Annotated in this window: 57 protein-coding genes and 1 rRNA gene (1 of these 58 running past the window's edge); 49 read left to right on the top strand and 9 right to left on the bottom strand. The window is 29.1% G+C overall.

Translation table 11 applies throughout. The features are described 5' to 3' along the window. From IC174_RS14935 to IC174_RS14915, 5 genes are all read left to right on the top strand, one after another. On the top strand, positions 1–396 hold the 3' end of the coding sequence (locus IC174_RS14935) for an amidohydrolase family protein (RefSeq protein ID WP_227483292.1). The gene continues 789 nt to the left of window position 1, outside the view; 396 of the gene's 1,185 nt are visible here — the last part of the coding sequence; its start codon lies beyond the left edge, outside the window; it ends in the stop codon at positions 394–396. 98 nt (positions 397–494) lie between these two features. Continuing rightward, a complete protein-coding gene (locus IC174_RS14930; RefSeq protein ID WP_227436432.1) occupies positions 495–683 on the top strand; it encodes a ferredoxin in 189 nt (62 codons plus the stop codon). 150 nt (positions 684–833) lie between these two features. Beyond that, positions 834–1,484, top strand: coding sequence for an HAD family hydrolase (locus IC174_RS14925; protein ID WP_227436430.1), 651 nt, complete (start codon positions 834–836; stop codon positions 1,482–1,484). A gap of 102 nt (positions 1,485–1,586) precedes the next feature. Then, positions 1,587–2,525 (top strand): SDR family oxidoreductase, encoded by a 939-nt coding sequence (locus tag IC174_RS14920; RefSeq protein ID WP_227436429.1) that lies wholly within the window; start codon positions 1,587–1,589, stop codon positions 2,523–2,525. A gap of 25 nt (positions 2,526–2,550) precedes the next feature. Next, entirely contained in the window at positions 2,551–3,402 is an 852-nt protein-coding gene (locus tag IC174_RS14915) for a metallophosphoesterase (protein ID WP_227483291.1), read from the top strand. Positions 3,403–3,694: 292 nt separating this feature from the next. Here IC174_RS14915 and IC174_RS14910 read toward each other — a convergent pair whose 3' ends face one another. Then, positions 3,695–4,435: a tRNA 2-thiocytidine biosynthesis TtcA family protein gene (locus tag IC174_RS14910; RefSeq protein WP_227483290.1), complete on the bottom strand. Its 741-nt coding sequence runs from the start codon at positions 4,433–4,435 to the stop codon at positions 3,695–3,697. 124 nt (positions 4,436–4,559) lie between these two features. Between IC174_RS14910 and IC174_RS14905 the strand changes: the two genes are divergently transcribed. The 6 genes from IC174_RS14905 (at position 4,560) to IC174_RS14880 (ending at position 11,078) form a co-directional block, all read left to right on the top strand. Further along, entirely contained in the window at positions 4,560–5,276 is a 717-nt protein-coding gene (locus IC174_RS14905) for a M15 family metallopeptidase (protein WP_227483289.1), read from the top strand. Positions 5,277–5,407: 131 nt separating this feature from the next. After that, positions 5,408–6,100 (top strand): response regulator transcription factor, encoded by a 693-nt coding sequence (locus tag IC174_RS14900; protein ID WP_227436423.1) that lies wholly within the window; start codon positions 5,408–5,410, stop codon positions 6,098–6,100. Further along, positions 6,090–7,274 (top strand): ATP-binding protein, encoded by a 1,185-nt coding sequence (locus tag IC174_RS14895; protein WP_227483288.1) that lies wholly within the window; start codon positions 6,090–6,092, stop codon positions 7,272–7,274. The genes IC174_RS14900 and IC174_RS14895 overlap by 11 nt, the downstream gene beginning before the upstream one ends. 280 nt (positions 7,275–7,554) lie before the next feature. Further along, complete coding sequence (locus IC174_RS14890) at positions 7,555–8,010, top strand: S-ribosylhomocysteine lyase (protein ID WP_227483287.1); 456 nt, start codon at positions 7,555–7,557, stop codon at positions 8,008–8,010. Further along, positions 8,000–8,725 (top strand): vitamin B12 dependent-methionine synthase activation domain-containing protein, encoded by a 726-nt coding sequence (locus IC174_RS14885; protein ID WP_227436417.1) that lies wholly within the window; start codon positions 8,000–8,002, stop codon positions 8,723–8,725. Before IC174_RS14890 ends, IC174_RS14885 begins: the two co-directional genes overlap by 11 nt. Next, the gene (locus IC174_RS14880) at positions 8,697–11,078 is read left to right on the top strand and encodes a homocysteine S-methyltransferase family protein (protein ID WP_227483286.1); all 2,382 of its coding nucleotides are present in this window, start codon (positions 8,697–8,699) and stop codon (positions 11,076–11,078) included. The genes IC174_RS14885 and IC174_RS14880 overlap by 29 nt, the downstream gene beginning before the upstream one ends. 203 nt (positions 11,079–11,281) lie before the next feature. Here IC174_RS14880 and IC174_RS14875 read toward each other — a convergent pair whose 3' ends face one another. Further along, positions 11,282–12,511, bottom strand: a complete 1,230-nt coding sequence (locus tag IC174_RS14875) for an aminopeptidase (protein WP_227483285.1) — start codon at positions 12,509–12,511, stop codon at positions 11,282–11,284. Between the two features lie 367 nt (positions 12,512–12,878). Between IC174_RS14875 and IC174_RS14870 the strand changes: the two genes are divergently transcribed. The 7 genes from IC174_RS14870 (at position 12,879) to carB (IC174_RS14840) (ending at position 24,578) form a co-directional block, all read left to right on the top strand. Further along, positions 12,879–13,796 carry a nitroreductase family protein gene (locus IC174_RS14870; protein ID WP_227483284.1) on the top strand — a complete coding sequence of 306 codons (918 nt, stop codon included), beginning with the start codon at positions 12,879–12,881 and terminating at the stop codon, positions 13,794–13,796. A 23-nt stretch (positions 13,797–13,819) separates the two neighbouring features. Then, positions 13,820–14,455: a DUF1847 domain-containing protein gene (locus IC174_RS14865; RefSeq protein ID WP_227436409.1), complete on the top strand. Its 636-nt coding sequence runs from the start codon at positions 13,820–13,822 to the stop codon at positions 14,453–14,455. 380 nt (positions 14,456–14,835) lie between these two features. After that, positions 14,836–15,552, top strand: coding sequence for an orotidine-5'-phosphate decarboxylase (pyrF, locus tag IC174_RS14860; RefSeq protein ID WP_227436407.1), 717 nt, complete (start codon positions 14,836–14,838; stop codon positions 15,550–15,552). Between the two features lie 25 nt (positions 15,553–15,577). Further along, positions 15,578–16,621, top strand: a complete 1,044-nt coding sequence (gene carA, locus IC174_RS14855) for a glutamine-hydrolyzing carbamoyl-phosphate synthase small subunit (protein WP_227483283.1) — start codon at positions 15,578–15,580, stop codon at positions 16,619–16,621. A gap of 52 nt (positions 16,622–16,673) precedes the next feature. After that, positions 16,674–19,880, top strand: coding sequence for a carbamoyl-phosphate synthase large subunit (gene carB, locus IC174_RS14850; RefSeq protein ID WP_227483282.1), 3,207 nt, complete (start codon positions 16,674–16,676; stop codon positions 19,878–19,880). Positions 19,881–20,137: 257 nt separating this feature from the next. Then, positions 20,138–21,187 carry a glutamine-hydrolyzing carbamoyl-phosphate synthase small subunit gene (carA, locus tag IC174_RS14845; protein WP_227483281.1) on the top strand — a complete coding sequence of 350 codons (1,050 nt, stop codon included), beginning with the start codon at positions 20,138–20,140 and terminating at the stop codon, positions 21,185–21,187. Between the two features lie 184 nt (positions 21,188–21,371). Further along, positions 21,372–24,578, top strand: a complete 3,207-nt coding sequence (gene carB / locus IC174_RS14840) for a carbamoyl-phosphate synthase large subunit (RefSeq protein WP_227483280.1) — start codon at positions 21,372–21,374, stop codon at positions 24,576–24,578. Between the two features lie 130 nt (positions 24,579–24,708). Here the strand turns inward: carB (IC174_RS14840) and IC174_RS14835 are convergent, their stop codons facing one another. The 6 genes from IC174_RS14835 to IC174_RS14810 all read right to left on the bottom strand — a co-directional run bounded on the left by IC174_RS14835 (position 24,709) and on the right by IC174_RS14810 (position 28,544). Continuing rightward, complete coding sequence (locus tag IC174_RS14835) at positions 24,709–25,086, bottom strand: DNA polymerase III subunit delta (RefSeq protein WP_227437582.1); 378 nt, start codon at positions 25,084–25,086, stop codon at positions 24,709–24,711. A gap of 83 nt (positions 25,087–25,169) precedes the next feature. Beyond that, complete coding sequence (locus tag IC174_RS14830; RefSeq protein WP_227437581.1) at positions 25,170–25,619, bottom strand: permease prefix domain 1-containing protein; 450 nt, start codon at positions 25,617–25,619, stop codon at positions 25,170–25,172. Between the two features lie 4 nt (positions 25,620–25,623). Beyond that, a complete protein-coding gene (locus IC174_RS14825; RefSeq protein WP_227437578.1) occupies positions 25,624–25,953 on the bottom strand; it encodes a PadR family transcriptional regulator in 330 nt (109 codons plus the stop codon). Between the two features lie 175 nt (positions 25,954–26,128). Then, positions 26,129–26,986 (bottom strand): MerR family transcriptional regulator, encoded by an 858-nt coding sequence (locus IC174_RS14820; protein ID WP_227483279.1) that lies wholly within the window; start codon positions 26,984–26,986, stop codon positions 26,129–26,131. A gap of 20 nt (positions 26,987–27,006) precedes the next feature. Continuing rightward, on the bottom strand, positions 27,007–27,672 hold the full coding sequence (locus IC174_RS14815) for an RluA family pseudouridine synthase (protein WP_227483278.1): 666 nt from the start codon (positions 27,670–27,672) through the stop codon (positions 27,007–27,009). Further along, positions 27,672–28,544 carry a class I SAM-dependent methyltransferase gene (locus IC174_RS14810; protein ID WP_227483277.1) on the bottom strand — a complete coding sequence of 291 codons (873 nt, stop codon included), beginning with the start codon at positions 28,542–28,544 and terminating at the stop codon, positions 27,672–27,674. The genes IC174_RS14815 and IC174_RS14810 overlap by 1 nt, the downstream gene beginning before the upstream one ends. 168 nt (positions 28,545–28,712) lie before the next feature. Between IC174_RS14810 and IC174_RS14805 the strand changes: the two genes are divergently transcribed. Continuing rightward, positions 28,713–29,456, top strand: coding sequence for an RsiV family protein (locus IC174_RS14805; RefSeq protein ID WP_227483276.1), 744 nt, complete (start codon positions 28,713–28,715; stop codon positions 29,454–29,456). 225 nt (positions 29,457–29,681) lie between these two features. Here the strand turns inward: IC174_RS14805 and IC174_RS14800 are convergent, their stop codons facing one another. Next, positions 29,682–29,909 carry a single-stranded DNA-binding protein gene (locus IC174_RS14800; protein ID WP_227437569.1) on the bottom strand — a complete coding sequence of 76 codons (228 nt, stop codon included), beginning with the start codon at positions 29,907–29,909 and terminating at the stop codon, positions 29,682–29,684. Positions 29,910–30,110: 201 nt separating this feature from the next. On the opposite strand from IC174_RS14800, the gene IC174_RS14795 reads away from it, so the two are divergent. The 30 genes from IC174_RS14795 to IC174_RS14650 form a co-directional block, all read left to right on the top strand. Further along, on the top strand, positions 30,111–30,680 hold the full coding sequence (locus IC174_RS14795; RefSeq protein WP_227483333.1) for a recombinase family protein: 570 nt from the start codon (positions 30,111–30,113) through the stop codon (positions 30,678–30,680). Between the two features lie 478 nt (positions 30,681–31,158). Beyond that, positions 31,159–32,313: a trans-sulfuration enzyme family protein gene (locus IC174_RS14790; RefSeq protein WP_227437567.1), complete on the top strand. Its 1,155-nt coding sequence runs from the start codon at positions 31,159–31,161 to the stop codon at positions 32,311–32,313. 48 nt (positions 32,314–32,361) lie between these two features. Continuing rightward, positions 32,362–33,615 carry an MFS transporter gene (locus IC174_RS14785; protein WP_227437565.1) on the top strand — a complete coding sequence of 418 codons (1,254 nt, stop codon included), beginning with the start codon at positions 32,362–32,364 and terminating at the stop codon, positions 33,613–33,615. A 213-nt stretch (positions 33,616–33,828) separates the two neighbouring features. Next, a complete protein-coding gene (locus tag IC174_RS14780) occupies positions 33,829–35,223 on the top strand; it encodes a sodium:solute symporter family protein (protein WP_227437563.1) in 1,395 nt (464 codons plus the stop codon). A 16-nt stretch (positions 35,224–35,239) separates the two neighbouring features. Beyond that, positions 35,240–35,482: a hypothetical protein gene (locus IC174_RS14775; RefSeq protein ID WP_227483275.1), complete on the top strand. Its 243-nt coding sequence runs from the start codon at positions 35,240–35,242 to the stop codon at positions 35,480–35,482. After that, positions 35,469–36,017, top strand: coding sequence for a hypothetical protein (locus tag IC174_RS14770; RefSeq protein WP_227483274.1), 549 nt, complete (start codon positions 35,469–35,471; stop codon positions 36,015–36,017). The genes IC174_RS14775 and IC174_RS14770 overlap by 14 nt, the downstream gene beginning before the upstream one ends. Before the next feature lie 159 nt (positions 36,018–36,176). Then, entirely contained in the window at positions 36,177–36,887 is a 711-nt protein-coding gene (locus IC174_RS14765; protein WP_227437556.1) for a UPF0489 family protein, read from the top strand. A gap of 117 nt (positions 36,888–37,004) precedes the next feature. Beyond that, a complete protein-coding gene (locus tag IC174_RS14760; RefSeq protein ID WP_227437554.1) occupies positions 37,005–37,502 on the top strand; it encodes an SEC-C metal-binding domain-containing protein in 498 nt (165 codons plus the stop codon). 9 nt (positions 37,503–37,511) lie between these two features. Beyond that, positions 37,512–37,673, top strand: coding sequence for a hypothetical protein (locus IC174_RS14755; RefSeq protein ID WP_227437552.1), 162 nt, complete (start codon positions 37,512–37,514; stop codon positions 37,671–37,673). Positions 37,674–37,782: 109 nt separating this feature from the next. After that, positions 37,783–38,721, top strand: a complete 939-nt coding sequence (locus IC174_RS14750; RefSeq protein WP_227483273.1) for a dipeptidase — start codon at positions 37,783–37,785, stop codon at positions 38,719–38,721. Positions 38,722–38,804: 83 nt separating this feature from the next. Further along, entirely contained in the window at positions 38,805–39,665 is an 861-nt protein-coding gene (gene yabG, locus IC174_RS14745) for a sporulation peptidase YabG (RefSeq protein ID WP_227437548.1), read from the top strand. Between the two features lie 147 nt (positions 39,666–39,812). Next, positions 39,813–40,079 (top strand): Veg family protein, encoded by a 267-nt coding sequence (locus tag IC174_RS14740; protein ID WP_009892135.1) that lies wholly within the window; start codon positions 39,813–39,815, stop codon positions 40,077–40,079. 92 nt (positions 40,080–40,171) lie between these two features. Next, on the top strand, positions 40,172–41,722 hold the full coding sequence (locus IC174_RS14735; protein WP_227437546.1) for a DUF3794 and LysM peptidoglycan-binding domain-containing protein: 1,551 nt from the start codon (positions 40,172–40,174) through the stop codon (positions 41,720–41,722). A 117-nt stretch (positions 41,723–41,839) separates the two neighbouring features. Beyond that, a complete protein-coding gene (gene ispE, locus IC174_RS14730; protein WP_227437544.1) occupies positions 41,840–42,730 on the top strand; it encodes a 4-(cytidine 5'-diphospho)-2-C-methyl-D-erythritol kinase in 891 nt (296 codons plus the stop codon). Next, positions 42,714–43,394 carry a GntR family transcriptional regulator gene (locus IC174_RS14725; protein WP_227437541.1) on the top strand — a complete coding sequence of 227 codons (681 nt, stop codon included), beginning with the start codon at positions 42,714–42,716 and terminating at the stop codon, positions 43,392–43,394. Before ispE ends, IC174_RS14725 begins: the two co-directional genes overlap by 17 nt. A gap of 135 nt (positions 43,395–43,529) precedes the next feature. Further along, entirely contained in the window at positions 43,530–44,189 is a 660-nt protein-coding gene (spoIIR, locus tag IC174_RS14720; RefSeq protein ID WP_227437539.1) for a stage II sporulation protein R, read from the top strand. 31 nt (positions 44,190–44,220) lie between these two features. Continuing rightward, positions 44,221–44,727, top strand: coding sequence for a cell wall hydrolase (locus tag IC174_RS14715; RefSeq protein ID WP_227483272.1), 507 nt, complete (start codon positions 44,221–44,223; stop codon positions 44,725–44,727). 201 nt (positions 44,728–44,928) lie between these two features. Then, positions 44,929–45,735, top strand: a complete 807-nt coding sequence (murI, locus tag IC174_RS14710) for a glutamate racemase (protein WP_227437535.1) — start codon at positions 44,929–44,931, stop codon at positions 45,733–45,735. A 17-nt stretch (positions 45,736–45,752) separates the two neighbouring features. After that, on the top strand, positions 45,753–46,181 hold the full coding sequence (locus IC174_RS14705; RefSeq protein ID WP_413927195.1) for a DUF1934 domain-containing protein: 429 nt from the start codon (positions 45,753–45,755) through the stop codon (positions 46,179–46,181). 182 nt (positions 46,182–46,363) lie between these two features. Beyond that, a complete protein-coding gene (tilS, locus tag IC174_RS14700) occupies positions 46,364–47,752 on the top strand; it encodes a tRNA lysidine(34) synthetase TilS (RefSeq protein ID WP_227437532.1) in 1,389 nt (462 codons plus the stop codon). Between the two features lie 33 nt (positions 47,753–47,785). Then, positions 47,786–49,756, top strand: coding sequence for an ATP-dependent zinc metalloprotease FtsH (gene ftsH / locus IC174_RS14695; RefSeq protein WP_227437529.1), 1,971 nt, complete (start codon positions 47,786–47,788; stop codon positions 49,754–49,756). Between the two features lie 318 nt (positions 49,757–50,074). Further along, positions 50,075–51,052 carry a biotin--[acetyl-CoA-carboxylase] ligase gene (locus IC174_RS14690; protein ID WP_227483270.1) on the top strand — a complete coding sequence of 326 codons (978 nt, stop codon included), beginning with the start codon at positions 50,075–50,077 and terminating at the stop codon, positions 51,050–51,052. Next, the gene (locus IC174_RS14685) at positions 51,045–52,004 is read left to right on the top strand and encodes a P1 family peptidase (RefSeq protein WP_227483269.1); all 960 of its coding nucleotides are present in this window, start codon (positions 51,045–51,047) and stop codon (positions 52,002–52,004) included. Before IC174_RS14690 ends, IC174_RS14685 begins: the two co-directional genes overlap by 8 nt. A gap of 196 nt (positions 52,005–52,200) precedes the next feature. Then, complete coding sequence (locus tag IC174_RS14680) at positions 52,201–52,791, top strand: ECF transporter S component (protein WP_227483268.1); 591 nt, start codon at positions 52,201–52,203, stop codon at positions 52,789–52,791. Positions 52,792–52,809: 18 nt separating this feature from the next. Then, complete coding sequence (locus IC174_RS14675) at positions 52,810–53,580, top strand: type III pantothenate kinase (RefSeq protein ID WP_227437521.1); 771 nt, start codon at positions 52,810–52,812, stop codon at positions 53,578–53,580. A 136-nt stretch (positions 53,581–53,716) separates the two neighbouring features. After that, entirely contained in the window at positions 53,717–54,685 is a 969-nt protein-coding gene (dusB, locus tag IC174_RS14670) for a tRNA dihydrouridine synthase DusB (RefSeq protein WP_227437519.1), read from the top strand. Between the two features lie 108 nt (positions 54,686–54,793). Further along, positions 54,794–55,273: a transcription elongation factor GreA gene (gene greA, locus IC174_RS14665; protein WP_021386470.1), complete on the top strand. Its 480-nt coding sequence runs from the start codon at positions 54,794–54,796 to the stop codon at positions 55,271–55,273. A gap of 14 nt (positions 55,274–55,287) precedes the next feature. After that, positions 55,288–56,820: a lysine--tRNA ligase gene (lysS, locus tag IC174_RS14660; protein ID WP_227437517.1), complete on the top strand. Its 1,533-nt coding sequence runs from the start codon at positions 55,288–55,290 to the stop codon at positions 56,818–56,820. A 308-nt stretch (positions 56,821–57,128) separates the two neighbouring features. After that, a complete protein-coding gene (locus tag IC174_RS14655; RefSeq protein WP_227483267.1) occupies positions 57,129–57,323 on the top strand; it encodes a hypothetical protein in 195 nt (64 codons plus the stop codon). 286 nt (positions 57,324–57,609) lie between these two features. Beyond that, a 16S ribosomal RNA gene (locus IC174_RS14650) occupies positions 57,610–57,671 on the top strand; the annotation flags it as partial.

Here is a 57,671-nt window from a genome sequence, read left to right as displayed (position 1 = left end):
TTTGAAGTCTTTAAAAAAGCAGTAAATCAAGGATTAGAGCCAGATTTAATAAGTACAGATATGCATATAAAAAATATGAAAGATATACATTATTCTCTTTTAAATGTTGTAAATAAAATCATGGAACTTGGTATACCTCTAGAAAAATGTATAGAAAAAGTAACTGAATATCCAACAAAAGTTTTTAATTTGCAAGGAAGTCAAGGTAGGATAAAAATTGGTGGAGAAGGTGATTTTACAATATTTACAATAGATGATAGTGAAGAAATTATAACAGATTATAATAATAATGAACTAATGCTAAATAAAAAATTGAACTTACAATATACTATAAAATCATGGATGAAAAGTAGTGAAGTTTATAGACATTCGTATGATGGCACTGTAATAAATTAAGTTATATTGAAAAAAAAGGAAAAATATGTTTAAATTAGTATATATTGGATAAATATGTAATGGAACAATAATTATAATTTTAGGGGAGGTATTTTAGTATGAAAGCATTTGTTGATAAAGATGTATGTGTAGCTTGTGGAGCGTGTATAGGAACATGTCCAGACGTTTTTAGTATGAGTGATGAAGGACATTCAGTTGCAATTGAAGGAGAAATACCAGCAGAATTACAAGATTTATGTAAAGAAGCAGAAGAAGGATGTCCAGTTTCAGCTATAACAGTTAAATAAGACTGTTTAGATTTAGTTTCAAGACAACATATAAGATTTGATTATTATTTAAGCTATAGTATTAGATTAAGATTCTATTACTATAGCTTTTTAAAATATATAAACTCAAAAGATAATATATTATTTTTATAAAAAGTGGAGGACTTATATATGAAGAAAAATTATGAAATAGTGCTGTTTGACCTAGATGGAACACTTACAGACCCTAAAGAAGGAATAACAAAGTCTATTCAATATTCTTTAAATAGTTTTGGTATAGAAGAAGAATTGGATAACTTAGAACAATTTATAGGGCCACCCCTACATTCTACTTTCAAAGACTATTATAAATTTGAAGATGAAAAGGCAACAGAAGCTGTTGAAAAATATAGAGAATACTTTTCTGACAGAGGAATATTTGAAAATAAAATCTATAAAGACATAAAGGAGACTTTAAAAATACTTTATGAGAATGGGAAAACATTATTATTAGCTACTTCTAAACCAACAGTTTTTGCAGAAACCATACTTAAATATTTTGGTATAGATAGTTATTTTAAATATATCGCAGGTAGTAACCTTGATGGTACAAGAGTAAATAAAAATGAAGTTATAGAATATGTGTTAGATTTGTGTGGTGTAACAGATAAAGATAAGGTCATTATGATTGGTGATAGAAAATACGATATAATTGGAGCTAATAAAATAGGTGTAGATTCTATAGGGGTATTGTATGGATATGGTTCTTTTGATGAAATTAGTAAGAGCAATCCTACCTATATTGTCGAAAGTGTTAAATCTATAAAAGATATTTTGCTATAAATATCTTTTATAGACAAAAACAATACAAAATGGTGTAGCATATTTAAAAATATGATATTATAATTAAGGAAGCCATTTAAAAAAGAGGAGGATGCACTTGAAATGAAATCTATTTTAATCATGGGTGGAAGCGACTTCATAGGTTCTGCACTTGCTAAGCGTTTAATTAAATGTGGGTATCAAATAGATATACTTACGAATGGTAAAAAGGAAATAGATTATAAAGGATTTAGAGAGCACTTAATTTGCGATAGAAAAGTACGCAAAGATATGGAAAACATTATCAATGGAAGACAGTACGATTACATATATGATATGACAGCATATACAAAAGAGGATGTTGGTAATCTTATTGATTTTGTGAACTTAGATAGCTTAAAAAAATACATAGTATTGTCAGCAGGAGCCGTATACAAAGATAGTGGAAGAAATGTAAAAGAAGATAATGAAAAAGGTGAAAATGAAAACTGGGGTAAATATGGACTTAACAAAAAAGAAACAGAAGATTTTGTTATAAATAGTTCTATACCATATATAATTATTAGGCCAACTTATATATATGGTGAAAATAATAATTTGTATAGAGAATACTATTTCTTTGAAAAAATAGAAAAAAACGAAAAAATACCAGTACCTAAAGGAAAACAAGTAAGCAATCAATTTATATATATTGGGGATTTAGTAAAAGTGTTAGAAAGTGTAATGAAAAATTCTCATGTGAGAGAAGCGTATAATGTAACAAATCCACAGTTAATATCTTGGGATGAACTTATATATACATGTGGAGAAGTTATTGGGAAGGAACCTATTATAAAATATGTAGACATGGAAAAAGTTGAGTTTAGAGAGAGAACTTACTTCCCGTTTAGAAATATAGACTTTAATCTAGATATAAATAAGCTTATTGAACATGGTCTTTATATACCAAATGTTTTATTAAAAGAAGGCCTTACAACAACATATAAATGGTTCTTAGCCAATAAACCAAAATTACATGATAGAAAAATGGATAAAGTTGAGTCTGTAATGCAAATAGTTTAAGATAATAAATAAGTAGGTAGATACTTTGAAATTAAAGATAAAGCGTTTTTTAAAATTTTTTATATTGATATTTGTTTTAATTTTTATATACTCAGTTGCAATAGAACCGAGTCTATTAATTGTGAAAAAATATAATATAAATGAAGATGGAAACATGATTAAAGAAGATATAGTAAAAAATGAGAATGAGATTATAAAAGTAGTTCAGATTTCAGATACTCAAATAGGCAGTTTTTATTCGACTAATAAACTTAAAAAAGTAGCTAATAAGGTGAATGCCTTAAATCCAGATATATTAGTATTTACTGGAGATTTAATTGATTATTCTAATAAAAATCCAGATATAGATGAAATTACAAAGATTTTATCTAGTATGAATGCAAGGTTAGGAAAGTTTTCAGTATTTGGTAATCATGATTATATGTATAAACTTCCTAGGTATTATAGACAAATTATGAAAAACTCTAACTTTCATCTTTTAGTTAATGAAAATAAGAAAATAAGACTTGAAGACAATAAGTATATTAATATACTTGGAGCTGATGAGATATTAAATGGTAATCCAAATATACGAGATTTGGAAAGCAAAACTGATTATAATAGTTTTAATTTATTATTAGCACATGAACCAGATTTGGTAGATATGCTCAGTAAAGATACAATGAATTTAGTTTTATCTGGACATAGTCATGGTGGTCAAATAAGGTTGCCTTTCAAGGGTGCTTTAGTTACTCCTCCATATGGAAGGAAATACACTAAAGGATTTTATGATATAAAGGGAAATCATCTATATGTGAGTTCTGGTCTTGGAAGTACAAAGTTGCCATTTAGATTTTTTAATGTACCAGAGATAGTCGAATTTAATATTCTAATCTAGTATAAAATATTGTTTTTATGAAATATAGAGGGATAGAAATTTTAAGAATAAATTGAGTTAAGAATATAAAAAGTTTAAGTTATAGTTAATACATTTATTAGAATTGATAATAATATTAATAACTATTAAAATATAGATATAAAAAATAATAAAAATATAAAAGATTATAATATAGCAAGATTGTATCAATTATAAATAGAGAGTATTTATAATTAATACAATCTTGTGTTTCTTTATATAAAGATATTAATTTTTATACAATGTATGAAAATGATTTAATGTTATATTTAAATTACTTTAAATAAATATTTTTTATATTTTCCTTATCCCATATAAAAAGTTTTTCTGAATTATTTAAAGCTCCAAATACATTTCTTTTAAAATCTGGCATTTCTTTATTTAAATTCGCAATAAGGTTTTTTATGTATTCTCTCCTAGTATGGCCATTTGCAGGACATGGGTTTGCTATGATAGGATAGTTACACTCCTTTGAAATCTTCTTAGTCATATATTCTTCTATGTAAATCATTGGTCTTATAACAGTTAAATCTTGTCTATCTAAGTATGTTTTTGGCGAAAAACAATTAACTCTTCCTTCATAAAACATAGACATTAAAAATGTCTCAATAGCATCATCCTTATGGTGTCCAAGAGCTACTTTGTTGCACCCAAGTTTCTTTGCGTTGTCATTTAAAGCACCTCTTCTTAAATTAGCACATAGTGCACAAGGATTTTTTTCTTTTCTTATATCAAATACAATTTCTTTTATATTAGTTTGAAATTCATAAAAAGGTACATTTATTTCCTCACATAATTTGTTTAATGGTGAGTTATCAATTCCACCAGTATTTAGTGTTACAGCTATTAATTCAAACTTTTGTGGAGAAAATCTTTGATAATTTTTAAGTATATGAAGTAATGTCAAACTATCTTTTCCACCAGAAAGGCCAACTGCAATTTTATCATTTTCTTGTATCATATCAAAGTCTTGTATAGCCTTACGAGCTTTACTAAGAAGTTTTTGCATAGACATTTTTAGCACCATCCTTTATTTGAAAATATAAACTTAAGAATAACTTAAGGTTTACTTATAAAATACTTAAAACTTATACTCTAAAATTAACGTTAATAAACATAACGAAGGAGACGATTCAACCATGAAAAAATTAAAATTGATGTTAGGCATTATAGTAGTAGTATTTATAAGTATGTTTATAGTTAAAGATAAAATTCTGAAAGATGAAGAACCAACTGGAACTGCTCAATTTGCTTCATCTCAATATGTTGAAACAGATTCTCAGAAAAAAAATCACTCAAATAGTATAGCAGATAATATATTATTGGTAAACAAGACAAATGAACTTAGTAAAGATTATATGCCGAAAGACATTACTAAGGTAAATATAGAATTTGTTCCAGAAGCTACTGAAGAGGAAAAACAAATGGCAGGAGAACCTGCAAAAGCAGTAGAAGACTTAGTTAGACAAGCTAATGAAGAAGGAATACAGTTTTTAGGGTCTTCAGCATATAGGTCTTATGAGACTCAACAAGATACTTATACAAGAAGAGTAAATTCTCAAGGTCAGGAAAAAGCTGATGCATATGTAGCAAAACCTGGACATAGTGAACATCAATCTGGACTGTGTATTGACTTGACAAATCCAGAGAGATGGTTTGTTGGAAGTACAAAAGAAGCTATATGGTTGGCAGAAAATGCTCATAAATTTGGATTTATAATAAGATATCCTAAAGGTAAAGAAGATATAACAGGTACAGCATATGAGCCATGGCATATTAGATATGTGGGTAAGGATGTTGCTGAGGAAATTTATTCAAAAGGGTTAACCTTGGAAGAATATTTGCAAAACAAATAATAAAACAACATAACATAAATTGTATGATATTACTAAATGTAATATAAATAAATTTGATACTAGACTACTTTAAGTATAGTATAATTTTAGATGAGTAAAAACTATATTAAAGTAAGTTAGGATGTGAAAAAGTGAAAGATACAATTCTTGTTGTGGATGATGAAAAGGAAATAAGAGACCTTGTAGAGATATACCTTTTAAATGATGGATATAATGTAATTAAGGCTAAAGATGGACAAGAAGCTTTAGATATTTTAGAAAAAGAAAATATTCATCTGATGGTATTGGATATAATGATGCCAAAGATGGATGGGATAGAAGTTTGTAGAAGAGTTAGAGTAAGTTTAAATATACCAATACTTATGTTGAGTGCCAAATCAGAGGATATGGATAAGATACAAGGAATAATGACAGGTGCAGATGACTATCTAACAAAGCCATTTAATCCACTTGAACTTACTGTGAGAGTAAAAGCATTACTTAGAAGAGCGTATTATTTTAGTGGTACTAACAAAGAAAATAAAGATGTCATAGAAGTTGGAGTGGTATTAATAGATAAGGAAAAGCATAGTGTAACAGTAGCTGGAAAGGATATATTTTTGACATCGAGAGAATTTGATATCTTGTATTTACTAGCAAATAATAAAGGTAGAGTATATAGTACAGAAGAGATATTTGAAAAAGTATGGAAAGAACAATACTACCAATCTAACAATACTGTAATGGTTCATATGAGTAGGATAAGAGATAAAATTGAAAAGTATACAGATGGAGAAAAAATAATTCATACTGTATGGGGGGTAGGATATAAAATTGAAAAATAAGAGTGTATTAAATTATATGTTTCGTCCTATAGTAGACTTTATAATAAGCTGTATTATAACCCTAATTATTATGTTAACAAGTGCATATATAATAAAGATATTATATATAAGAACTACTTTATCTACAATTAATTACTTTATGCTTAGTTTAAGAAATATTAGATCTGTTATAGGAGACAGCACATTATATTCAGTTTTATTTCTGACAGCATCATTATCAATTTATTCATTAATGTCATACAAGAGAAATAAAAAACTTGTAAATTTTCTAAAAGATACTGATAACAAAAATAAAAAACTAGAAATTATCATGGATGCTGTAAACTCAATGGAGGAAGGCGATTTAGAAAAAAGTATAGATATTGAGTATGAGTCAAATGGATTAAGTGATAAAGAAATTGATGAGATTGATGAACTTGCAAATAAAATCAATAGTATAGTTTATCAACTTAGAAATATAACTGTTGAAGAAAGACAGGCTCAACAAACTAAGACAGATTTAATAACAAATGTTTCACATGACCTAAGAACTCCTTTAACCTCAATAATGGGTTATCTAGGATTGATAGAAGATGGTAAGTATAAAGATGAAGTTCAGTTGATGTATTATGTTAATATTGCATATGAGAAATCAAAAAGTTTAAATATACTTATAAATGATTTATTTGAACTTACAAAAATGCAAAATAATACAATAAGATTAAAAAAAATAGACATAAACTTGGTAGAGCTATTAAGCCAAATAGTATCTCAACTTGGATTTTATTTTAAAAAAGAATTTATGGTTAGTAGAGTTAATTTCAATGAAGAAAAATTAATTATAAATGCTGACCCAAATAAATTGGTGAGAGCTTTTGAAAATCTTATAACCAATGCTATGAAATATGGAAAAGAAGGAATTTATGTGGATATAGTAACAGCAAAAAAAGGAAATATGGCTATTGCAAAAGTTATAAATTATGGAGAACCCATTCCAGTATTAGATTTACCAAATATATTTGATAGATTCTATAGAGTTGAAAAATCAAGAAATAGCAATGATGGAGGTTCTGGATTAGGTCTTGCAATTACAAAAAATATTGTGAATTTACATGGTGGGGAAATTACTGTTTCAAGTAATATACATCAAACTGTATTTGAGGTACAACTACCAATAATACAAGAAACTGTGTAATAAGATAAAAGTATGATTTAGATACACAAATATTTATAGCATAAAGTGTTTACAAAAATAAAAAAGTAATATATAATTTAAGTCAGTTTAATAAGATACTTATCAAGAATTAGGGGAGAGAGTTAGCTCAGCGATCCTATACCAACCTTTTATTAGGTGGTCCTGCTAACAACGATGAGATGATTGGAAATAATATACTCTTCTTATCAATAGTGGATAGGGGGAGTTTTTTTATAGATTTAAAGTAATAAATTTTTAAGTGATGATGGAGGATTCAAAAATGGAAAAAGTAGAAAGTTTTAAATTAGATCATACAAAAGTTAAAGCTCCTTTTGTGAGAAAGTGTAGTGTACTTGATGGAGTTAAAGGAGATAAAATAACTAAATTTGACTTGAGATTTTTACAACCAAATGTAGAAAGCTTTGGAACTGCTGCTATGCATGGTTTAGAACATTTATTAGCAACTTATTTAAGAGAGACATTAGATGGAGTGATAGATTTATCTCCAATGGGGTGCAGAACAGGATTTTATTTAATATTATGGGGAGATATAGATGCTAAAACAGTTAAAGATAGCTTAGAAAAGGCATTAAAGAAAGTAATTGAATCTGATAAAATGCCAGCTGCTACAGCTTTAGAATGTGGAAATTATAGAGACTTATCTTTATTTGGAGCAAAAGAATATGCAAAAGATGTTTTAGATAAAGGATTTTCTCTTAATATATATGGAGAATAATGTAATTGAAAGAGAACGTATAAGCATAAATCAAAGTGAGGTTCTAAGGTATTTACAATATAAAGGACAAGAAATAGATAAAGAACTTAAAGAAACTATTGATGAATGTATAGAAATAGCCAAAAACAAGATAAATCCTAGATATATATCTAGGATTTATCCTATCAAAATAAATAAAGATAAGATTGTAGAACTAGAGGGAACAAATTTAACCTTAAAAAGTAAGGATATATATGAACTTCTAAAAGACTGTGATGAATGTGTAATTATGGCAGCTACTTTGGGAATAGAGGTAGAAAAGGAAATAAAAAGATACTCTTACTCAGACTTAACAAGAGGACTAATAATTGATTCATGTGGAACAACAGCAATAGAAGAAGTATGCGATATTGTTCAAAATGATATAGAAAAGGTTTTTTTAAAACAAAACAAATTTATAACTATGCGATATAGCCCAGGATATGGGGACTTACCAATAGAGAAAAATATAGATATATTAAATGTTTTAAATGCTCAAAAACAAATAGGACTCACAATTACATCAAATGGGATTATGATACCAAGAAAATCAGTAGTAGCTATTATAGGCATTTCTAATTTGAAAATAGATAAATCAAAGAAAGAAAAATCGTGTGAAAATTGTAAAAACTACAGAAATTGTACATATAGAAAAGGAGCGAATTCTTGTGGAAATAAGACAATATCTAAAGGATAATATATTAATATTTGATGGTGCAATGGGAACAATGCTTCAACAAAAGGGGTTAAAAATAGGTGAAAATCCAGAAGTATTTGGTCTTCAAAATCCAGAAAAACTTATAGAGATACATACATCATATTTAGAAGCAGGCTCAAATGTAATTCTTACAAATACTTTTGGGTGTAATGAATTAAAATTAGATAGTGAATATACAGTAGAAAAAGTTATCGACAATGCTATTTTAGTGGCTAGAAAAGCTATAGAAAATGTAGATAACACTAAACCTAGATATGTAGCACTAGATATTGGTCCTATAGGAGAAATGTTAGAGCCTATGGGAACTTTAAGCTTTGACAGAGCATATGAGATATTTAAAAGACAAGTATTGCAGGGAGTTAAATCTGGAGCTGATGTAATAGTAATAGAGACTATGATGGATTTATATGAAGCTAAAGCAGCCGTTTTAGCGGCTAAAGAGAATTCTGACTTACCTGTTTTCTGTACTATGACATTTGATGAGAGTGGGAGAAGTTTTACTGGATGTATGCCAGAAAGTATGGTTGCCACAATAGAAGGTCTGGGAGTTGATGCAATAGGAGTAAACTGTTCATTAGGTCCTAAACAGCTTTTGCCAATAGTCAAAAAAATTGTGTCAAGAGCTTCAATACCTGTAATGGTTCAAGCAAATGCAGGTTTACCAAATATAGTTGATGGAGAAGCTATCTATGATGTTGATGCAAAGGAATTTTTTGAGGGAGTCAAAAAATTTGTTGAAGCTGGAGCAACTATAATAGGCGGGTGTTGTGGCACAAATCCAAGCTTTATAAAAGAAATATCTGAAAATATAAGTTCTGTTAAAAAGGGAAGTACCGAAAAGATTGATAAATGTGTAGTTTGTTCGCCCTCAAAATTTGTGGAAGTAGAATCACCTACAGTTGTCGGAGAAAGATTAAATCCAACTGGTAGAAAATCTTTACAAGAAGCTTTAAAAAATGAAAATTTAGATTATGCAATAAATTTGGGGTTGGAACAAGTAAGTGCTGGTGCACAAATATTAGGCGTGAATGTTGGTTTGCCAGAAATAAATGAAAAGAAATTAATGCCAAAGTTGATAAAAGAGATTCAAGCAGTAGTAGATACACCATTACAAGTCGATTCTTCCAATGTAGAGGCTTTAGAACAAGGTCTTAGATATTATAATGGTAGAACAATTGCAAACTCTGTAAACGGCAAAGAAGAGTCCTTAGAAAGCATATTACCAATAGTTAAAAAGTATGGTGCATGTGTGGTTGGTCTTGCATTAGATGAAAAAGGTATACCTAAAAGAGCTGAGGAAAGATTTGAAATAGCAAAAAAAATAGTTGATAGAGCAGTTTCTTATGGAATAAAACCAAAAGATATATTTATAGATTGTTTATCACTAACTGTTTCAGCACAACAAGAGGAAGCAATAGAAACTATAAGAGCCATAACAATGGTTAAGACATTAGGGGTAAAAACTATACTAGGTGTTTCAAATATTTCATTTGGACTTCCAAATAGAAAAGCACTTAATGCTTCTTTTTTAACGTTAGCTTTAGGAGCAGGGCTTGACTTAGCAATTATAAATCCAAACGAATATAGTATGATGGAGGCTATTAATTCTTTTAGAATCTTAAATAATACAGATAAAGGCTGCGTAGATTATATAAATCAATATAGTAATATGAATAATTCAAAACAGTCTGATTCCACTATTAAAGCTAATAAAGACTTATCACTAGATGTTTTAGTTGAAAGGGGATTAAAAGAAGAAGCCAAAAATGAAACGTTGAATCTTTTAAAAGAGAAGGATGAAAATTATATATTAGATAAAATTTTAATTCCAGCTCTTGATAGAGTAGGAAAGAAATATGATAGTGGAGACATCTTTTTACCACAACTTATTCAATCAGCAGAAACAGTGAAAACTGCACTAAATACAATAAAAGAAACCTTAATAAGTAGAAGTAGTGATAATGTATCTAAAGGAAAAATAATAGTTGCTACAGTAAAAGGAGATATTCATGATATTGGAAAAAATATAGTAAAAATAATGCTAGAGAATTATGGATATGAAGTTATAGACTTAGGAAAAGATGTTCCAATTGAGGAAGTAGTAGAGGTTGCTAAAAAAAGAGATATAAAGTTAGTAGGGTTAAGTGCACTTATGACTACAACTGTTCAAAGTATGAAAGATACAATTCAAGCATTAAGAGATAATGAAATAAATGCAAAAGTATTTGTAGGTGGTGCTGTTTTGACAGAAGAATATGCTGAGGAAATGGGAGCTGACTATTATTCAAAGGATGCAAAATCTGCTGTTGAGATAGCAAAGCTAAATTTTTAGCATGTAAATCGAAATAAAGGTTTTACTAAATAGGATATTTTATATATAATATAAATATAAGTTTTAGAAACTTATGTCCAAAATAATAGGAATTAATCTATAATAATGAGATTAATTAATATAAAAAAATATTTATCATCAACATTAAAAAGGGCTGGGAAGTCTGGTATAACTTCCGTCAGCCCTTTTTAGTATAAAAACACTTAAAAAGCCCAATTGCCATCTTTAAAAATCTGTATATGTTTTCCATCATGAGTTTCTCCGACAATATCCATATCTGAAGAACCAACCATAAAGTCAACATGTGTTAGACTATCATTTACCCCATACTCATCTAATTCTTCATCTTTCAAATCATTTCCACCATCTAAGCAAGTCTTATATGCAGAACCAATTGCAAAGTGGCAAGAAGCATTTTCATCATATAAAGTATTATAAAAAATAATATTTGTATCAGATATTGGAGAGTTATATGGAACAAGAGCAACCTCTCCTAGATAATGAGAACCCTCATCTGTTTCAATAAGTTTCTTTAATGTTTCTAGTCCCTTTTCAGCAGAGAAATCTACTATTTTACCATCTTTGAAAGTCAAAGAGAAATTATCAATTATATTTCCTCCATAAACAAGGGGTTTAGTACTGTATACAGTTCCATTGACTTTAAACTTGTGTGGCATTCCAAAAATCTCTTCAGTTGGAATGTTAGGATTAAAACTTACTCCGTTAGGGTCTTTAGATGCTCCACTTAACCAAATATGACCTTTTGGTAAATCTAAAGTTAAATCAGTTTTTGAAGATTTATACTTTAAAGTTTTAAAATTACTTTCATTTAAAAAATCCATTTTAGACTTTAGATTTTCATTATGTTCTTTCCATGCTTTTATAGGGTCTTGTCCATCAACTCTTGAACACTTAAATATGGCATCCCATAATTTATCTATTGCTTCATCTTCTGATAAACTTGGAAATACTTTTTTTGCCCAATCTTTTGTTGGTACAGAAACTATACTCCATTTACATTTATCTGTTAGCGTATAAGAACGCCACTCTTTTAAAGCCTTTCCAGAAGCTTTTTGAAAGTTAGCAACTTTCTCAGGGTCAACATCTTTTAATAAATCAGGGTTTTGAGCATATACTGATAAAAATGCTCCACCTTCTTTAGCTATATCTACATATTGATCTGCTGTCCATTTTGGAAACTCATGAAATGCTTCGTTTGGAGCATATAAATATTTAATGAGAGTACTTTCTTCATCAGACCATTCTATATATACATTTTTAGCTCCACATTTATATGCTTCCCTCAGTGCATTTCTTGCAAAATCAGCACATTCGATTGGTGATTTTATAAGTAAAGTTTGACCTGGCTGTATGTTAACTCCGACCTTAATTGCTAACTCAGCATATTTTTCTAAATTTTTATTGAAATCCATATCTATCCTCCTGTATTTTTAACATTAAATAACTTATAAATATTATATCATTACTTAGATTTTGGGTCATATTTAAAATATTTATACTTAATAGACTGAGAAATAAAAAATATGTATTTTAATTAAAATAGATTGTTTAGATATATAATTGTAACTAAGACGTTATTTTTTGTTGATAATAGTATTAAAGTAGAAATAAAAATACTTTTTTAGTGAAAGGCTATACAAGAATACCGAAAAAAACTTATAATATAATAATGAGATAGATATTTATAATGAAATAAAAAATTTTCTGGCAAAGCTTATATATGTTTAAATATAGTAGTTTATATATTATGAACAGAAGATTTCAGTTAGGAGGGCATAAATGGAGCTTTATGAAGCCATTTTTTATAGAAAATCTGTAAGAAATTTTTCCAGTACAAAACTAAAAAAGCCATTAATGGAAGAAATAAAAAGAAGTTGTAAAAATTTAGAATACTTAAATGAAGATTTAAATATTAAAGCACATGTTGTTGATAGAGGTCATATAATACACTTTTTAATGGGGAAAGAGTGTAAAGTAAAAGCACCTCATTATATAGTAGTCACATCAGATAAGGGAAAAGACTATTTACAAAATATAGGTTTTGCTACTGAAGGTATAGTATTACGTCTTACAACATTAGGAGTAGCTACTTGTTGGCTGGAGTCCACATTAAAAAGAGAAGATATCTTGGAATTTGTAGATATTGGAAACAAAGACCCAAGAGAAGATGAAGAAGACGATTTAGATTATTTAGCTGGAATAAAAACAGAAGAAGAAGATGAAAACAAAATAGAAAATCCATATATAATAATAGCTTTTGGATATCCGGCAAAAAATGAAGATTTATTTAGGACAAGATATGCTAGACCTGATAGAAAACCAGTAAAAGATATTATAAATAAAATAAATAGAAATAGAAAATGGAAAGAAATATTAGAATTTACAAGAAGAGCTCCATCTGTGAAAAACTCTCAACCTTGGTATTTTCACAAAGATGAACGAGGTCTTCATCTATTTGAAAAGAAACCTAAGAAACATTGTGAATATATGAATAAGGTTAGCTTAGGTGTAGGTTTAAGACATTTTGATATAGCATGTATAAAAAATAAAATAGATGTTTCATATGAAAAACTTCCTATAAAGAATAAAATAGGAAAATCATATTTTATAACTGTAGTTGAACATGTAAAACCAGAAGAAGAAGAAACTCAAGATGAAAATTTAAGTTTGGAAAAAGAACAATCACAAAATGAATAAAATTTTGAGAGGGGATAGTAGACATGTATAAGTGTGGGAAATGTAATCTTAGAGGCTGTTCAGATGGAGATATGGATAAGCTAATGAAGATATGCCCAACTAGGGAAGTTGAGTTACAAGAAAAAGCAAAAAAACTTTATGAAGAGGAAGAAAATAGAAAAATAGCTTATAATGCTGGATTAATTGAAACAGAGGGATACTGTCAATATACTAGGTTAAAAGAGATTATAGAGTTTGCTAAAAAATGTGACTATAAAAAAATTGGTATAGCATTTTGTATTGGTTTAAAAAGAGAAATGCAAACAGTACAAAAGGTATTTGAACATCATGGATTTGAAGTGTTTTCTGTTATATGTAAAAATGGAGCGATTCCTAAGACTACAGTTGGATTGAAGCCATCACAAACAATATCAAAATGTAAAGATGAAATAATGTGTAATCCAATAGGGCAAGCTTTATTTTTAAATGAGGCTAAAGTTGACCTTAATATAATTCTTGGATTATGTGTTGGTCATGATACATTAGCCATGAAATATATGGAAGCTCCTATAACAACTCTAATTGTCAAAGATAGAGTAACTGGGCATAATCCAGCTGCTGCTATATATAATGCAGAGTCTTATTTTGAAAAAAAATTATTTGATAAAGATGAAGAATAATTCAAAGACTTATTGACATAAAAAGCAATTAGTGGTTTAATTATAAAAAAGATGAAACTTTAAAATATCCTTAAGATACATAAAGTTATATAAATAAAGAAAAAATATTATGACTAAATTCCTTAAACTAGTCCAGAGAGACTAAAGGGTTATAGATAGTGTTAATATATAACCTCTAGTAAATCACCTAGAGGTTTTTGATGAGTATAAAATAAAAAATTTAAATATAATAAAGTCTTTTAAACTAGTCCAGAGAGACTGGGAAAGATATCTCATAGCTAATTAATATCAAAGTTATGTATAGATAAAATCCTTGTGCCTCTTTTGGTGTAAGGATTTTTTTATGAGGATTTAGGCTTTATTAAAAAGGAGATATAAAAATGATAAATGGTAAAGAGAAGCTAATAGTTGCAATTGATACTGACGAATTTGATAAAGCTAAAGAACTAATAGACAAATTGGAAGATAGTGTAGATATATTTAAAGTAGGACTAGAACAATATGTGGCTACAAAAGGAAAGACAATAGACTATTTAAAAGAAAAAGGTAAAAAAATATTTCTAGACCTTAAATTCCATGATATTCCAAATACTATGAAAAGTGCAGTAAGAGCTGCAGTAAGAGATAATGTTTGGTTAATGACAATTCATGTATCAGATATGGAAGGGATGAGACAATGTGCACTAGTTGCTAAAGAAGAAGCAGAGAGATTAAATATAGAAAAACCTTTGGTGGTTGGAGTAACAGTTTTAACTTCATTAAGCAACCAAGACTTACAAGATATAGGATGTAATATGACAACAGAAGAATTGGCTATAAAGAGAGCTAAATTAGCAAAAGAATCAGGAATAGATGGAGTTGTTTGCTCAGCTCAAGAAGTAGATAAGATAGTAGAGGCATGTGGAACTGATTTTATAACAGTTTGCCCAGGGATAAGACCTAAGTCAGCAGAAGTTGGAGACCAAAAAAGAGTTGTTACTCCATCAGATGCAATAAAAAGAGGAGCTCATTATTTAGTTGTTGGAAGACCTATAACAAAAGCAGAAAGTCCAAGAGAATCAGCTATTAATATTGTAAAAGAAATAGAAAATGCTTAGATAAAACATTTGGGAGGTAGCTTATATGAAGGGGAAATTAATTTTAGAAGATGGAACAATATTTGAAGGAAAAGCATTTGGATATTTAAAGGAAGCTGTTGGTGAAGTTGTGTTTAATACTTCAATGGCAGGATATGGTGAACTACTGACAGATGCAACTTATTATGGACAAATAGTGACAATGACATATCCACTTATAGGGAACTATGGAATAAATTTAGAAGATGTTGAATCAAATAAAGTACAAGTAAAAGGACTTATAGTAAGAGAAAAAAGTGACAACCCAAATAATTTTAGATGTGAAATGGATATAGACACATATCTAAAGCAAAACAAAGTAATTGGACTTGAAGGAATAGATACAAGAGCATTGACTAAGATTATTAGAAATAATGGAACAAAAAAAGGTATTATAACTTTAGAAAATGTATCATTACAAGAAATTCAGTCTAAATTAACAGAGTGTTGCAATAAAGACTCTGTTAAAAGTGTTACAAGAAAAGAAATTGAAAATATTAAAGGGACTGGTGTTAAAGTCGTAGTTGTAGACTTTGGTGTTAAAAATAGTATATTAGACTCACTGAAAGCTTGTAACTGTGACATAATGGTAGTACCAGCAATGACTACTTCAGAAGAAATTTTAAATATAAACCCTGACTTGATATTATTATCTAATGGGCCAGGTAATCCAGAAGATATAAATGATATAGTTGAAAATATAAAGAAATTAGTAGGCAAAAAACCACTAGCAGGAATCGGTTTAGGACATCAAACTTTGGCATTAGCATTAGGTGGAAAAACTTCAAAACTTGCATTTGGACATAGAGGAGGAAATCATCCAGTTAAATGTTTAGAAACAGGAAAAGTATTTATAACTTCTCAAAATCACGGATACAATGTTTCAGAAATGCCAGAAGATACAGAGATAACTCATGTAAATTTAAATGACAATACTATAGAAGGAATGAGACATAAGGAATTACCAATATATAGTGTTCAGTACATTCCAGAATACACAACAAAAGAAGATTTAGATTGTATATTTAATAAATTCTTAGCATTAATATAGATTTAGTATTATTTACAGATAGTAAAAACCATTTAGATAAGGAGAAAAATTTATGCCTAAATTAGATAGTATAAAGAAAACTTTAGTATTAGGGTCAGGACCAATAATAATAGGTCAAGCGGCAGAATTTGACTATTCGGGAACTCAAGCATGTCAATCTTTAAAAGAAGAAGGTATTGAAGTTGTATTAATAAATAGTAATCCAGCTACAATAATGACTGATAAAGAAGTGGCAGATAAAATATATATAGAACCATTAACAATAGAATTTATAGAAAAAATAATAGAAAAAGAAAGACCAGATAGCTTACTTGCAGGTATGGGTGGACAAACAGGATTAAACTTAGCAGTTGAGCTTTATGAAAAAGGCATACTAGATAAATATGGAGTAAAAATAATAGGTACTTCAGTAGAATCTATTAAAAAAGGTGAAGACAGAGATATATTTAGAGATGTAATGAAAGAAATAAATCAACCTGTAATAGTTAGTGATATAGTTACAGATTTACAAGCAGGTCTTGATTATGCACTTACAATAGGGTATCCAGTAGTTGTAAGACCAGCATACACATTAGGTGGAACTGGTGGAGGTATCGCTGATACTGAGGAAGAATTAAGAGAGATACTTTCACATGGATTGCAATTAAGCCCAGTTGGACAAGTATTAATTGAAAAAAGTATAAAAGGTTGGAAAGAAATAGAATATGAAGTAATAAGAGATTCAAAAGGAAATTGTATAGTTGTATGTAACATGGAAAATATAGACCCAGTTGGAGTTCATACAGGAGATAGTATAGTTGTTGCTCCAACACAAACTCTAAGCAATAAAGAATGTGCGATGCTTAAAAAAGCATCTTTAGATATATTAAATACAGTAGAAGTTCAAGGTGGATGTAATGTTCAGTTTGCATTAAACCCACATAGTTTTGAATATGCAGTTATAGAGATAAATCCAAGAGTTAGTAGATCATCAGCATTAGCATCAAAAGCTACAGGATATCCAATAGCAAAAGTTTCATCAAAAATAGCTTTAGGATATACTTTGGATGAAATAGAAAATGCAGTAACTAAAAAAACTTATGCTTGTTTTGAGCCAACTATAGACTATGTAGTTGCTAAGATACCAAAATGGCCATTTGATAAATTTAAAAAGGCAAATAGAAAATTAGGAACTAAGATGATGGCAACTGGTGAAATAATGAGTATAGGAAGTAACTTTGAAGCTGCTATTCTTAAGGGAATAAGATCACTAGAAACAGGAAAATATTCATTAGTTCATGCTCCATCAGAAGAGAGAAGTATTGAAGCGTTGAAGAAAAGAGTTGTAGTACCTGATGATGAAAGATTGTTTGATTTAGCTGAAATGATAAGAAGAGGCTATAAAGTAGAAATGATAGAACAAATCACAGGAATAGACAAATGGTTTATAAATAAATTTAAATGGATAGTTGAACAAGAAGAAAAATTAAAAGTTATGAAGATTGAAGACTTAACTAAAGATTATCTTCTTGAGTTAAAGAAAAAAGGATTTTCTGATAAAGGTATATCTGACTTAATGAAGATAAGCCCAGAAAAATTATACGAATTAAGAAGTCTATATAGCATAAAACCAGCATACAAAATGGTTGATACATGTGCAGGAGAAATAGATGCGATATCTCCATATTATTACTCAACTTATGAGCAATATGATGAAGTAGTTGTAAGTGATAAGAAAAAAGTAATAGTGCTAGGCTCTGGACCAATAAGAATAGGTCAAGGTATAGAATTTGACTATTGTTCAGTTCACTGTGTAAAATCTTTGAGAAAGATGGATATAGAAACTATAATCATAAACAATAACCCTGAGACAGTAAGTACAGATTTTGATACATCAGATAAACTATATTTTGAACCATTAACAGAAGAAGAAGTTTTAAGTATAATTGAAAAAGAAAAACCAGAAGGTGTAATATTACAATTTGGAGGACAAACAGCTATAAAACTAGCTAAGTTCTTACATGAGAAAAATATACCTATATTGGGAACTGATTTTGATGATATAGATGCAGCGGAAGATAGAGAAAAATTTGATGATTTATTAGAAAAACTAGACATAAACAGACCAAAAGGAAAAGGTGTATGGTCACTTAATGAAGGTATTGAAGTTGCTAATGAATTAGGTTATCCAGTATTAGTTAGACCATCTTATGTACTTGGTGGTCAAGGTATGGAAATAACTTATAACGAGGAAAAATTAACTCAGTATTTAGATGATGCTTTTGCCAGAGACCATAAGAATCCAGTACTTATAGATAAATATCTAACTGGTAGAGAAATAGAAGTAGATGCCATATGTGATAAAGAAGATATATTAATACCTGGAATAATGGAACACTTAGAAAGAGCTGGAGTTCACTCTGGAGATAGTACGACAATGTATCCAAGCCAAAATATATCTGATAAGATAAAAGAAAAGATAGTAGAATACACTAAAAAAATAGCTTTAGACCTTAATGTACTTGGTATGGTTAATATACAATTTATAGAATTCCAGAATGAATTATATATAATAGAGGTTAATCCTAGAGCCAGTAGAACAGTACCATATATAAGTAAAGTGAGTGGGGTACCAATAGTTGATTTAGCTACTAAATGTATGTTAGGAGCTAAATTAAAGGATTTAGGATATGGTACAGGAGTTTATAAAGAGCCTAAACTAGTATCAGTAAAAGTGCCAGTATTCTCAATGTCTAAATTAGCTAAAGTTGAAGTAAGTCTTGGACCTGAAATGAAATCTACAGGAGAAGTTTTAGGTGTAGGAGAAAATCTAGAAGAAGCTCTATATAAAGGATTCTTAGCCGCAGGCAGACATATGTCTGACGAAAGAGGAGTAGTACTTGCTACTGTTAATAATAACGATAAAGATGAGTTTATAGCAATAGCAAAAGATATGAAAGAGTTAGGATACACTTTTGTTGCTACAGAAGGGACAGCTAATAGTCTAAGAGAAAATGGAATAGAAGCTGATATAGTAAACAGAGTGGAAGAATCTAGACCAAACATACTAGATGCTATAAGAAATAAACAAGTTGATATAGTAATAAATACACCTACTAAAGGTAATGACTCAACAAGAGATGGATTTAAAATGAGAAGAACAGCTATTGAATTTTCTACTGAAATAATGACATCTTTAGATACACTAAAAGCTCTAGTAGAGGTTAAGAAAAAACACCTAAACAAAGATAAGTTAAAAGTTTACAATATAGCTGAATAGAAATTAAGTTGATTGTATAGTTTAAGAATTTAATCATTAAATTAAAAAGAAGAAGTTATTTTTTCTATGAGTTTTTACTTTTGAGATAACTTCTTTTTTTTAAGAAATTTGTAGTATAATAGAAAAAGATAAAAAATAAATGTAAATAAGTATAAAACTAGAATGTAAAAGTGAAAAATAGATATAGATATTTAAAAGATTATATTTAGTTAATGTTCTTTAGTTTGCCTAAAGAGAATTATAGGAGGTACTGTAATATGAAAGCAAGGTTAATATTAGAAGATGGGACAGTTTTTATAGGAAAAGCATTTGGATATTTAGAAGAAAGTGTAGGAGAAGTAGTATTTAACACTTCGATGATAGGATATGGTGAAGTTTTAACAGACCCTTCTTACTATGGTCAAATAGTTACTATGACTTATCCTCTTATAGGAAATTATGGTATAAATTTATCATCAGCAGAATCTGAAAAAGTGCAAGTGAAAGGATTTATAGTAAGAGAAAAAAGTGATTCTCCAAGTAATTTTAGATGTGAGATTGATATAGACCAATATTTAAAGCAAAATAAAGTGATAGGACTAGAAGGAATAGACACAAGAGCTTTAACTAAGATACTTAGAAATAATGGGACAATGAAAGGTATAATTACATTAGAAGATAGCAAGTTAGAAGATGTTAAACATAAATTAGATAAGTTTTCAAATACAGAAGCAGTTAGAACGGTTACAAGAAAAGAAGTAGAGCATATAGAAGGAAATGGCCCAAAAGTAGCTGTTATGGATTTTGGAGTTAAAAGAAATATCTTAAGATCATTTATAGCTCGTGGATGTGATATAACAATATTCCCAGCTACAACATCTCCAGAAGATGTATTAAGTATAAACCCTGATTTAATATTTTTATCAAATGGTCCTGGAGACCCAGAGGATTTAGAAAATGTTATAGAAAATATAAAAGCTCTAATTGGTAAAAAGCCTATAGTTGGAATATGCTTAGGGCATCAGCTTTTAGCCCTAGCTCTTGGAGGAAAAACTGCTAAACTTAAATTTGGACATAGAGGTGGAAATCATCCAGTTAAAGATTTAGAAGAGGGAAAAGTATTTATAACTTCTCAAAATCATGGATATTATGTTTCAGAAGTTCCTGAACAAATGAAAGTGACACATATAAATTTAAATGATAATACTGTTGAGGGAATGAGACATGAGAAGCTAGATGTATACAGTGTTCAATACCACCCTGAAGCTTGTCCAGGGCCAAAAGATAATGACTATATTTTCGATAAGTTTTTAGAGTTCGTAAAATAAATAATATAAATATATATAATATATAACTAAAAATAAGACTAACTTAAATCAAAAAAATATTGGTTTAATTAATATAGATATAATAAATAATCTCAAATTTAATATGGAATAAAATAATTAAAATTGATTGTATAGATTATGAAGATAGAAACTGTGAAAATTGTTTAGATAAGGAGAAAGAGTTATGCCTAAATTAGATAGTATAAAGAAAACTTTAGTATTAGGGTCAGGGCCAATAATAATAGGTCAAGCAGCAGAGTTTGACTACTCAGGAACACAGGCCTGCCAAGCATTAAAAGAAGAGGGAATAGAAGTTGTATTAGTAAATAGTAATCCAGCGACGATAATGACTGATAAAGAAATTGCAGATAAAATATATATAGAACCATTAACAATAGAATTTATAGAAAAAATAATAGAAAAAGAAAGACCAGATAGCTTACTTGCAGGTATGGGTGGTCAAACAGGACTAAACTTGGCTGTAGAATTGCATGATGCTGGTATACTAGATAAATATAATGTAAAAGTTATAGGTACATCTATAGAGTCTATAAAAAAGGGTGAGGATAGAGATTTATTTAGAGAAGTAATGAAAGAAATAAATCAACCTGTAATAGTTAGTGATATAGTTACAAACCTAGAAGCAGGTCTTGAATTTGCAAGTAAAATAGGATATCCAGTGGTTGTAAGACCAGCATATACACTAGGTGGAACTGGCGGAGGTATAGCTGATACTGAGGAAGAATTAAGAGAGATACTTTCACATGGATTGCAATTAAGTCCAGTAGGTCAAGTTCTTCTTGAAAAGAGTATAAAAGGTTGGAAAGAAATAGAATATGAAGTAATGAGAGATGGGAATGGAAACTGTATAACTGTATGTAACATGGAAAATGTAGACCCAGTTGGAGTTCATACAGGAGATAGTATAGTTGTTGCTCCAAGTCAAACTTTAAGTGATGAAGAATACCAACTACTTAGAAAAGCATCAATAGATATAATAAATGCAATAGAGGTTCAAGGTGGATGTAATGTTCAAATAGCTTTAAATCCACATAGCTTAGAATATGCAATAATAGAAATAAATCCAAGAGTTAGTAGATCATCAGCACTAGCATCAAAAGCTACAGGATATCCAATAGCAAAAGTAGCAGCTAAGATAGCCTTAGGATATACTTTGGATGAAATAGAAAATGCAGTAACTAAAAAAACTTATGCTTGTTTTGAGCCAACTTTAGATTATGTAGTAGTAAAAATACCAAAATGGCCATTTGATAAATTTAAAAAGGCAAATAGAAAATTAGGAACTAAGATGATGGCAACTGGTGAAATAATGAGTATAGGAAGCAACTTTGAAGCTGCTATTCTTAAGGGAATAAGATCACTAGAAACAGGAAAATATTCATTAGTTCATGCTCCATCAGAAGGTAGAACGTTAGAAGAGCTAAAGAAAAGAGTTGTAGTACCTGATGATGAAAGATTGTTTGATTTAGCTGAAATGATAAGAAGAGGCTATAAAGTAGAAATGATAGAAGAAATCACTGGTGTTGATAAGTGGTTTATAAATAAATTTAAATGGATAGTTGAGCAAGAAGAAAAATTAAAAGGTCTTAAAATAGAAGATTTAGATAAGGAATACTTACATGAATTAAAGAAAAAAGGATTCTCTGATAAAGGTATATCTGACTTAATGAAGATAAGCCCAGAAAAATTATACGAATTAAGAAGTCTATATAATATACAACCTGTTTATAAAATGGTTGATACATGTGGAGGAGAATTTGAAGCTCTATCTCCATATTACTACTCAACTTATGAGCAATATGATGAAGTAGTTGTAAGTGATAAGAGAAAAGTTGTAGTATTAGGTTCTGGACCAATAAGAATAGGTCAAGGTATAGAATTTGACTATTGTTCAGTTCACTGTGTAAAATCTTTAAGAAAAATGGGTATAGAAACTATAATTGTAAACAATAACCCTGAAACAGTAAGTACAGATTTTGATACATCAGATAAACTATATTTTGAACCATTAACAGAAGAAGAAGTTTTAAACATAATTGAAAAAGAAAAACCAGAAGGTGTAATACTACAATTTGGAGGACAAACAGCTATAAAACTAGCTAAGTTCTTACATGAGAAAAAAATACCTATATTGGGAACTGATTTTGATGATATAGATGCAGCAGAAGATAGAGAAAAATTTGACGACTTATTAGAGAGATTAGATATAAATAGACCAAAAGGAAAAGGTGTGTGGACAACTAATGAAGGTATTGAAGTTGCTAATGAATTAGGTTATCCAGTATTAGTTAGACCATCTTATGTACTTGGTGGTCAAGGTATGGAAATAACTTATAACGAGGAAAAATTAACTCAGTATTTATATGATGCTTTTGCCAGAGACCATAAGAATCCAGTACTTATAGATAAATATCTAACGGGTAGAGAAATAGAAGTAGATGCCATATGTGATAAAGAAGATATATTAATACCTGGAATAATGGAACATTTAGAAAGAGCTGGAGTTCACTCTGGAGATAGTACGACAATGTATCCAAGCCAAAATATATCTGATAAGATAAAAGAAAAGATAGTAGAATACACTAAAAAAATAGCTTTAGACCTTAATGTACTTGGTATGGTTAATATACAATTTATAGAATTCCAGAATGAATTATATATAATAGAGGTTAATCCTAGAGCCAGTAGAACAGTACCATATATAAGTAAAGTGAGTGGGGTACCAATAGTTGACTTAGCTACTAAATGTATGTTAGGAGCTAAATTAAAGGATTTAGGATATGGTACAGGAGTTTATAAAGAGCCTAAACTAGTATCAGTAAAAGTACCAGTATTCTCAATGTCTAAATTAGCTAAAGTTGAAGTAAGTCTTGGACCTGAAATGAAATCTACAGGAGAAGTTTTAGGTGTAGGAGAAAATCTAGAAGAAGCTCTATATAAAGGATTCTTAGCCGCAGGCAGACATATGTCTGACGAAAGAGGAGTAGTACTTGCTACTGTTAATAATAACGATAAAGAAGAGTTTATAGAAATAGCAAAAGATATGAAAGAGTTAGGATATACTTTTGTTGCTACAGAAGGTACAGCTAAGAGTCTAAGAGAGAATGGAATAGAAGCTGATATAGTAAATAGAGTTGAAGAGCCTAGACCAAACATACTAGATGCTATAAGAAATAAACAAGTTGATATAGTAATAAATACACCTACTAAAGGTAATGACTCAACAAGAGATGGATTTAAAATGAGAAGAACAGCTATTGAATTTTCTACTGAAATAATGACATCTTTAGATACATTAAAAGCTTTAGTAGAAGTTAAGAAAAAGCATATAAATAAAGATAAATTAAAAGTTTATAATATAGCAGAATAAAAAACAAACTGATATTTAGATTAATTAAAGGCGTTAGTTCCTAGGAGCTTTCGCCTTTAATTAATACTCTATAATTATTTTCTTATGTGAACTAAAATAAATATCAATCTTGATACTATCAGTTTTTTCTTTAATCATTAGATAGAGGATAAGAGTGGTAGTCATGAATTTCTTCATGTATAAGATTTTCATATTTATCATAATAGTATTTAATTGTAACAACTATTTTATCTCCTTTAGATACATTTCTATAGAGTTTTTTATTTTTAATAGAGTAGACCTCATCTTTATATATGGCATTAACTATAAAAATTTCTGACTCATAATCAAATGTTCCCATTACTGGATTATAGTGTTTTGAATCTTCTTTATAGCAGAAGCTTTCAACAGTCATTATATAAGTTCCAAATGAAATCCATTTGGTACCTTTAAATAAATTTACTTTCTCATTAATATATGAAACGCCTGGCGTATCAAGAATTTTTTCTAATAATATTTTTTTCTCCATATACAAAAACTCCTTTCATAGTACCTATTAATATCGTAGTACTTACTCGTATAAATAAAACAAAACTATATTTATTAATGTGACTACATAACATAATCATTTTCTATTTCTTTCTTTAATTTATTAATTATAATGCTTAAAATTATCAATATAACTACTACAATTATCAAAGCTATAATCAACCAAGGTGGAACTATGTGACCAAAACCTCTATTGGCTGTAAATGCAGCAGCTGCAACAAGCCATCCAAATAAATTTAAAAATAAGAGCCTTGAATTTGATAATCTTCGCAATAAAACTTTTTTAGGTTCTATTTTTTGTTTAAATATTGAACGTAATTCTACTGACATCTCACCATCACCATCAAATCTTTCAATTGCCTTATTTTGTGCTTCATCTATTTTATATCCATTTTCAATAAATTCATTTGCAGATGTTGTTAGATGTTCTCTTAACTCTTCTTTTAAATCTTGAATTTCTTTGTTATTTTCACTCTTATATAGTGTTTCTAAATACTCTTCTATTATTTTCATAAATCTAATCCCCCTTCTTTAGAAACTTGTTCATAATATCTTGTATAAAGTACCACTCTTGAATTTTTACTTCTAAGTTGTCCTTTCCATCATCTGTTATATTGTAATACTTTCTCCTGCTTCCTACGCCTTGGTCATTTCCCCAATAAGATTTTATCAAGCCCTTAGATTCTAATCTTTTAAGAGACACATAGAGTGTACTTTCTTTTAATTCAAATGTAGTTTCATCTCTAACTACTTTTGCTATTTCATATCCATATGAATCTCCTTTGCTTAGTATTGATAATATTAAAGTATCAATATGACCTTTAAGCACTTCTTTGTTTAAGTCCATAAATTCACCTACTTTATTTTATCATATACCTCGTAATATAAGGTATATAGATATATAATAAAACATTTCATATTATTTTCCAAGTCTAAACTATAAAATTTTAATTATTATTTAAAAAGGGCATTCCATTTATGATTTAAAAATCATTTGGAAACGCCCTTTTTATAATACCTGATTATACTAGACATCTTAAATCAATTTCTCTCTTTTTAACCTGTATCTGAATTTCGGTTAGAAGTTCATCTTCATTGTTTGTAGATAGAGGGTCTATTATAGGTATCTCATATATATAATTTTCAATAGGTACCCTTTTATAATCAACATAATCAACTAACTTTTTAAAAGCAGTATAATTTTCTCTGTAAGAGCCTTTATATGTCATACAAATAAAATCACCAGCTGAAATTTCAGATATATATTTTTGAGACTTAGCATCAAATAAATCTCTTTCAACATTTACAAAGCTATTTTCATAGATGACTTTATCTTCCTTTAAGAATTTATCTATAGATACAAGACCACTTACTCCACCATAAAACACAGAGATATTATCTTCTAGTATATTTGCTATTTGTCTTCTGGAAAGCTCCATAGTTTCTTCATTACTTAAACCTTCTTCATATTCTATGGATAAAATACTTCTTCTTGGAATATGTTTTCTTACTATTTTACCTACTTCATCTACTCTCATACCTTTTTCCATTGTTTCTTTTTTTGTACTTAATACTTTTTTTATAAGTTCTAATTCTTTAATTTTTTCATCTACGATATTAATCTTATTGGTTAATAATTTTAGAATTTCTTCATTGTTTTCATCTAATTTTTCTTTGATTTCTTTTAATGGCATACCTAGATACTTTAAGTATTTTATAATATCCAATTGTGAAAATTGGTCAATTGAGTAATATCTGTAATTGCTTTCTTGGTCAACATGAACAGGTTTAAATAAATCTATTTGGTCATAGTATCTTAGCGTTTGTATGCTTATTTTGTGAAGCTTTGACATTTCGCCTATTGAAAACTTTTTACTCATATAATCACCTCATTTGAGATTTAGAATATATTCCATGGATATTTATCAGGTGGAGTACATATAAATTCCATTTTTTCTTTTGTTGTTGGATGGCAAATTTTTATTTTATTAGACCAAAGAGAAATCTGTTGTCCAATTTTATTTACTTCTTGGCCATATCTTTGGTCTCCATATAATGGGTGTTTTCTAGTTGCAAATTGAACTCTTATCTGATGAGAACGACCAGTTTTTAAGTTTACTTGAACTAAGCTTAGATTTTCTTTAAAACCCAAAACTTTGTAACTAAGTTCAGCTTCTTTAGCATCCTTATGGTTTTTTTTCACAACACTCACCATATTTGTTTTTTTATTTTTATATAAAAAATCTTTTAATATGTCTGAATCGGATTTCATTTTACCATGAACAACTGCCATATAGGTTTTTTTGAATGTCTTATTTCTTACTTGTTCAGACAATCTTGAGGCAGCTTTTGATGTTTTGGCAAAAACCATGACTCCACCCACTGGTCTATCCAATCTATGTACCAAACCAATATATACATTTCCAGGTTTATTGTACTTTGTTTTGATATAGTCTTTTAAAAGATTTACCATGTCCTTATCATTGGTATCATCTCCTTGAGATAATACATTTACAGGTTTATCTACAACTAATAAATGGTTATCTTCATATATGACTTTTATCATTATTTTTTCTCCCATCTTCCAAATATACCACAAGGAAGTATTTTACCATCCCTAGAAGCTGGTATTCCTAATTCTCCACCATAGATTTCGCCATTGTTTGCCTTTTTACCTATTGTTGTAGACAGTACATTTTCTAGAACTATTGGAGAAAATCCTGTTGTATAAGAATTAATTAGAAAGAATAAAGGATTATCAGATAAAACACCCATACATAAATCCACAAAGCTATATAATTTTTCTTCTATTTGCCATACTTCTCCTTTAGGTCCTCTCCCATAAGAAGGAGGGTCCATTATTATTGCATCATATTTCTTACCTCTTCTTATTTCCCTTTCAACAAACTTTACAACATCATCTACTATAAATCTTACTGTTTGATTTTTAAGTCCTGATAACTCTATATTTTCTTTTGCCCAGTTGACCATACCCTTTGAAGCATCAACATGACATACTTCTGCACCAGCGGATGCACATGCTACTGTAGCTCCTCCTGTATATGCAAAAAGATTTAATACTTTTATAGGTCTGTCAGCTTTTTTGATTTTATCCATCATCCAGTCCCAATTGGCTGCTTGTTCTGGGAATAATCCAGTATGTTTAAATCCAGTTGGTTTAATGTGAAATTTTAAGTTTTTGTAATTTATAGTCCATTGTTCTGGATATCTTTTTTTGTGTTCCCACTGACCTCCACCTTTATTACTTCTATGATAATGTCCGTGAGGGTTTTTCCATAGAGCCCATTCAGACTCCATTGGCCATACAACCTGTGGGTCTGGTCTTCTAAGTACATACTTACCCCAACGCTCTAATTTTTCTCCATTTCCCATATCTATAAGTTCATAATCTTTCCATTTATCTGCTAATAATAACATATCTTTCCTCCTATAAAATAACTCTCAATCCTATGTATTATACCACAAAATCAGTCATTTTTTGCTGTTTTAGATACTTTCTATTCTTTACATTTATTGTTAACATTATTACTCTTTTAAACATATTATATAGTATCTGATTTTTTTAATAAGAGGAGGAGAGTTTTAATGGAAAATTATCAAGCTACAAATACTTGTACATATAACATATTATATGTGCAGTTTAATGAAGACTTTGGCAGAAGCAAATACTTTTCATATGATGTAAAATATCCTATTCTGTACAATATTAGAAATCAATCCACCTATGTAAATCCGCCTATTTTAAACAACATAAATTCTGCTGTAAAGATGACTGTAAATAATTTTAAGCTTGGGTTGCAAGAAGAAGAACAAGAATATAATAATGCAGCTTCTCAAAATTCACTTCCAAAACAAAGTTACTGGGTTTCTACTAATTATGCAGTTACTTTCAGTAAAAACTATGTACTAAGTATGATATTAAATCTTATGGGATTTGCTAGTAGTTCTGGACCTAAGTACAATACATTAAATAATTACAATATAGACTTAACAAATGGAAAAGAACTTTTACTAGGTGATATTTTTAGAGATGGAGTTGACTATATAAACATAATAACTGATTATATAAAAGCTGAAATTAATGAAAACAGAGAAATGTATTACTCTAATGTAGAATTAGTTATACCTGAAGATCAGGCATTTTATATTACAGATGATGGGATTGTTATCTATTTTGGTGTAGATGAGATAGCACCTGAAAGCTTTGGAATCCCTAAATTCAAGATAAGATTTTCTGATTTTGGAAATTTTATAGATCAACGTTTCTATTGTATCTCTCCAGACATATATGTTCAATCAAGAGGAAGAACTAAGCATTTTATGGTATAAAAATATAGATAATTCTGAGCCCTATTTTAGTATATCAAGATTTATGCTGGAGTAGGGTTAAGATTTATCTATCTTAAAAACATAATTTAAACAGTACTATTTGTATATGTTAGTTATATAGACTCAGACCTACTGATAAACATTTATATAGTACAATTAATTTGTATTAAAAGTTTTAACTTTTGACTCAACAAGAAGATTATATTATTATATATATTTAAGTTGTTATTTTTTTTTATACATTTGCTGATAAGCAGAATTTTTATTGATTACTTCTACCTTTAAATTGGGATTACTTACTACTTCATACAAAAAAAGTTTTCCTAATTTTAACCTGATGTTCATCTCCAACCTGTTCCATTCATAGCCTTTGAACAATTCTTTTAATAAAAAAACTTCTCCGCAATGGATGTTTTTTAACTCATCTATTGCATCATTTAACAGACTATTCATATTATTTCCTCCAATTTGTATAATTTCATTAACTTCATTATATTGTTAATTTTTGACATAGTCAAACAAATTATAAAGGAATTATAATGGTGTCAAAAGTTAACAGTATTGACACCAAAAATTCGTTTTAGTAAAATGTATAAAGACAAGTAGATACAGATATCTACAAATTCCTGCATTAAATATTTACGTTAGGAAGTGATTATTATTATATATGGATATTGCCGTGTCAGTACAAAGAACCAGACAGATAACAATAGTTTGTATCAACAACAGCAAGAGATATTAAGCAAGTATAACAATGCTAAAATAATAAAAGAAACTTATACAGGGACTACCACAAATAGACCTAAATTTGAAAAAATTATATCTTCTTTAAAGAAGGGAGATTTACTTGTTGCGACTAAACTTGATAGGCTAGCTAGAAGTACATCAGATGGGATACAACTGATAGAGGGTTTATTTGCTAAAGAAGTTAGTGTCCATATTTTAAATATAGGTCTCCTAGAAAATACTTCAATGGGGAAATTCTTTTTAACTACATTACTTGCAGTTGCAGAACTTGAAAGAAATATGATAATAGAACGAACTCAGTTGGGAAAAGAATTTGCTAGAAAGAAAAAAGATTTTAAGGATGGTAGACCAAAGAAATATAGTAATCAGCAGATACAATACGCATTGGGATTATTAAATTCTAAGCCTTATAGAGAGGTTGTGAAGATGACTGGTATCTCTAAAAGCACACTTATTCGTGCGAAGAAATCAATTTAATGAGATTTTACTTATAAAAAATTAGAGGTATAAATAAATTGGATTATTTGAATATATTTATGCCTCTAATTAATTTTATTTACAGATGTTAAATTATAGTAATGTATAATTACTATAGACTTTTGATGAGAAAATGACAATAAAAGAATTTATACAGAGAACAAAAAATTGATGCTTTATGTATTGAATCAAATTTAATATAAAAAGAGATATCTCTTAAAACAAGCTTATTTTAAGACATATCTCTTTTTATGTTAAATTTTTTAAACATTGTAAAAAAAATATCAAAAACATATTGACTCTATAGTTACTATAGAGTTTATAATTAAAACTATAAAAAAGCAAAATAAGTGTCAGATTTTTAGAAATTATAACAAATATAAAAGTATACTTAAAAAGTTTGTATTAATTAAAGCTGAATTGGTGAAATTTGGCAGGGAAAACGTTGTATAAATAGGTCAAAATAGGAGGAATTAAAATGAGTAATAATATTAATCAAGATTTGGAGACAAAAATAATACATTGGGGACATAGTGCAGATCCAACAACAGGTGCATTAGCTACTCCAATATGTCAAACAGCAACATTTGCTGCAAAGACAGTAGAGCATTTTGAAGAGTTATGTATGACATGGGGGTATGTATATACAAGAGAGTGTAATCCGACACTTACAGAGCTAGAGGCTAAATTAGCTATGCTTGAAAATGCAGAAAGTGCTATTTCTAGTACATCAGGTATGGGAGCAATAACATCTACTATATTAGCATTAGTAAAAAGTGGAGACCATATAGTTAGTTCTGATGGAATATTCTCACATACTAAATTATTTATGTCTGAGTTGTTAGCCAAATTTGGCGTTGAAGTTACATTTGTAGATGCAGTAAACCCACAAAATGTAAAAGATGCAATGAAATCAAATACTAAGATAGTTTATATAGAAAGTCCATTAAATCCATCATTAGATTTAGTAGATATAAAAACAATAGCAGAAATTGCTCACGAAAATAAGAGTTTAGCTATTGTTGACAGCACTTTTGGTACTCCAATTATACAAAGACCAATAGACTTAGGTGCAGACTTAGTAATACATAGTCTTACTAAGTTTATAAATGGACATGGAGATACTTTAGGGGGAGCAGTAGCAGGTTCAAAGGAATTAATAGATTTAGTTAGATGGCCAAGTTTATGTTGTTTTACAGGAGCATCTTTACCACCAATGAGTGCATGGATGATTTTAAGAGGTATGAAAACGTTAGACATGAGAATGAAAAAACACTGTGAAAATGGATTGGCAGTAGCAGAGTTTTTAGAGCAAGAAGAAAATGTAGAACTGGTAAAATATCCAGCACTAAAAACTCATCCTCAGTATGAACTTTGTAAAACTCAAATGAATGGTTTAGGTGGAGGAGTAGTTTCATTTAAACTTAAAGATGGAATAAATGGATTAACAAGAGACCAAGCTAGTAGAAAATTAATGAACTCTTTAGAACTTGCAACAATAGCAACAAGCTTAGGAGAAGAACATACATTAGTTCAAATGAATGGAGAAAATCTAATAAGAATAGCAGTAGGACTAGAGTCTGCAAATGATATAATAAATGACTTTAAACAAGCTATAGAAAAATTAAAATAAAGTTATATAAATAAAACTAGAAAATTAAAATCTTAAGGAGACAAAATCATGGAAAACAAAAGTAATGTTAAGAGATTTTTGGTAATATTCATATTGGCATTTGGGACAACAGCTATGTATAGTTTACCATATATGAAGTCATCATTTTATGATCCAATGCAACAAGCATTAGCATTGAGTCATACGCAAATAGGGAACTTATTGAGTTTATATGGATTAGTAGGAATGGTATCTTATTTTATAGGTGGATGGTTTGCTGATAGATTTTCAGTTAGAAAACTGATAACTTTTTCTTTAATTGCTTCAGGAGCATTAGGGTTTTACTTCTCAACATTTCCATCATACAACATGATTCTTTTAATATTTGTATTATGGGGATTTACAACAATATTAACATTCTTCTCAGCTTCTGTTAAGGTTGTTAGAATGCAAGGTAGTGAATCAGAGCAAGGAAGAATATTTGGATTTTATGAAGGTTTATCAGGGGTATCAGGTACATTAATTTCTTTTATAGGTCTTTACTTCTTTGGAAAATTTGCTGAAATAACTATTGGATTTAAATATGTAGTATGGTTATATTCTGCAGCATCTATAATATGTGGTATACTTTTATTCTTCTTAGTAGAAGAAAAGAAAGATACTGGAGCATCAGATGAAGGATTAAGCATTAAATCATTACTAAAAGTAGTTACAATGCCAAAAGCTTGGCTGATTGGTCTTATAATATTTTCAACTTACTTAGTATTTTCAAGTTTAACTTATTTAAGCCCATACTTATCAGAAGTTTATGTAATGCCAATGACTTTAGTTTCAGCTTTATCAATAATTAGAACTTATGTTATAAAAATGGGAGCATCTCCTATTGCAGGTGTTATAACAGATAAAGTTGGTTCATCTATAAGAGTAATGTTTGTAGGATTTATATTAATGACAATAAGTACAGCAGCTTACTTAGTAATCCCTAAGAGTGCAGCACTTATATGGATAGCTGTAATAAATATGATAATACTAAGTGTAATCTTATTTGGATTTAGAGGTATATACTTTGCATCTGTTTCAGAGTCTAATATATCTTTAGAAACTACAGGAGCAGTAGTTGGATTCGCTTCATTTATAGGATTTTCTCCAGATGCATTTTACTATACAGTTGCAGGTAACTGGTTAGATAAATATGGACAAACAGGATATACGTATATATTTATTCTATCTGTAGTGTGTGCAGTCATAGGTATATTTGCCACTTATGCTTTAAATAAAATAAATAAAAAAGAAAATAAAAACTTGAATAATAAAATCGCTTAAATACTTATAATTATTTATATAACTCTACCTATTTTTTTAAAATGGGTAGAGTTGTTCATGTTTAAAATAATAATAGTTTTGGTTTAGAGATTTCATGATTATAAAATAAATTTATAACATGTGGTATAAAGTAAGTTTAATTAAAAAATAACAGTAACTATTTAAATATTAAAATAGAAAATTAAGACAATAATAAGAATATGGAGAGTAGATATGTTAGCATTATGGGAAAATGGAATTATAATTATATTTGCATTTCTATTGTTAGGGATAGGCTATTATTTTTCTAGAAATGTAAAAGATATGGAAAGTTATTACCTAGGAAATCGAAGTTTACCATGGTCTTTGATAGTAGGTACTTTGGTTGCCTCTTGGTATGGTGGAGTTGGTACAGTTGGCAGTGTAGAGTATGCAGCTATATATGGGATATCTGCATGGGCAGTATGGTCAATAGCTGCACATATTGGAAGAATGCCTTTAGCATTGTGGGTTGGACCAAGAATTCATATAAGAACTAATATAACAGTTCCTGATTTATTAGAAAGTTTTTATGGAAAGCAAGTTGCTATAATTGGAGCAGTTTTAATGTTTATATATTGTGCACAACTTGGAGAAATAACAGCTATGGGAACTATAGGTAATGTAGCTTGGGGAATTGATAAACAGCTAATAGGGTTTATAATGGTAGTGGTAGTAGTTATATTGACAGTTCTTGGTGGTCTTATGGGAGTTGCCATTACAGATATGGTATTGTTTTTCTGCATGGTATTTGGTCTAACTATGGTTATGCCAGGTCAATTTGACCAAATAGGTGGTTTTCAAGGTCTTACAGAAGCACTTAAAGATGCACCTCAGTTAATGCATCCTACAAAAGGTATGTCAGCAATGAAAGCATTGATGTTAATAGTATATTCATTTGGAGCTTATTCAGACCCAACGTTTTACCAAAGATTTTCAGCAGCAGATTCTCCAAAAGTTGGGAGAAGAGCTTTATTGACTTGTTTTTCTCTATGGATATGTTTTGACATGGTATTAACTATGACAGGTCTTATAGTTAGAGCCACTTATCCAGAAATGGCTCCAGCAGCTGGGTATATAACTTTAGTTTTAAATACATTGCCAGAAGGTATAAGAGTTATATTTATAATCGGAATTTTAGGTTCAATAATATCAACACTAGATAGTTATTATCTAGCAGCAGGAGCTACCTTAGCAAATGATATATATGGAAGAATTACTAAAAAAGAATTATCTCAAAAGCAATTAGTTAAATTTACTAGAATAGGTGTATGTTTAGCAGCAGTTATGGGACTTAGTGTGGCGTTTAGATTTGAAAATGTATATGATGCATGTATATTTGTAGGAAGTATTTGGATGGGTTCAGCATTTGTACCTATAGTAGGAGGTCTTCTTGGTAATGGAAGAAGAACATCTATGGGTGGTATTTTGGGAATGATTGTAGGCGGAGTAACTTTTGGTTATTTTAAAATGTTTCCAGTTCAAAGTTTTGAATTAGAACCTCTTGTTATAGCCATCCCTCTTTCATTTATTGCATGGACAATAGGAAATAGAATAGGTAAAAATTTAAATACACAAAATAATCTATAAAAAGGGAGTAGTTATTATGTCTAAATTGGTATCTAAAGTAAAAAAAGATTTGGAAATAAAATGGCTTGGTATAGATGGTTTTTTAGTACTATTATACTTTTTAATAACAGGATTTATATTTTATGGTATAGTAACTAGAAATGATATTATAGTTGGAAAGATAATCCCATATGGAGTCATGATAGCAGTAGTTATAATATTTTTTGATTATCTATATAGAGTATTTAAAATGACAGGAAAAAAAGATGAAAGGGAATGATTTTATGGATATAAGAGCATTGCCTATAAAAATTACAAAAGATGAAGCTATAGATATAGCAAAAAGTGGAAATAATTCATTACTAAGTAGACTGATATTAAAAAATAAAGAAGTTCATGAAGTTAGACTTCATTATATAGAGTTTAAAGTCGTTACACTTAAAATTCATCAAAATAAATCTATTTTCATGAAAAAAAAACAAGCTGGTAATACAAATGAATTAAATATTTTAGTAAATGGTTCTACGGGTGCTGGCAGTATAGTACAAGAACTACCAGTGTCTGAAATTGTAAAAAATGTAGATAATGACATCATACAATATAGTGATAAGGATGAAAGGAGAGTAAAATCAAAGGCAAATAAAATGGCTATAAGATTAAGTCACAGGTTTATGGGGGGTATACCAGAGATAGAGATAGTTAAAATTAAAAGTATCTTTAGACCATACTGGGTAGTATTCTTTGGAAAAGTGGAATTAAATACAAGAGTAAGTTACTTGCCAATTGAAGCAGATGGTTTTGTTATAGGAATGTAGGATATTTTATATAAATATATTTTACACTTATTGTATAATACATATTGAGAGAAGATATAATAGCTAGTTATATACAAGTATCTTTTATACTAGATAACCTAATTTATGATAAGTGAGTTTAAGGTGTATAGGTTATAATTATGGAGGAAATTAATTCTTATGATAAACTATAAATATACAGGATTTTATATAGAAAAGCCAGTAGGAAATAATGTATTTTCATATGAAGAGAGAAAAAATAAGAGTATATATGTTCCAAAACTAATAAGTGGAACATTGGATGATGTGAAATTAGGAAACAAAGTCGTATTTAATGAAATTGATGAAAATAAAGAGATAAAAGCAACAGGATTGGAAAATATGGTCGAATATGTCCTGGGAAATAAAAGAATATATGTTTTTGATAATCATAACCATGCATTTTATTTTTGGATAAAATCTATGATGGCAAATGAATTCACAAGAGGATGTAAACTAGTACATGTAGATCAACATAAGGATACTAGAGAGCCTAAAAACTACAATGTAGATATAAATAATCTGGAGGACGTATTTAGGTATACAAATGAGGTTTTAAATGTAGGAAGTTTTATAAAACCAGCATTAAAACATAATATATTTTCAGAATTAATAATAATAGATAGCTCATATGGCTTTGATTTAGATATAGAGCCAGAGTTTGTTCTTGACATAGATTTAGATATATTTTCAGAGGATATGGACTATATACCATTTGATTTTAAACTAGAAAAGATAAAAAATCTAATTAAAAAGGCTAAAGTTGTAACAATTGCTACAAGTCCTTACTTTATAAACCAAGAGTATGCTATAAAAGTATTAAAAGAATTGTTTAATTATGATATAATGTAAGAGTTAACTTTAAATAGAATATGGTATAATCAAAAAGAAGAAACTTCCAATCTAACTAAAAGATTTTATACTATAAAAAAACTAAAAAAATATAGATATACTTAGGAGGAAAAAAGTATGAGTTTATATACTGAATGGAGAAATTTAAGTGATAACCACGAAAGTCAAGAAACAGAGGTAAAATTCTGGGAAGAATATTTAAAAGTTGAAGCTGGAATATACAATGAAATATTAAATAGTAAAATGGATGTTGTTGAAGGTAAAGTAAGTGAATTAGCTGAGAAATTTGGAACTACTAATGAATTTTTCATGGGATTCATAGATGGAATAAGTGAAAGTTTAAAAGAAGATATAGTTTTAGAAGATGTAGAAGCTGATAAAGAAGTTTCTATAAAAATAGATTGGGAAAAATTATATAACAATATGGTAACTGTCGAGGCTCATTGGCTATATAATTTACAAGGTTGGGAAGAAATATTACCAGCAGACCAAAGAAAAGAAATAATAAAAGCATACAAAAAATCTAAAACAGTAGTTAAAGAAGCAAAAATAGGAAGAAATGATTCATGCCCATGTGGAAGTGGTAAAAAATATAAGAAATGTTGTGGAAAGTAAGGTAATCTTATGTTTATTTTAAGATTTGCAGATGATGATGACAATTTATCAGTTAAAGATTTTACATCTTTAACTGATTTAAAAAAATATATTAGTGAAAATAGTATAGATAAAACATGGCATCAAATTGAAGAAGTTAAGAAAGTAATACCTAACCTAAAAGAGGAATAAAATTAAGTAACATTAAAAAGAATATTAAAAAATAGTTGTCAATAGTTGTCTATAAGGACAACTATTTCTATTTTTAGATATAAATATAAAATATACAGGGGGTATAAATATGAAATTTATTGATTTGCATTGTGATACTATAGCAAAATTAATGGAGAATGTAGAAACAAGTGAACTTAAAACTAACAAATATTCTGTTGATATAGACAGGCTGAAAAAAGGGGATTCATTGGCTCAAACATTTGCTCTTTTTGTTGATACTGAAGAAGTAAAACATCCTTTTGATTACTGTATGAGTATGGCAGATAAATTTCATAAAGAAATGAAAAAAAATAGTGATGTAATAGCTCTAGCTACTAACTATGAAGAAATTATGAAAAATCAATCAGAGAATAAGCTTACAGCACTTTTATCTATAGAGGAAGGAGCAGTGCTTGAAGGTAGAATAGAAAACTTAAAGAAGTTTTATGATTTAGGCGTTAGAATGATGACAATAAGTTGGAATCATGTGAATGAGTTAAGCTTTCCTCATAATAATATAGAGTATAGAGAAAAAGGTCTTACAGATTTTGGTAGAGAAGTTGTACATAAGATGAATGAGCTAGGTATGCTAGTTGATGTTTCTCATATTTCAGATGGTGGATTTTATGAAATTGCAAAAATATCCTCTAAACCAATAATAGCTACACATTCAAATTCAAGAGCAATGATGAATCATACTAGAAACCTAACTGATGATATGATTAAAGTGTTGGCTAATAAAGGTGGGGTTACAGGCATTAACTTCTTCCACTTATTTTTAGGCGATAAAAGCGAAAGTAAGCTTGAAGATATGGTTAGACATATAAAACATATTGTAAATGTTGGAGGAATTGATGTTGTAGCTCTAGGCTCAGATTTCGATGGAATAGATTCAAAAGTTGAGATTGAGGATATATCTCAAATGGGTAAATTATACGAGCCTCTAAAAAAAGAAGGATTTAGTGAAGATGAAATAGAAAAAATATACTATAAAAACGCTTTAAGAGTAATAAAAGAAGTGTTATAAGAAATGTTTTTTTGACATTAGGAAACAAAGTTTTATATCGAACATAGTATAAACTAAGATAAAAATTTATTGGAGGTTTAACTATGAAGGTAGGAGACATTGTAGCTAGAAAGTCACATAACAAAGATATTGTATTTAAAATAGTCTCTTTTGGTGTAGATGAAAATAATGAAAAAATAGCTATACTAAAAGGAATTGCATTTAGAGTAATAGCAGATGCTTATATTGATGACCTTGAATTAGTAAAAGCACCTGATATAAAAGATATATTAATAGATAAAAATGTAGAAAATTTATTATATAAGTCAGTAAGAAAGGCTAAAGAGAGACAGAAAAAGATGACAAGGGCAGTTCCAAAACTTCAATTAAATTCTAACACATATGGAATGCCTGGAAAAGTATTACAAATAGATGGAGATAAAGAGTATTTAAAAATTTGTTTGGATGTATATGCTCAACTTGGAATACCTGCAGTAGGAGTAGCAGTTTCAGAGCAAAACCAGCATAAAGAAGTAAGAGCATTACTAGAAAAATATAATCCGGATATACTAGTAATTACAGGACATGATGCAATGACAGTAAAAAGAGGGGATATAGAAGATATGAATAACTATAGAAACTCTTTAAATTTTATGAAAACAGTTAGAGAAGCACGTAAATGGCAACCAAATTTGGATAATCTTGTAATATTTGCAGGAGCATGTCAGTCAAATTATGAAAAAATAATAAATGCAGGAGCGAATTATGCAAGTTCCCCTGGTAGAATAATGATACATGCTTTAGACCCTGTTTTTGTAGTAGAAAAAATTGCATGTTCAAGAATTGATGTAGTAGTACCTATTGATGAGGTTATAGAGCAGACTATCACAGGTGTTAAGGGTATTGGTGGCTCTGAAACAAGAGGGAAATTTAGATGGGCAATGCCAAAAACAATATTGCACTAACAAAAATTAACATAATTATACTGTATATATTCAAAAATAGTATTGACATTTTTGCAAAAAATATATAAAATAATTAGTTTAAACGTTTGACAAAAATGTTTATATGTGATATTATGTAAACATATAAACGTTAAAGAAGGTGATATTGTGGCTACTGTTCAAACTCTAGATAAGATAAGAGTAAGCTTAGAAAGACATATAGGAAAGAAAATATTGTTGAAAGCTAATAAAGGAAGAAAGCAGATTATTACAAAAGAGGGTATACTAGAAAAAGTTTATCCAAGCGTGTTTGTTATAAAATTAGATGATGAAAGTAATGGATATCCTAGGGTATCTTATAGTTACTCAGATTTATTAACATCTAATGTAAAGTTGCAAGTTTTTAGAGATCAAGATAAATTACAAATAAGTTAAAATTATACCTATTAAAAATAGGTGTAATTTTTTTTTTGTTCCTTAAATATAAATATAGTGTGATATTTTTATAATACTTAAGGAGGTAAACTATGGAATTAATTAAAGATGTAATTAAAATTGACAATAGAATAGACTTTGGGAAATTTCAAACATTTATTGAGGCGGAAGCAGTAGTGCCAGACAAGAAGCTAGATGTATATGAGATTGTAAAGACTGAGGGTTACATATCACTTAAAAAAATTGAGATAGCAGATGGAAAGATACTTTGTAGAGGAAGTTTTAATTACAACGTAATTTACATCGCAGACGATAAAAATACTGTTTCTAATGTAGATGGAAAAGTAGATATAAACGAAGTAATAGAAAAAGATAATGTTATGCAAGATATGGAATACATGTTATTTTCAGAGGTAGAGCATATGGACTGCACTATAATGAATGAGAGAAAGATTAAAGTAGGAGCTCTTATGAATATAAGAGGAAGTTTATTTGAAAAACAGAGATTAGATATTGTAAAGGATGTAGCGCAAGTAGAAGGCATACAAAAGCATAGAAAGGAAATTTGTTTTCAAGATATAGTGGGAATAGAAAAAGCAGAAAGTTCTATAAGAGACACTATAACTATAAATACAGAAGAAATTCAATCTATAATAAGCTTAAATCCTTGTGTTAAAGTAAAAGAAAGTAGAGTAACTGATAATAAGGTTATTATTGGTGGAGTATTAGAAATAAATCCATTGGCTTGTACATATGAGGGTGAACTTGTAGAGTTAGATAGAGTGGGTATAGAGTTCACTCAGTTTGTAGAAGTTCCTGGAGTGAGTGATGGTATGACAGAGGAAGTATTATTGTCCATGTCAGACTTTAATCATATTTTTAAACAAAATAGTGAAAGTAATACAGGTCTATTAGAAATAGATTGTATGGCTTGTTGCAAGGTAAAAGTTACAGATGAAGTAACAAGAGAGGTATTACAAGATGCATACTCTCCTCAAAAGATAATAAAATTTGACCATAAACCTATTCAATTAAATAAGACTTTAAGAAATAGTGAAGAAACATTTATGGTTAGAGAAGGAATAAGAAATGATAATGATGATATACAAATAAAAGATATTGTAAGCGTTTGTCCAACTATGTCTATAGAAAATAGCTACATTGAAGGAAATAAAAGTATTATACAAGGGATTATAAAAGTTGAAATTTTATTTATTCCAGTTGAAGGGCTAAAATTAGTTTATAAAATTAGTGAAGAAATTCCATTTGAACATGATATAGAGATGGATAACTTAACTGATACAGCATCAGTATTTAATACGGCATGTATTGATAAAATTGAGGTTGATTTGAATAGAGACCAAATAGATTTGGTTATAAAAATCAAAAGATTTACTGAAGCATTAGATAAAAAGGCAGAAAGCTTTATTGTTAAAGGTGAAGATCAAGGTGTGTATGATTTATCTAAAGCCCCAAGTATAATTGTATATATATGTAAAGAAGGAGATACTTTCTGGAATATTGCAAAAAAATACAATACAACAGAAAATGAAATTGCAGAACTCAATGATATAAAACTTGACGAAGCAATTAAGCCTGGCAAGTGTCTTATTTTAGAAAAAAAAGTCGTATTAGTAGATTAATATTAAAAAATTTAAAGTAATTAAGTATAATAGGGTATTATAATACCCTATTATTTTATTTTTTGTAGTATAATATTATTGTTAGTGATGCATTATTCTTTAAACAAGGAGGATAGAATGGATTTTATAAAACTAAAGAGCAGGGCAAAAATAAATTTATCCATTGATGTCTTAGGAAAAAGGCAAGACGGTTATCATTTTGTTGAAATGATAATGCAAACGATAGATTTATACGATATAGTAAAAATAAAGGGATTAGATAAAGATGAAATAGAGATAAAAAGCACTAGTTTAGATATCCCTTTAGATGAAGATAATATTGTTTATAAAGCTGCCAAAATACTTAAGAATAGATTTAATATAAAAAAAGGCGTAGAAGTATTCATAGAAAAAAATATTCCTGTAGCAGCAGGTATGGCTGGAGGAAGTTCCAATGCCGCCGCAGTATTAGTAGGATTAAATGAATTATGGAAACTTGAGTTATCTGAAGATGAATTAAAAGACATCGGATTTAACTTGGGAGCAGATGTTCCATTTTGTATATCAGGAAGGCCTGCTTTAGCTCAAGGTGTTGGAGAAAAACTAACAGATATTAAAGGTTTACCATGTGATATAAGTATTTTAATATGTAAACCAGAATTATTTGTTTCTACAAAAGAAGTTTATCAAGGGTTAGATTTGAATAATATTAAAAAAAGACCTAATAATAAATATTTGATGGAGTGTTTAAATTCAGAAGACATAAAAGCTGTATCAGAAAATATGGTAAATGTTCTTGAAAATGTTACTATAAGTAAATATGAAGAGATAAATAATATAAAGCAAGTTATGATGAAAAATAATGCTTTAGGTTCTATGATGAGTGGAAGTGGTCCTACAGTTTTTGGATTATTTGAAAGTAAAGAAGATGCTCTAATTGGAAAAAAAGAATTATTAAAAAAATATAAACAGGTATATGTTGTTAACAGCAGTCAAAAAGGGGTTGAAATTTGTGGAGAATTTAACTAAACTGAACTTGGATAATTACAAGCCATTAAGAGATGTAGTCTTCGAAAATTTAAGAGAGGCAATCTTAGAAGGGAAATTAAAGCCTGGTCAAAGGCTGATGGAAGTACAACTAGCAGAACAATTAGGAGTAAGTAGAACTCCAGTAAGAGAGGCAATAAGAAAGCTTGAATTAGAAGGTTTAGTTGTTATGTTGCCTAGAAAAGGTGCATATGTAGCAAATATGTCATTAAAGGATCTTCTAGATGTATTAGAGGTAAGAGCAAGCTTAGAAGGTCTAGCAGCGTCTCTTGCTGCTGAAAGAATTGGTGATGATGATATAAAAAAACTTAAGGATATATCAGAAGCGTTAAAAAAAAGCATTTTGGAATCAGATTTAGATGCACTATTGAAACAAGATGTAGAATTTCATGAATGTATATTTAAAGCAACAAACAATAAAAAGTTAATCCAATTGATAAACTCCTTATGGGAACAAGTGTATAGGTTTAGAGTTACTTATATGTCTGATTACGACTCATCGCTTAATATTGTTGAAGAACATAGATTTTTACTTGATGCCATAATAAAAGGTGATAGTGAGTTGTCTAAGAAATATGCTACAGAGCATATAGAAAAAGCAGAACAATTTATGATAGATAAGGCTATGATGAATAAAGACTTATAAAATTTAAAAAACTACTTTGAAATGTTTATAAACATTTCAAAGTAGTTTTTTTATTGATATTGAAAATATTATGAATAAATTAAATTTAAATGGACATAATTGATGATATAAATTTATCTTGAGGGGGATTTTTCAATGAGAAAAATTAAAGTTAGGTTGGGAATATTAATATTAAGTCTTATATCAGTCATATCAATAATGACGATAGTAATAAATGGTGAAGTAAAAAAAATTGATAATATATCAAAAGACTATAAAGATAAATTAATAAGATTTCATGTCATAGCAAATAGTAATACAGATGAAGATCAAGAACTTAAATTAAAAGTTAGGGATGAAGTAGTAAAATATTTACAACCAAAACTACAAAACTCAAAAAGTATAGAGGAAAGTGAAGCTATTATAAAAAAAGAATATAGTACTCTGGAAGAAATAAGTAAAAATATTATTCTTGAAAATGGATATAATTACAGTGTAAAGGTAGGTATACAATATAGTAACTTTCCTACAAAACAATATTCTAATATAGTTCTTCCAGCAGGTGAATATAAAGCATTAAAAATTATAATTGGAAAAGGTGAAGGAAAAAACTGGTGGTGTGTTATGTTTCCTCCATTATGTTTTGTTGATGAGTCTAATGGAGTTATAGACAAATCTACAGATGATAAGTTAAAAGAAGTTTTAACTGACAAGGAATATAAGCTAATAAAACAAGACACACCAAAGAAAACAAGCAGAGTAAAAATCAAGTTTAAAGTAATTGAAGTAGTAAAGGATTTAGAAGAAAAATTTTAAAAAAATAAAATTATAAGGAGTGGTTTTAATCATGGACAGGTGGAGTAAACTGATAGCTATATTACTAGCTTTAACCTATATATTTATGCCTATTAAAGAGGTATATGCAGATGAGCCAACAGAGACAGCTAAGAAAGTAAACAAACAAGAAAAAAATGTAGCAAAAAAGGAAGTAATAAATTTATCTGATAATGATTTAATGTTACTGTCTAAATTGGTTGCAGGTGAAGCTAGAGGAGAAAGCTATGAGGGACAGGTTGCTGTAGCAGCTGTAGTAATAAACAGAGTATTGGACCCTAGATTTCCAGATTCAATAGAGGAAGTTATATATCAGAAGAATGCTTTCTCAGTTGTGCTTGATGGTTCAATAAACAAGACACCAACAGATTCAGCATGTAAAGCAGCTAAAGAAGCTCTTTATGGAACTGACCCAACAAATAAAGCAGTATATTTCTGGAACCCAGAAATAGCCACTTGCAAATGGATAAATAGACTAAATCCATATCTGAGAATAGGGAATCATGTGTTTGCAAAATAAATTTAAATTTTTGAGTACTGAGAGGAGTTGTCTTTTTCTAGAAATTATTTTCTAATTTGAGATAGCTCCTTTATTTTTTGTTTAAAATAAACTATAATAATCATTTAGGTAATAATATATTAACTGTGAATATAAAAATAAATTTTAGCGATAAATAAGATGTTGTTAAACACAAAAATGTAAAGTAGGTGTTGTATAAAAATGAGCAATAGACCAATAGGAGTTTTTGATTCGGGATTAGGCGGATTGACGGTTTTGAAAGAAATAATGAAGATATTACCAAATGAGGATATAATATATTTTGGAGATACTGCTAGAATACCATATGGTTCGAGATCTAAGGAGACTATAATTAAATATACTTTTCAAGCTATAAATTTTCTAAAAACTAAGGATGTAAAAGCTATAGTTATAGCTTGTAATACTGCTACTGCGAGAAGTTTAAAAGAGGCTCAAGAAAAATATGATATACCAATAATAGGAGTTATAGAAGCCGGTGCTAGGACAGCTGTAAGTTCCACTAAAAACAAGACTGTAGGTATAATTGGAACAGAAGGAACTATAAGTTCAAAGGCATATAATTTAGAAATATCTAAAATAGATAAAAATATAGAAATTGTTAATAAAGCATGTCCTTTATTTGTACCAATTGTTGAAGAAGGATGGGCTAACACAGAAGTAGCTAAGTTAACAGCAAAGATATATCTACAAGAATTAAAAGATAAGAATATAGACTCTTTGGTATTAGGATGTACTCATTATCCTATTTTAAAGAGAACAATAGGTGAAGAGGTTGGAGAACACATAAAATTGGTTAATCCAGCTAAAGAGACAGCTAAAGATTTAAAAAAGATTTTAGAAGAAAGAAACATTATAAATAGCAAAGAAGCTCATGGAATTTATCAATATTATGTATCAGACATACATGAAAAATTTTCAGATATAGCGAAAGAATTTTTAAAGAAAAAAATTGATAAAATTCAAAAAGTGGAGATACAAAAATATTAGTTTATATGAAGAAGTCTATGGAGGAAAAATCGTTGAGTGTAAAAATAAGCATAAATACTAGACAATATGATGAAAAAGGTAATATGGACACCATAGAGATGACTACTTTTGGTAAAATTTTTTATAAAAATGATGGAATATATGTTATTTACAAGGAAAAAGAAGACAATATAGAAATAACTAATACTATAAAAATACTTAAAAATGAAGTTAGTATTAAAAAGTTTGGTTCTATTAATTCAACTATGATGTTTAAATGTGGAGAAAGCAGTACTACAAAATATGTAACCCCACAAGGTACCTTATTAATTGATATTGACACAAGAGAATTGGATATAAATATACAAGAAGGGGAACACATAAAATTGAAAATAGACTATAATATAAAGATGCAAGATTTATTTTTAGGTAGAAACAAAATAGATATATACATAGATATTAAATAATAACTATAGCTATTTTCCAGAAATTTTATAAAGGTAGTGAAAAAACTACCTTTTATTTAATTTATTTGGTATTATTATATTTATATTAAACTTTAATTTCTTAAAATTGATACAAGGGTTTAGCGTTTTTTTATAGAAAGTATACTTAAAAGTGAATAAAACTAAGTGTAAGAGGGATAAATATGATATTTGATAAGGTACTAAGTACTATAAATAAACATAATTTAATACAAAAAGGCGATAAAATAGTTTTGGGTCTTTCTGGAGGACCTGATTCAGTTTGTTTATTGCATGTACTAAATAGATTAAAAAAAGATTTTAATATAGAAATATATGCAGCACATTTAAATCATCAAATAAGAGGAATAGAAGCTCAAAAAGATGCATTATATGTATCTAAGCTTTGTGAGGATATGGGAATTGTATTCTTTGTAAAGTCTATTAATGTACCAAAATATTGTGAAAATGAGGGGTTATCATTAGAAGAAGGAGCAAGGAAGCTAAGATATGAAATGTTTTATGAAATTAAGGATAAGATTAAAGCTAACAAAATAGCTATAGGCCATAATCTCAATGACCAAGCTGAGACTGTCATGATGCGTATTATGAGAGGAACAGGTCTTAAAGGGTTAAAAGGAATTGATTATATTAGAGATAACTGTATAATTAGACCAATCTTGGATGTAGAGAGAATAGATATAGAGGAATATTGTAAGGCTTATAATTTAAATCCTAGAATAGATAAAACAAATTTAGAAAACATATACACTAGAAATAAAATAAGGTTAGACCTTTTACCATATATGAAGGATAATTTTAATTCAAATGTAATAGAATCTATAGTGAGGATGAGCAATAGCTTAAAAAGTGACAACGATTATATTGAGAAAGAGGCAGAAGCTAAATTTAGAGAAGTTTCAAATATAAAAGAAAAGAGCTTTGTAGAGATAAATTTAGAAGATTTTATTTGCTTACATGATGCTATCAAAGTTAGGGTTCTTAGAAATTCTATAAAACATATACTAGGAGATACTAATTTTGTTGATCAAAAACATATAGAGGACATAATGTCTTTAGAAAGTGATTCAAAAGTAAATAAAATGATAACTCTTCCGAGAAATATATTTGTTTATAGAAAAAAAGACAGTATAATATTAACCAATGAGGAAATTGTTAGTGAGGAAATTGAATTTTATTACAATATACCTAGTAATGGGTTTATAAAAATAAAAGAATTAAAACAAATTATTGAGACCCAAGTAATGAGTATAGATAGGTATAAGAGTATGAAATTAGACAATTCATCTAAAGGGTTTGATTTTAATAAGGTAAAAGGGGGTATAGTAATAAGGAGCAGAAGGCAAGGTGATAAGATAAAACTTGCTATGGGAAGTAAAAAAGTGAAGGATTTATTCATAGATTTAAAAATCCCAAGAGAAGAAAGATGTAAAATTCCTATAATCACAGATAGTGAAGGAATAATATGTGTTGGAGATTATAAAATCAGTGAGAATTATAAAATTGATGAAAGCACAAAAGAAGTATTAAAAATTAATTTTAACAAATTATAGGGCAAAGCAATGTATGAAAGGAGGGCTTCTATATTGAATAAGTTGCTAAAAGGGGCAGGTTTTTATCTACTTGTTTTTATAATTATAGTAGGTATAGTTCAATTCTCAGGTAAGCCTACAGAAAAAATAAAAGATTTAAAATTTTCCCAAGTATATAGGGAATTAACAGATGAGAATATATCAAGATTGTACTTTGTAAATCAAACTTCTGTAGAAGGTACTATAAAAGATACAAATACAAAGTTTAAATCATATGTTCCAACAGAAATAATGGGAGATAAACTTGCAGATGAAGTGTTAGATCAAGCTAAGGCTGGAAAATTAACATTTGGTGGTGAAGCTAAACCATCTACACCTTGGTTTGTTGAGATGCTACCTACATTACTGTTAATATTCTTTATGGTAATTCTTTGGTTTGTATTTATGAATCAGTCTCAAGGTGGAGGCGGAAAGGTTATGAGCTTTGGTAAGTCAAAGGCTAAGGTTCATAAGGATGATGAAAAAACTAGAGTTACGTTTAAAGATGTAGCTGGATTGGATGAAGAAAAAGAAGATTTACAAGAAGTAGTAGACTTCTTGAAGAATCCTAAGAAATATATTGAATTAGGGGCAAGGATACCAAAAGGAATGCTTATGGTAGGACCTCCTGGAACTGGTAAAACATATCTATCAAGAGCAGTTGCTGGAGAAGCAGGAGTGCCATTTTTCAGTATAAGTGGTTCTGATTTCGTTGAGATGTTTGTTGGGGTTGGGGCTTCAAGAGTAAGAGATTTATTTGAGCAAGCTAAAAAAAGCGCTCCAGCTATAATATTTATAGATGAAATCGATGCAGTTGGTAGAAAGAGAGGAGCAGGTCTTGGTGGAGGTCATGATGAAAGAGAACAAACTCTTAATCAACTTCTAGTTGAGATGGATGGATTTGGAGTAAACCAAGGTATAATAATCATGGCAGCAACAAATAGACCAGATATACTTGACCCAGCTTTACTTAGACCAGGAAGATTTGACAGACAAGTAGTTGTTGGTACACCAGATGTAAAAGGTAGAGAAGCTATATTTAAAGTTCACTCAAGAAATAAACCGCTAAATGATGATGTTAAAATGGATGTATTAGCTAGAAGAACACCAGGATTTACTCCTGCTGATATAGAAAACTTAATGAATGAAGCTGCAATACTAACAGCTAGAAAAAGAGAAAAGAAAATTAAGATGGAAACTATAGAAGAAGCTATAACAAAGGTTATAGCAGGTGTAGCTAAGAAATCGAGAGTAATAAGTGAAAAAGAAAGAAGACTTACAGCATATCATGAAGGCGGGCATGCAGTTTGTGCTCATATACTTGAGGAAGTAAGTCCTGTTCATCAAGTTACAATAGTACCAAGAGGAAGAGCAGGAGGATTTACAATGCAGCTTCCTGTTGAAGATAAGTTCTATGCTACTAAAAATGAGATGAAAGAGAACATAGTAGTTTTACTTGGAGGTAGAGTAGCAGAAGAGTTAGTGCTAAAAGATGTGTCTACAGGAGCATCAAATGACTTAGAAAGAGTTACAGCTACTGCAAGAAGTATGGTAACAAAATATGGAATGAGTTCTAAACTTGGTCCAATGTCATTTGACAGTGATGATGAAGTATTTTTAGGTAATAGTTTTTCAAGTAAGAGAAACTATTCTGAAGAGGTTGCTTTTGAGATAGACCAAGAAACAAAACGTATAGTTGATGGTGCATATGATAAGACAAGAAGTATATTACAAGAAAACATGGATAGACTGGAGTATGTAGCACAAGCCTTACTTATCTATGAAACTTTAGATGCAGATCAATTTATAAAAGCATTTAATAAAGAATTACCATTAAATGATATTGAAAATGCAATTACAGAGGAAAATTCTCCTAAAGAAAATGAAGAGCAATTAACTATAAATCTAGAAAAAGATAGAGAAGAAAGAAACAATGTTGTTGATATAAATAAAAATCAAGAAAATAAATCTGATGAAGATAAATAATTTTAAAATATTGATTATTTTAAGAGTATTATCTATTAAGGATTAAATATTAAGACTGAAAGTATAATGTTAAATTGATAAACAAAGTATATTTGCATATATCAATCTAATTAATACTTTCAGTTTTTTTTGTGATTTTAGCAAAGATTAGGCAAAATATTAAGCTATGGGAATTAATGGTATGGGTATATAAGTTTACTTATGATAATATATTAAAAAGGAATTTTAAAATTAGTAGTATTAAAAATATATTAATAATGTATAATTACTTATTAGAAGAAAAGAAGTCATGAAATCATATCATATTAGAGGTGAAGTATGCGAGAGAAGATAATAGAAATTATATTAAATAATAAATCTGAGTTTATTTCGGGTGAAGAGTTGTCAAAGCAATTAGGTGTGTCACGTGCAGCTATATGGAAACATATGAAAGCTATAAAAGAAGAGGGATATAATATAGAATCTGTAAATAAGAAAGGTTATAGATTAACAGAAAATCCAACTGATTTATTAAGTCCACAGAATATCTACTATAAATTAAATACAGAGTTTATTGGTAAGAATATTGAGCATCTTGATACTATAGATTCAACTAATGAATACGCAAAAAGAGTGGCTGTGAATAGTATAGATGGAACTGTGATTTTAAGTGAACATCAAAATATGGGAAAAGGACGATTAGGAAGAACTTGGGATTCCAAACCCCATGAAGGGATTTGGATGAGTATTATTCTAAAACCAGATATGGAACCGCTTAAAGCACCATTTATAACTTTAATAGCAGGAGCAAGTGTAACACAAGCTTTAAATAATCTAGGGGCAAAGACTTTGATAAAATGGCCAAATGATGTTATTTTAAATGGGAAAAAAATATGTGGTATACTAACAGAATTGTCTGCTGAGATTGAAAGAACAAATTATGTTGTTCTTGGTATTGGAATAAATGTTAAAATAATGGACTTTGATTCAGAAATAGCTGAGAAAGCTACCTCATTGTATAAAGAAGGATACAAATTGTCTAGAGTAGATATTGTCAGAAATGTATTGGCTGAATTTGAAAAGTTATATTTAGATTATATTGCAAATAACTCAAAAGAAGAAACTTTAAAAATATGTAGAGATTATTCTGCTATTATAGATAAGAATATATATGTACTAAAAGGAAATGATAAAGAATTAGTTAAATGCTTAGATATAAATGAAGATGGTAACTTAGTAGTTCAGGGTAGTGATGGAAGTGTAAAAGAAATTGTTTCAGGTGAAGTTTCTATAAGAGGAGAAAATGGATATGTATGATAATATTTTAGATATAGAAGGTTTAAAGGTTGGGCAAGTTGAGGATAGAATAGGGCTGACTGGATGTACAGTAGTGATTTGTGAAGAAGGTGCAGTTTGTGGTGTTGATGTAAGAGGGTCGGCTCCAGGAACCAGAGAAACCGATTTATTAGACCCTGTAAATATGGTTCAAAAAGTTCATGCTATAGTTTTAGCAGGAGGTTCTGCATATGGTCTTGAATCTACTTGTGGAGTAAGTAGATACTTAGAAGAAAGAGGAATTGGTTTTGATGTTGGAGTTGGAAAAGTTCCTATAGTTGTTGGAGCAGTTTTATTTGATTTAGGAGTAGGAGATTTTAAGTGTAGACCAGATATACAAATGGGTTATAAAGCTTGTGAGGCGGCAAATACAACTGTTTTAAATCAAGGTAATTATGGAGCAGGATGTGGAGCTACTGTTGGAAAGATAAGAGGGCAAGAATATGCTATGAAAGGTGGAATAGGAAGTTATTCTATAAAACTAGATAATGGATTGATTGTATCTGCATTAATTGCTGTAAATGCTCTTGGAGATGTTTATGAGGATGGTAAGGTTATAGCAGGCGCCTTAAATGATAAAAAAACAGAAACAATTGATACATATAAATTGATGAAACAAGGTGCAAGTAAAGGTGGATTTAGTATAGATAATACTACAATTGGAGTTATAGCTACGAATGCTAAACTGACTAAAGCTGAATGTAAAAAAATATCTCAAATGGGTCATGATGGGTATGCAAAAGCTATTTTTCCTATCCATACACCTCATGATGGAGATACAATATTCACAATGTCAAAAGGTGAAATAGAAGCAGATATAACGTTATTAGGTTCATTGGCTGTAGAGGCTGTGGAAAAAAGTATAATAAATGCAGTAAAAAAAGCTGATAGTGTAGAAAATATAATAGCATATAAAGACATAGTAAAAAAATGAGAAATATGATGAAATTAGCATATTTTTCTTGTCAAATTGTTGACAATGACAACTCATCTTGATAAAATTATTCTTGTTAGAGCAGGCATCCTGAAAGTAGTAGCCTGACTCATAATGATAAGAAACAAGAGTAAGAAAAATCAAAAAATTAAGTAGTCCGGCATCGTTAGTGAGCTGGAACGGAGGTGTATTTTTTATGATGAATACAAGTGCATCAGTAAGAAAAGTAAATGTAAGAAAGATGACTATAATAGGGGTACTATCAGCTATTTCTATTATGCTATCTATGACTCCATTGGGATTTATTCCAGTTGGACCTACAAAAGCAACTATAATGCATATACCAGTTATTATTGGAGCTATTATGGAAGGACCAATAGTTGGGGCAGCAATAGGCTTTATATTTGGAGTATCAAGTCTTTTAAACGCTATAGTAAACCCAACAGTAACATCTTTTGTTTTTATAAATCCATTAGTTTCAATATTGCCAAGAGTTATGATAGGTATATTGGCTTATTATGTATATCAACTAATAATCAATGCTACAAGTAAGGTATACATATCTGGATTAATTACAGGAGCTGTAGGTTCTTTGTTAAATACAGCTGGTGTTTTAGGAATGATATATGTTTTATATGCTGACAAGTATCTTCAAGCAATGGGTCAAAATGGTTCAGCAGGAAAGGTTATAATGGCTCTTGCCGCAGCAAATGGAGTACCAGAAGCAATAGTAGGAGCTTTAGTAGTAGCTGCCGTTGCTGCTGTACTTAAGAAAAGCAAAAAATAGAAAGAAGGTTAATGACATATGCTTCTAGTATTTGATGTTGGAAATACTAATATGGTTTTAGGTATATATAAAGGTGACAAGTTAGTTAATTATTGGAGAATTAAAACAGATAAGGAAAAAACATCTGATGAATATGGAATTCTAATAAGTAGCTTATTTAAGTATGATGATGTGGATATAAATGCTATTGATGATGTAATAATATCATCTGTAGTTCCAAACGTTATGCATTCTCTTGAAAATTTTTGTATAAAATACTGTAAAAAGCATCCATTGATAGTAGGTCCAGGCATAAAAACAGGTCTAAATATAAAATATGATAATCCAAAACAAGTTGGAGCAGACAGGATAGTTAATGCTGTAGCAGGCATAGAAAAATATGGGGCACCAAGTATACTTGTAGATTTTGGAACAGCAACTACATTTTGTGCTATTTCTGAAAAAGGTGAATATCTAGGGGGTACAATAGCACCAGGAATAAAGATATCTAGTGAGGCATTATTCCAAAGTGCATCTAAATTGCCTAGAGTAGAATTAGCAAAACCAGGTATGACTATTTGTAAAAGTACTGTATCGGCTATGCAATCTGGCATAATTTATGGATATGTAGGTTTAGTTGATAAAATAATAAATATGATGAAAAAAGAATTAAATTGTGATGATGTTAAAGTTATAGCTACAGGTGGGCTAGCTAAACTAATTGCTTCAGAAACAAAAAGTATAGATTATGTAGATGGTTTTTTAACGCTAGAAGGATTAAGAATAATATATGAAAAAAACCAAGAATAATTAATACAGGGAATTGGATTATATATCCAGTTCCCTTTTTATGATAGTTTTTTAGTGTTATGTGGTATATTATAATGAGGAAATGCAGATTTAGAAATAAAATCACAAAAACAAAGGAAAAAATAGGAGAAAAACGATGAAAATAGGAAATTTAGAATTAAAAAATAAAGTTTTTCTGTCACCTATGGCAGGGGTAACAGACCTTCCATTTAGATTAATTTGTAAAGAACAAGAATGTGGACTTTTATATACAGAAATGATAAATGGTAAGGCACTTTGCTATGATGATGAAAATACTAAAAAAATGCTTAAGATAGAAAAAGAAGAACATCCTGTAGCTGTTCAGATATTTGGTTCTGAGCCAGATTTTATGGGAAGAGCAGCAGAAATAATGAACGAATATCCAAATGAAATCCTTGATATAAATATGGGATGTCCAGCTCCAAAAGTAGTTAAAAATGGGGATGGTTCAGCACTTATGAAAAATCCTAAACTTGCAGAGCAGGTATTAAAGGCAGTAGTGAAGAATTCAAAGAAACCAGTTACTTTAAAAATAAGAAAAGGATGGGATGATAATAGTATAAATGCTGTTGAGATAGCAAAGATAGCAGAAGCTTGTGGAATAAGTGCTTTAGCAATACATGGAAGAACGAGAGAGCAATATTATACAGGTAAAGCAGACTGGAATATAATTGCAGATATTAAGAAAAATTTAAATATACCTGTTATAGGAAATGGTGATGTATTTACAATAGAAGATTCAATAAATATGTTAGACAAAACGGGTTGTGATGCTATAATGATAGGTAGGGGTGCTCAGGGTAACCCATGGATATTTAAAAGAATAAACCATTATATGAATACAGGCGAGATTTTACCAGAGCCAACTCTTAACGAAAAGATAAGTACTGCCATTAAACATTTAAAGCTTGCAGTAGAAGAACATGGAGAGTATGTAGCTGTAAGGGAAATGAGAAAACACATCGCTTGGTATTTAAAAGGTCTTAGAAACTCTGCAAGATTAAGAGATGAAATTAATAAAATAGAAGACTATCAAGAAGTTGTGTCGAAATTGGAGTACTATATGGAAGACTCCTTGACATAAAAATAATAGTGACTTATAATATAGCGCATAAATTAAAAAAAGATTATAAAAATTTTAAAATATAATTAGGAAAATTCCTAAGAAATTTGTGAAGGAGTTGTATTTATAATGGAAGAGAATAAAGAGTTTTTATTGACACAAGAGGGATACGATAAATTAGAAGAAGAATTAGAGAATTTAAAGGTTGTAAAGAGAAAAGAAGTTGCAGAGAGAATAAAGGTTGCTATATCTTTTGGTGATTTATCTGAAAATGCTGAGTATGATGAAGCTAAAAAGGAACAGGCACAGGTTGAAGAAAGAATCTTAAAATTAGAAAATATGGTTAGAAAAGCTGTTATCATAGATGAAAGCAAAATAGACCTTAATGTTGTTACAATAGGTTCAATAGTTAAAGTTAAAGATTTAGAATTTGATGAAGATGTTGAATATACTATAGTTGGTTCAACAGAAGCAGACCCATATGATGGCAAAATATCAAACGAATCTCCTGTAGGAAAAGCGCTTTTAGGAAGAGCTGTTAAAGAGGTTGTAGAGGTGCAAGTTCCTGATGGAGTTGCTAAGTTTGAAATATTAGAAATAAGAAGATAATCTGGAGGAAAAAAATGAAAAATAATCAACAAAGCAATGAAGAAGCACAAATTCAAGAAGACCTTAGTGAAGTACTTCAAGTAAGAAGAGATAAACTAAAAAAATTACAAGAATCAGGTAGAGACCCTTTCAAAGAAAGTAGATATGATAGAACTCATTATTCTATGGAAATAAAAGATAACTTTGAAACTCTTGAAGGTCAAACTACAAAAATAGCAGGACGTATCATGAGCAAGAGAATACAAGGTAAAGCTGGTTTTATAGATATTCAAGACCAAGAAGGAAGAATTCAATCTTATGTAAGATTAGATGCTATAGGGGAAGAAGAATATAGTGTATTTTCAACATATGATATTGGAGACATAGTTGGTATTGAAGGGGAAATATTTAGAACTAAAAGGGGCGAAATATCTGTAAAGGCTAAATGTGTAGTATTATTATGCAAATCTTTACAAGTTTTACCAGAAAAATATCATGGATTAAAAGATCAAGAATTAAGATATAGACAAAGATATGTTGATTTAATAGTGAACCCAGAAGTAAAAAATGCTTTTTTAATTAGAACGAAAGCATTAAAGGCATTGAGAGCGTATTTAGATGACAGAGGATTTTTAGAAGTTGAGACTCCAATATTAAATACTATAGCTGGTGGAGCGAATGCTAGACCTTTTATAACTAACCATAACACTTTACATATACCAATGTATTTAAGAATAGCAAACGAATTATACTTAAAGAGACTTATTGTTGGTGGATTTGATAAAGTTTATGAAATGGGAAGAATGTTTAGAAATGAAGGTATGGATTTAAAACATAATCCTGAATATACTGCTATAGAATTATATCAAGCATATGCAGACTACACTGATATGATGGAGATAACAGAAAATGTTGTTGCACATATGGCTGAAGTTGCTACAGGAAGCATGATAATCAACTATCAAGGAACAGAAATAAACTTTACACCTCCTTGGAAGAGAATGACTATGGAAGATTGTGTGAAGGAATATTCTGGCGTAGATTTTTCTGCAATAAATACAGATGAAGAAGCATTAGAAGTTGCTAGAGAAAAAGGAATAGAAATAAAGCCTGGAATGAGAAGAGGGGAAGTAATAAATGCTTTCTTTGAAGAGTTTGGAGAAGATAAATTAATCCAACCAACATTTATAACACATCATCCAGTTGAAGTATCTCCATTATCTAAGAGAAATACTGAAGACCCAAGAAGAACTGATAGATTTGAAGCTTTTGCTAATAAATGGGAGTTAGCTAATGCATTTTCTGAGCTTAATGACCCAATTGACCAAAAAGGAAGATTTATGGACCAATTGAGAAAAAGAGAATTAGGTGATGATGAAGCTTTTGAGATGGATGATGATTTCTTAAAAGCATTAGAAGTAGGTTTACCTCCTACAGGTGGACTAGGAATAGGTATAGATAGAGTTATTATGCTATTAACTAATTCTCCATCTATAAGAGATGTATTATTATTCCCTACTATGAAACCTATTGATAATAATCAAAATAAAGAAGAAGAAGAAAAATAAAAAATACAAGCATTCTACTAAGTTTTAAATAAAATAGAGCTATTAAATTATCAATAAATAGCTTTATTTTATTTAAAATGTCAATGTAGAATGCTTTTTATATGTTCTAAAGAAGTTTTCATGTATTTAATTTATAAATTACCAACAAACGTTACAAATTGATATTAGTTTTTGTTGATTGGAACTTTATATTTAGAAAATATGATTGAAAGTAATTTATTATGAAAATATTTAAAGTAATTTTTGGGAAGGAAAAAGGAATAATTTTTGAGAATACTATATATAAAAAATTATTGGGGGAATGTGTGATGTTTCAAGTAATTGATTTTTTATGTTTAGTTTGTATTGGATTTTTAGTTCTTGATGTTATGGTATATTTTTGTAAGGATGCAATGGATATATTTGAAAGTACAACTAAGGTTAATAAAGTTAAGAGTATAAATGTTTGGGCAGATAGAGTCAGAGCCAACTCATATTCTTACGAAAATAAAATTGCAAAATAGGAAAAACTGTATATGCATGTGTTACTTGTAATATCAAGGGTTATATCTGTTAGTTTTAGTTAAAAGTATTAAAAAAAACAAAGAGTTATAACCTTTTTTAAAATAAAAAACAAAAAAAGTATTGACGAATTATTTTTAAGGTGATATAGTATTACTTGTCCCCAAGAAAAGGGCAAACATGAAAAATGAACTTTGAAAATTAAACAGTAGGTTAATTTATAAAAACAAGAAACAAACCATAAAGCCAGATATTTAGATAACAATAGTATCTGAGCCTGATAAACTTTTATTTGAGAGTTTGATCCTGGCTCAGGATGAACGCTGGCGGCGTGCCTAACACATGCAAGT

This window comes from Clostridioides sp. ES-S-0001-03, from assembly GCF_020676075.1.
Lineage (GTDB): Bacteria > Bacillota > Clostridia > Peptostreptococcales > Peptostreptococcaceae > Clostridioides.
This window is presented reverse-complemented; position numbering and strand designations above follow the sequence as displayed.

Excerpts from the sequence above, each read along its gene's own strand:
- IC174_RS14930 (WP_227436432.1), top strand. The coding sequence starts at position 495 with ATGAAAGCATTTGTTGATAAAGATGTATGTGTAGCTTGTGGAGCGTGT.
- IC174_RS14925 (WP_227436430.1), top strand. The coding sequence starts at position 834 with ATGAAGAAAAATTATGAAATAGTGCTGTTTGACCTAGATGGAACACTT.
- IC174_RS14920 (WP_227436429.1), top strand. The coding sequence starts at position 1,587 with ATGAAATCTATTTTAATCATGGGTGGAAGCGACTTCATAGGTTCTGCA.
- IC174_RS14910 (WP_227483290.1), bottom strand. The coding sequence starts at position 4,435 with ATGTCTATGCAAAAACTTCTTAGTAAAGCTCGTAAGGCTATACAAGAC.
- IC174_RS14905 (WP_227483289.1), top strand. The coding sequence starts at position 4,560 with ATGAAAAAATTAAAATTGATGTTAGGCATTATAGTAGTAGTATTTATA.
- IC174_RS14890 (WP_227483287.1), top strand. The coding sequence starts at position 7,555 with ATGGAAAAAGTAGAAAGTTTTAAATTAGATCATACAAAAGTTAAAGCT.
- IC174_RS14885 (WP_227436417.1), top strand. The coding sequence starts at position 8,000 with ATGGAGAATAATGTAATTGAAAGAGAACGTATAAGCATAAATCAAAGT.
- IC174_RS14875 (WP_227483285.1), bottom strand. The coding sequence starts at position 12,511 with ATGGATTTCAATAAAAATTTAGAAAAATATGCTGAGTTAGCAATTAAG.
- IC174_RS14870 (WP_227483284.1), top strand. The coding sequence starts at position 12,879 with ATGGAGCTTTATGAAGCCATTTTTTATAGAAAATCTGTAAGAAATTTT.
- IC174_RS14865 (WP_227436409.1), top strand. The coding sequence starts at position 13,820 with ATGTATAAGTGTGGGAAATGTAATCTTAGAGGCTGTTCAGATGGAGAT.
- pyrF (WP_227436407.1), top strand. The coding sequence starts at position 14,836 with ATGATAAATGGTAAAGAGAAGCTAATAGTTGCAATTGATACTGACGAA.
- carA (WP_227483283.1), top strand. The coding sequence starts at position 15,578 with ATGAAGGGGAAATTAATTTTAGAAGATGGAACAATATTTGAAGGAAAA.
- carB (WP_227483282.1), top strand. The coding sequence starts at position 16,674 with ATGCCTAAATTAGATAGTATAAAGAAAACTTTAGTATTAGGGTCAGGA.
- carA (WP_227483281.1), top strand. The coding sequence starts at position 20,138 with ATGAAAGCAAGGTTAATATTAGAAGATGGGACAGTTTTTATAGGAAAA.
- carB (WP_227483280.1), top strand. The coding sequence starts at position 21,372 with ATGCCTAAATTAGATAGTATAAAGAAAACTTTAGTATTAGGGTCAGGG.
- IC174_RS14835 (WP_227437582.1), bottom strand. The coding sequence starts at position 25,086 with ATGGAGAAAAAAATATTATTAGAAAAAATTCTTGATACGCCAGGCGTT.
- IC174_RS14830 (WP_227437581.1), bottom strand. The coding sequence starts at position 25,619 with ATGAAAATAATAGAAGAGTATTTAGAAACACTATATAAGAGTGAAAAT.
- IC174_RS14825 (WP_227437578.1), bottom strand. The coding sequence starts at position 25,953 with ATGGACTTAAACAAAGAAGTGCTTAAAGGTCATATTGATACTTTAATA.
- IC174_RS14820 (WP_227483279.1), bottom strand. The coding sequence starts at position 26,986 with ATGAGTAAAAAGTTTTCAATAGGCGAAATGTCAAAGCTTCACAAAATA.
- IC174_RS14815 (WP_227483278.1), bottom strand. The coding sequence starts at position 27,672 with ATGATAAAAGTCATATATGAAGATAACCATTTATTAGTTGTAGATAAA.
- IC174_RS14810 (WP_227483277.1), bottom strand. The coding sequence starts at position 28,544 with ATGTTATTATTAGCAGATAAATGGAAAGATTATGAACTTATAGATATG.
- IC174_RS14805 (WP_227483276.1), top strand. The coding sequence starts at position 28,713 with ATGGAAAATTATCAAGCTACAAATACTTGTACATATAACATATTATAT.
- IC174_RS14800 (WP_227437569.1), bottom strand. The coding sequence starts at position 29,909 with ATGAATAGTCTGTTAAATGATGCAATAGATGAGTTAAAAAACATCCAT.
- IC174_RS14790 (WP_227437567.1), top strand. The coding sequence starts at position 31,159 with ATGAGTAATAATATTAATCAAGATTTGGAGACAAAAATAATACATTGG.
- IC174_RS14785 (WP_227437565.1), top strand. The coding sequence starts at position 32,362 with ATGGAAAACAAAAGTAATGTTAAGAGATTTTTGGTAATATTCATATTG.
- IC174_RS14780 (WP_227437563.1), top strand. The coding sequence starts at position 33,829 with ATGTTAGCATTATGGGAAAATGGAATTATAATTATATTTGCATTTCTA.
- IC174_RS14775 (WP_227483275.1), top strand. The coding sequence starts at position 35,240 with ATGTCTAAATTGGTATCTAAAGTAAAAAAAGATTTGGAAATAAAATGG.
- IC174_RS14770 (WP_227483274.1), top strand. The coding sequence starts at position 35,469 with ATGAAAGGGAATGATTTTATGGATATAAGAGCATTGCCTATAAAAATT.
- IC174_RS14765 (WP_227437556.1), top strand. The coding sequence starts at position 36,177 with ATGATAAACTATAAATATACAGGATTTTATATAGAAAAGCCAGTAGGA.
- IC174_RS14760 (WP_227437554.1), top strand. The coding sequence starts at position 37,005 with ATGAGTTTATATACTGAATGGAGAAATTTAAGTGATAACCACGAAAGT.
- IC174_RS14755 (WP_227437552.1), top strand. The coding sequence starts at position 37,512 with ATGTTTATTTTAAGATTTGCAGATGATGATGACAATTTATCAGTTAAA.
- IC174_RS14750 (WP_227483273.1), top strand. The coding sequence starts at position 37,783 with ATGAAATTTATTGATTTGCATTGTGATACTATAGCAAAATTAATGGAG.
- yabG (WP_227437548.1), top strand. The coding sequence starts at position 38,805 with ATGAAGGTAGGAGACATTGTAGCTAGAAAGTCACATAACAAAGATATT.
- IC174_RS14735 (WP_227437546.1), top strand. The coding sequence starts at position 40,172 with ATGGAATTAATTAAAGATGTAATTAAAATTGACAATAGAATAGACTTT.
- ispE (WP_227437544.1), top strand. The coding sequence starts at position 41,840 with ATGGATTTTATAAAACTAAAGAGCAGGGCAAAAATAAATTTATCCATT.
- spoIIR (WP_227437539.1), top strand. The coding sequence starts at position 43,530 with ATGAGAAAAATTAAAGTTAGGTTGGGAATATTAATATTAAGTCTTATA.
- IC174_RS14715 (WP_227483272.1), top strand. The coding sequence starts at position 44,221 with ATGGACAGGTGGAGTAAACTGATAGCTATATTACTAGCTTTAACCTAT.
- murI (WP_227437535.1), top strand. The coding sequence starts at position 44,929 with ATGAGCAATAGACCAATAGGAGTTTTTGATTCGGGATTAGGCGGATTG.
- IC174_RS14705 (WP_413927195.1), top strand. The coding sequence starts at position 45,753 with ATGGAGGAAAAATCGTTGAGTGTAAAAATAAGCATAAATACTAGACAA.
- tilS (WP_227437532.1), top strand. The coding sequence starts at position 46,364 with ATGATATTTGATAAGGTACTAAGTACTATAAATAAACATAATTTAATA.
- IC174_RS14690 (WP_227483270.1), top strand. The coding sequence starts at position 50,075 with ATGCGAGAGAAGATAATAGAAATTATATTAAATAATAAATCTGAGTTT.
- IC174_RS14685 (WP_227483269.1), top strand. The coding sequence starts at position 51,045 with ATGTATGATAATATTTTAGATATAGAAGGTTTAAAGGTTGGGCAAGTT.
- IC174_RS14680 (WP_227483268.1), top strand. The coding sequence starts at position 52,201 with ATGATGAATACAAGTGCATCAGTAAGAAAAGTAAATGTAAGAAAGATG.
- IC174_RS14675 (WP_227437521.1), top strand. The coding sequence starts at position 52,810 with ATGCTTCTAGTATTTGATGTTGGAAATACTAATATGGTTTTAGGTATA.
- dusB (WP_227437519.1), top strand. The coding sequence starts at position 53,717 with ATGAAAATAGGAAATTTAGAATTAAAAAATAAAGTTTTTCTGTCACCT.
- greA (WP_021386470.1), top strand. The coding sequence starts at position 54,794 with ATGGAAGAGAATAAAGAGTTTTTATTGACACAAGAGGGATACGATAAA.
- lysS (WP_227437517.1), top strand. The coding sequence starts at position 55,288 with ATGAAAAATAATCAACAAAGCAATGAAGAAGCACAAATTCAAGAAGAC.
- IC174_RS14655 (WP_227483267.1), top strand. The coding sequence starts at position 57,129 with ATGTTTCAAGTAATTGATTTTTTATGTTTAGTTTGTATTGGATTTTTA.